Here is a 57,671-nt window from a genome sequence, read left to right on the forward strand (position 1 = left end):
CATTCCCCGCGGCGGACCTCAAGGAGCGGATTGTAAGCTGAGGATTTTGGGTTGGTCGGGTCGAACAAGAGGACGCGTCCATGCCGCGAGCGGAAGCCGGCGGTCAGCTGCCAGTTCTCGCCCTTGATGTCGTGAACGATGGCCGAGCCGGGCCAAGCCAGCAGGGACGGGACGACAAGTCCGACACCCTTGCCGGATCGGGTAGGTGCAAAACAGAGTACGTGTTCCGGTCCGTCATGGCGGAGGTAGTCGCGATCGAGTTTTCCGAGCACCACACCATCCGGGCCGAGAAGTCCAGCCGCCCGCACCTCCTCCAGACCAGCCCAGCGCGCCGAACCATAGGTCGCGACATTCCTGGCTTCGCGCGCCCGCCACACCGACATGCCGATCGCCACCGCGATCGAAACGAAGGTCCCCGACGCTGCAATTAAGGCTCCCTCGACGAAAACCTGAGGTGCATAGGCGTCAAAGACAAACCACCACCAGAAAAAGATCGGCGGGTAATAGATCTTGAAGCCCAATAGTTCGAACCAGGGCCGCCCAAGCTCCGGTTGCCAGGAGAGCTGCCAGGCCGTCCACTCGGTTGCTCCCCAAATGGCCAGCAAGACGATCAGGCCGACGACGATCACCTGGCCCCAGAGGATTTTGGTTCCGGACATCCCGAACGTCCTTCCGCAACTGATTTGGACTGATTGCTAGAGGCCGAGGTCGCGCTTCCGACCAAAGCCCCATTCGATGCCACCGCCGTCCTTCACGACGCCGGTGACGTGTTGGCCGAGCTTCTTTTCGAGTTCGCGCGACCAGGGCACGAGCTGGAAGCCGAGCCCATTGTCGATCATGGCGAAGCGTCCCGAGGCGAGCGTCAGCCGCTGGCGGTACGTGCCCGCCACGTGCTCCCCGGAGGCGGCGTTCATCTGAGGCAGTCCGGTATTGGCCGAGACTTTTGTTGCCACCTCGTCCAGTTCACGCTGGCGCAACGTGTTCAGGAGGTCGCGCTGCAAAATGATGCGTTGGCCCTGCCGTCGCGCCAGGCCCTCCTGGATCAGATTCTCGGTACGGGCTTCTATGGCGTCGCGAGTCTCGCGACCGAATCCGCCCATGGCGAGCGGCATGGGGTCGCGTTCGACCAGCCTGTGGTCGAGCCAGGTCGCGCCCTTCGCGGTGATTTGCTCGGCGATATCGAGATCGGAGCGGATCGCCAGCATCACGGTCGGCCGCGGATCGCCGGCTTGACCCAAGCGTCGCACCTCGACGATGCCGTCGACCGGTGGTGCGTGTTCGAAGGACTCGATCCCTCGGAAGCGGACGTGGTGCGCGCGTCCGTCTGTTCCGTCGATCAAGGCATAGGCCTCGCCAGTCAGTTCGTCATGCAATCCGCGATCGACCAGCCGACCGATGATCTGTGATGTCGGCTGTCCACCCTCGATGACGTAATCGGCAACGCCGCGCGCTTCCCCACGCTCGGTAAAGGCGCGATGCATGGTCTTGATGATGTCGCCGCGCATGCCGAGGTCGCGTAAGTTACGCTCGGCCTCGAGCCCGACCATCCATTCCCCTGGTGTGGCGGAGGCAGCAAGGCCCATCTTCTCCAAATGTTGAAGACGACCGACCATCAGGCGCCGGATCTCGGGATCGGACTTGCCGGGATCCTCCGGGCGAAGATCGATCGTGCCGGTCTCATCGGCTGCGAGCCGGATCTCCCGATCGAGCCGCGTCCATCGTTCCGCCGTGACCTCCCTCTCCAGCGAATTGCGGATCTCGTGCTCCGGGTTTGGACCCAGTTCGATCGCGACCAGTTCCTCGGCGCGTGAGCGCAGGCCCTGGCCGATGTAGTCGCGAGAGATCACAAGATCCGCCCCTTCCTTATCTACGCCGCGAACGAGAAGATGGACGTGAGGGTTGTCGGTATTCCAGTGATCGACAGCCACCCAATCGAGCCGCGTGCCGAGATCGGTCTCCATCTGCCTGGCGAGGTCGCGGGTAAAGGCCTTCAGGTCGGTCATCTCGCCGGCGTCCTCCGGCGAGACGATGAACCTGAAATGATGCCGGTCGTCCTTGCACCGTTCTGCAAAAGCTGCGCTATCGGCGCGGTCGCTGCCCTCATCGAACATCTCGGCCCGCTCACCACTCCGGGTCACGCCGTCGCGCTTCAGATATGAAAGGTGGGCGGTCAATGATGCTGAGCGGAAGGCTCGCCCTTTGTGCCGAACCGCGCGCGCTTTCACCACAACGCGCCGGGTCGGCTTGAACAACCTGGCGCGGCTAAAAGCGAGGCGCCCCCGGCCAAACGTCGAGCGCCCATAGGCCGCAGAACGCCTGCCAGTTGCGGCCTGACCCGAGGTGTGTCCGGCCTTCTTCGCCGCCCGCAGCACCTGGTTGATGAAGCTCTTTTGCTTTGGCGCGCGGGTACTGCGGATGCGCCCGGGCCGAATACGCAGATCGCTGTCGCCCGCGCTCACGGCAGGGCCTCCCAACGATCAAAAGCGCATATGGTGCCGAAATCGCCTTTCATTGCATTCGCGAAAATGAAGGGCGCGGCACGCGCCCCGACCGACCGGCACGGTAGAACCCAAGCCATGCCAATGGCTTGCGGTTCGACCGGTGAGCCCCTTTTATCTCGCCGTCCCGCCGTCGTGGTCTCCTGGTCGCTGGTTCCCGAAAGAGTTGCCGCGACTTGGCAGCCAACTCGCGAAGCCCCCATTGCTTCCGAGCGCTTGCGATAGCGATCGTTACCCGAAGGGCCGAGACACCCGAAGGGTGGCTTGGTGAGGAGCGAAGCGACGAGTAGAGCGCGGGCCGAAGGCATCGCCCATACGCCATCAGCTTGCGAGCACGCACACTTGGTCATCGCGATACTTCCGCATCCGATCGAGGGACGAACACGCCAATAGTCCGGGGGACCATGGGCGAAACATCCGGCGCCGGGATTGCGGTCGTGACACCGCTCGAGGGCATGAACGCCAGCAACCGATCACGCGTTTTCATGAGATCGGATCGCGTGACGAATAGCGTTGCAGCTGCTGATGACTGTCCGCTGGACGTCCACATCGGCGGCAGTTTGATGGCAAGCAGGTTTGCAAGCTTTGCGACGTATGCTCGTGTCTCGTCTGGCAGAGTGCCGCCTGCGAGATGCTCTTCATAGCGAGATGGTCCCGCATTGTACGCGGCAAACACGCCAGGCGAGCCATACCGATCGAGCAGTTCGCGCAAGTAGGCCGTACCGGCCAGAATGTTGTCGTGCGGGTCGTAGGGATCGTTCCCGAGATTGTAGTGCTCGCGAAGTTCCGCCCAAGTCGCCGGCATGATTTGCATTAGGCCAATGGCACCTTTCGGTGACGTTGCACGCGCGTCTTGGGCGCTTTCGATGTCTAGGACTGCGCGTATCCAGCGCGCGGGCACGCCGAAACGGCGCGAGGCCTGCTCGATAAACTTCGTAAGCGGATCGCCAGCTTGATGACGTTCTGAAGGCTCCGCGGGTCGCGTCTCGGCGACAGCAGCGGCGTTACTCACGGCCAGCACGATGAACAACGGTACGACAGCGCACAGGCTCCCTTCGAACAAGCGCAAGCATGCCGTCGTGCTCGCGCCGGTCCAGGGTAAAGCCGCTTCGCGCCGGCCGTTCGGCCGCCCTGGACCGCCGCTGCGCGCAACGGCTGTGCAATCGTCGGTCGGGACGGAGGAATGGTGCAGCACTTGGCCGAACAGAGGAATAGCCGTTCGGATACTCAACACGGGCACCATCAATCCTCCCAGGTCCACACCGGCCGCGCGCGGCCAATGACAGCCGATGCTGGCAAGAGCCCGAAATAGCGGCCATCCAGCGAGCTGATGGACTGCCAGTTCATGACAAAGAGCTCGCCGTCACCGACGACGCGGCAGCCCTGCCATTTCGGGAGGGGACGGCCACGGCCGTCGCGATCTCGGGCATCGGCTATTTCAATGGCGTCAACCGAAATGGTGAGTCCATTTCGGCAAACGGTCTGCCCGGGAAGCGCCAGCACGCGTTTGAGCATCGGCAATCCAGCCGGAAGGTAGCCGCTCAGATCGAGGAAGGTCGCGAGCGGCTCAGGTGGCTGTAGGGCGAGGAGTTCCGTAACGAATAGTTTGTCTGCTGGCTGCACACGGTAGAGCCCGATCGGTACGCTCTCGGACGCATTCCAGATGTAGGACGGCGTAATGTCCAGAACGATTGGGACGATAAGTGCGACGGCACCGCCGAACATCGTGATCAACGTCTTGATCCGCGGCGTCATCGCATCACCCTCTTTCGATGAAGCCATGCCTGGTGGCGGGCTCTCGTATAGGGGCGCGGGTTTTCGTTGACGGACAGATGGTTGTGAACGTGATGCCAGTGATCGGGCGCAACATCAGCCAGATCGATGCCGAGCGCCTCGATGGCGTCGGTCATCTGCAACACTCGTTCGACCTTCGGCCAGCCAGAGAGACGTAGCAGAATCTCTCCGCCCGGCCTGACATATGGTACCGTCGAACAGCGCTCACCTGGTGCGACCGCGCGCAAGATGTCGATCCGTGAAATGATCGTCCCAAAGTCGTTCGATGTCCAACGGACGAAGGAAAAGATGCTGCCTGGCGCGAATGACAAGACGCGCCGGTGACAATCGAGCTTTCTTTCCCGTACGACGCGACCGAACCGAATGCGGTTTTCAATCCGCTTCTCGAGCCACAACACTTCCACTTCCGTGAGACCGCTCATGCTGCCGCTCCCTGAAGCTCGAACTGCGACCCGTGAGCTTTGGGCTCGGCGAAGTGCTTGTGCGATCTGTGAAGGCAAGCAGGACCGACGGCCCGCCATTGGCGGTCGCCTTCAACGCGGCTTGTGGCCTGTTCCGTTAGAAGAAATCCGAAGGATTTCTGGTTAGTAAAGTTAGAGCGACTGGAAAGCGCGGAAAAACAAGCTCTTAAGCCCGATTCCGGTCCCCGATAGCACGAGGATCGGGTCCCCGATAGCACGAGGGTTGCGGTCCCCGATAGCACGAGCTGATTCACAGGTTGTCCTCCGAATTTGGAAACAGACCGCGCCGGCGCAAGCGTGCCGTTAGGGGATCAACAGGCGTGGGCGCGAAGTTCAGTCGCTCGGTGCCGTTCGGATCGCGTGTGAGCACGAGCTGATAGCCGGGCAACGTCTGGCGCTGGACGATCTGACGTACGTCATAAGCGAAGTGCTTGAGTGGTGAGATGATGCCGGACTTGGCGTGGAGGTGCACAAGGTCAAAACTCCAGCCACCGTGCTGCCGACCGCCGTGCTTGCGCACAAGACGATAAAGCCACCGCTCAAGTCCGCCCGTTAGCTCGAAATAGGCACGGTCGATCGTCAGCACGAGCGCGTCATCGATGACGCCGGCATAGAACCAATCAGGCAGGATCAATTCGAGTCCAAATGGGCGACCATTTACATCGGAAGTCTCCTTCCACTCGTTGATCCAGGAGAAGCGACGGCGTCGCCGTTCTGTCGCTTGTCGGATCGACGTCATCACGGTCGTTGACTGAAGTCTGTCGAGACCCGCCTTCAGCCGGTCATAGTCGCGCGCGCTGGTACCGCGGCCGACAAACGTCAGAATCTCGTAAGGGGTTGCAGCCATCAGACGCGACGTCTTCAGACCTGCGTCACGCGCTTCGACGATCTGGGAGGCAGCCCAGATCAGAACGTCGGCATCCCAAATGGTCGCCATGCCGTGCTCCGGCACGGCTTCGACACGAATTGCGATTGCACCGGCACGGAAGTCGATCGGCACAATGCGCTTGGTCTTTGCGAGCGAAAAGAACGGATAAGCCATCAAATCCTGCGCGTCGCGCGGCGCGAGATCACCGGGCAAAGCCCGAAAGAGGTCAAGCTGGTCGCGCTCGGACTGGTGTTTGCGTCGCATTGTCACTGCTCTCACGCGTGATCAGCGACGTTCCTGGCCTGCATAGGGACGCAGGACCGGATGCCTCTTGGCCGGCAGCACAGTGCCTTTACCGGGATCTGACGTTGACGTCTTGGCGCCGAGATCGGCCCACGCTTTTAGGTCATCCAGGGCGTAGACGACACGCCCGCCGATCTTCCGATAGGTGGGTCCGGTGCCGTACGTGCGGTGCTTCTCGAGCGTACGACCGGAAAGACCAAGATACCGCGCGGCCTCCGGTGTACGCAGGAAACGCGGTGGCAGGCCGGCTATCGGATCGGACATTGGAGAACTCCAGGATGACAGCGCGCTACGAATGGCGGAGCGGCGTGTATGCGGTCATCATGGAGAAGCAAGCTCTCGGAGGGGGATGCCGAATATTGGGGGATCGATTTTCGGCACCCTTGGGGGGCGGGCGCTACTTGTCCCTGAGCACGGGCCGCAAAAGTTTGCGGTAGCCTCCGCGCACGAACGCGAGGCCGCTTTGCACGAGACGGATGGTTCGGCTGCGCAAATCGTGCGTTTTCCAGGCACGATCGGGTATGCGCCTTCCGCCAAACAGAGTCTCAGCGATGCTGCGATAGGTCGCGCCAGCAAGGTACGCAGCGACTGCGCGAAGAGCCGCGCATAGTCGTTCGCGCCGCTGTTTAGACAGGCGATGAAAGCCAGGCCCTGGTGCACGTCCATTCATCGCCCGCCACAGCCGCGTAGCAGCGTGCGCGCGCGCTTCGAAATCACGGTCGAGCGGCAACTCGGCGGCGTAGTGAGCGGCTGCGGTCAGCGGCTGTTTCGACCAGATGCGATGCTCCGTCGAGCCAATGTGCAGCACCGCGTGCCAACCGTCGGCGGCGCGGCACACCTGTCCGGCTGCAAGATCGAGCAACTGTTGAGACGTTGACTTGCGATCAACAGCCTGCGCTGTTGTCACGGGGACAACGGACGCCAGAACCTCAGGTGTCCAAAAGATTACCTGTTCTTTGGAGGACTTTTGCGGGTCATGGGCGAAAGCAAATGCCCCACCTCCTCCTGAATTCTTCGGTCACTTCGCCATCGGGGCTGTTCGCAATCATCGTTTCGTAATCGCGTTGGTAGTCCACATTCATACGAAGCCCTTCCCAGGCGATGTGAGTCATCTCATCGTTCTCTAGGCTCTTAAACGAATCCGGCGATCGCCAGTCGAATTCAGGCATTGCTTCCGCCCATTGCACGCAACCAACAAGGATTGCGGCGCAATAGTTATGAACGAGACGGTTGTAGGAAGCCCCTAGTTTGGCACCACGTGGTGCATGAGAATGACCACCGGCCAGCCAGAGAAAATCGTTCTGGCTGCAAGCCTCTAGTCGGCAACTCTCTTCTATTTTGAGCCGGCGCCGCGCAAGAGACGCCCCTGCTCGGTCACCCATTTGGCGCGCGCAAGATGACTCTGATATGCCGTCCGCGCACGTTCCGGCTCGCGCCCCGGATCGATGTGTAGGACTATTCGAGCAACCTCGCGCCAGTCCGCGCCCTGACCCTCCGCCTGCAGAAGGCGAATGTACGTAACGACATGCTGTTCGTCATAGACCGTCAGCGTCGGCTCGTTCGGCGCGACATCCGCGACGTCAGGATCTAGCTGCGGTTTAGTCATGACCGTCCCAACAAACAGCGAATGATTCTAATCTCCCAGGGAGGCCGAGATTGTCCCGACGTCTCATTTTAGCCTCATTGCGACTTAGCCGACCAGCGAACAACCTGAAATACACACTATAGGAGATAAACCTCATAGTATGTAAAGACGCAACTTGCGCGAATGGACATGCGCAAGTTGGTCGGTCGGAATTTCGCAAGACTGCGGAAGCAGAAGCGCTTCACGCAGGAGAAATTCGCCGAAGTGTCCGGTTTCACGCAGCAGTATATCAGTGACCTGGAGCGCGGTCGCCGTAATCCAACTGTCGTAACCTTGTTTGAACTCGCCAGCACGTTGGGCGTCAGCCACGTCGATCTAGTTCTCCCAGACGAAGAGGCGCGAGCCGAACGACCAAAGCCCGCTAAGCGGAAGTGATCGGCTCGTCGGGAATCCATTTTCAACAATCGTAGAGCCTGACTTTGGCGAGCCGGGCCGGAGGCCCGGCGAGCGCCGGACGCGGATACGCGTCGCCGCCGCCGATCCAGCAAGCCGGATCGGCGGCGACACATGAGGTCATTGGGCGAGCCGCGCAACCGTTGCTAGATTGCGCGCTCCATCAAGCGCCTCGCCTTCCCTTCTAGCTCAAGGCGGGTGTCCTGATGCGTCTTGACGCGGGCCAATGCGGTGATGCCCTGCACGAAATCAAAGATGCTTTCCGGCTTACGATTTTCCTCGCCCAAAACGGTCTCGATGATCTTCGCGGCCTCGGATTTGGAAAACCCGCCTTTACGAAGGAACGTCTCCCGGTCCTCGTCCGTGCGGGCAACGATCCGTTCACGAGCCGCCTTGATGCCAGCGACGAATGGCGCCGGTGAGGAATTGGCAAAGCTGGTCAAAGCCGGGGCAGCTTCGTGCGCGAAACGTTGCGCGGCAAATTTCGAATGCCGGATGGTGATCTCTTCGAAATTCTCCACGCCCCACAGATTGCGGTTCATGCAGACAGCGCGGAGGTAGAAGCTGGCAATCCCTAGCGTCTTGCTACCTACTTCGCTGTTCCAGCAATAAAATCCCCGGAAATACAAGTCCGGTGATCCATCCGGCAGGCGTCCCGCCTCGATCGGGTTGGTATCGTCGACCAGAAACAGAAACACGTCGCGATCACTGGCGTAGAGCGTCGTCGTGTCCTTGGTCACGTCCACAAAGGGATTGTGGGTCATGGTCGCCCAATCCATCACACCCGGGACCTTCCAACGCGTGTCACCCGTGCCGTTGCCCGCGATCCTCATGACGGCCGCGACCAATTCATGATCCCAGATACGGCCATAGTCCGGCCCGGTGACGGCACGAAGCTCAACACGTCCGCCATTGGTCTCCAAGGTTTTCACGAGCTCGGTGCGATGCGACAGCAAGCCGTGTTGCAGGTTGATGGCGGACAAGGCCGCGGGAAGCTGCCTCAGATAGGAGGTCGGCGCACCGACCAGCGTACACAGCTGGCCAAAGCTCCAATGTGTCGGCGCCACCGGCTCGTCGCGTCCGGGCACTGTCAGGGCCAGCCGCTCGGGATTGTCCCGGCTCGCCTCGACCCGGATCGCCCGGCTTTCCACCGTGCGCGCTTGCGCGCGCTCGGCTCGGCCTCGCACCGATTCATAAAGGTCCGGCAAATTCAGAAACCGCTCGTCATCCGGTCGCGCAAACCACTCGGACGACACGCGGCCGATCCGCTGGCCGCGTGATATATCCACGCGGAAGCCGCCGGGAGCAGGCTGTTCGCTTTGGGACCAGGTCATCATGTTCATGGTCGTTCTCCTATGGGCTGAGGTTGAAGCGCAGCGCTGCGCTGCAACCCTGCCCGTCGGCGAGACCTGGGGTAGCAAGGGCAAGGGCGGCCGGAGCGGAGGGGGATCACCCGCCTGGCCAGGGCGCGCCAGCGGCGCGCGTCTGCACGCGCCTGACGACGTCGTCGTCATGATGATCTTTGCGCGGAAGACCGGGGATACCGCTCCGGCCGGCACGGTGTGCCGTGCTTCACCCTTGCCCGCGCGAGGGCGGAGCCCTTAGCAATCTCTTCAAAGAAAATATGCTCTTCCTGCCTTCGAGCAATGCGGTGACGGAAATGCAATAAGCCCCGCCTCCGAGGAGGCGGAGCCGATGATCCCGAAGGATCAGTCGCCGTTGCGGCGGGACCAGATCAGGGTGAAGCCCTCATCGCCTTCGACCTTCACCAGCGAGGCGTAAATCGGGGCCGGGAAGCTCGGATCGTCGAGCTTGACCGAGAGGTATTCGCGGTCGCTGTCGCGGGCGGTCTTCTTCCAGGCAGCGCCGAACTCGGTCACACCGGCGAAAATGCGGTAGTCGGGCGCCTTCTCGTTGTCCTTATCGGATGCGGCGAACCGTGCCTTGATGTTCAGCGTCAGCGTCTTGATCGAGCCGATGTAGCCGTTGTCCGAAGCGGTGAAGGTGCCGATGGTAGCCATGGTGGTCTCCGTTTGTTGCTCGGGCCGCGCCTATCGCAGCCTCGATGGCGATCCTTGGCCCGAGGAGCGATCGGCCCGCAGCCTTCAGGCCCGCAGCGCCAGCGGAGGACGGCGATAGCCTGCTTTTTTGTCTTCCCGCGAGGATGCCGCCCCTTCGCGGCAGGGGAAAAAAGTAGGCGCAGCCGTTGCGGGAAGGCGATCGAGGCTCTTGCCGGCCCTCGGGCCTGATCAGCCCATTCGAGGTTGCGTTGGACGCGCCATGAACGAACTGACGGAGACCACCATGGCGGCCGACACAGGCGCAACACAAGGACGCTGCTGAATCGATCGGACACATGCTGACGTCGGCGCATCAACGGCGAGGAAAACGCACTCCTGCCAACGCTAGCGCCCTCCATCGCGTTCGCGCGTGCCACGACGAAGGTGCCGCTGGTGTGATCCGCTCGGCATCGAGTACGATGCTTCAGTCATCAGACGATCAATCTCGTCCGCGCTCTTCGCTCGCTGTTGATCGGCCAGCACGAGAGGACGATCCCTTAACCCACCGCAGACGGCGTCGATCAGACTGATCGAGGCCTCAAACATGGCGGGGCTTCCGTGCAATGGTCGCCGCTGTGCGCAAAAAAAATCGGCCGCGCGCCGATCAGGCGTGCGGCCGAAATTTTGGAACTTGCCGGGACCGCTCGCGCGGCCCCGGCTCAATCCTCATTCTGCGGCCTGCGAATACGCATCACTGCTCTACGTCTCGTCTTGCGTATCTGACTGATCCTTGGGCTTGGCCGTCCTCAGCAAAGACGGCAGCCAGTCGGTTGCCGCCAGCAACTGTTCGGCGGCTTCCGCCATATCGATCTTCTTCATATCCGCCATGCGCTCGGCCGCCTCGCCGCTTACGCCTTCGCAAACCGCCTCCAGAATACGCGCCTTGGTGACGCGACCCAGATAGCTGCGCACCGTCGGCCGCCAGTATCCGGTCATGTCGAGAGACACGGCTTCCGCCAACCGGTCGGCTGTCGCCATGGCGCGCGGCCGCCGCTCCCACGGCAACTTCACCGCATTGACGGTCAATGCGATGCAATGCGCAAACAAGGCCATGCGGCTATCGTGGTCGAGTTCGGCCACGAAGGTCCAAAGGCCAGTGACGTCCCGGGGCATTTGCCTTGCCCAATTGGCGTGGCGATCCGCCCAAGCCTTGCCGGTCGGTGTATCCTCGATGCCGTCCGCATGCCCAGCCAAATCCGTCTTGACCGGTTGGATGCCGACGACATGCGCATCTGCACCGAGATAGAAGATTTGCGCCGCGAGCGCATGCGTCACCGCCACGATCGCGATTTCGGGCTGTTCGCTCAAATTGAGGCGCAGTCCCAAGGTGCGATGGGCGGCGAGGTCCCGAACGAGAACGTCAGATAGCGGTCGGTCGTCGTCCTCTTCCTCGGCAACGACTTCTTCCCCATCATCACCCTGCGACGCTGGGCCGTCTGTCTCGCCGCCCTCGTTGGGTGCCTGCGCGTCGCTCCCCTCCTCGGTTTCGGCTTGGGGCTTCTCGTCTGCCGGGCGGATGAACCCGCGCTCGATCCGAATGGTGCCGTCGTGATTGAGGATCACGAAAGCGCCACCGCGCGCGATGTCGTCAGGCTCATAGGCTTGCCGCTTCGCTTCCAGCCGCTCGATTTCGGCCTCAAGCTCACCGAACCGCGCATCCACGTCGTCAGCAAGTTCCTCGGCCCCCTGATGCTCTTCCGTCAACCGGTCGAATGTCGTCTGCACCGTTGTAAGAGCGGCCTGATCTTCCGCCGAAAGCTCGACCTGATGCGGGTAGGTTCGCCGCATGCCGTGCGCATGCGGGAAATCAAGCTGGGCTTCCGTCCATTTCCAGCCCTCGGCTGTCCGCACCGCATCGGCTTCACGGCCAAGCTTTGCAGTCACCAATAGATCAAGCAGGGCCACGTCCTCGAGATACCCGCCGCGATCTTCGGTGAAGAGGTCCCGAAGGATCGAGCCGCCCGCTTCCGTGTAGGCCTCGATCCCAACAAAGCGCACGCGGCGGTCGGTTGCGGCGACATGGGTTTCGGTGAGCATGCGGCGGATGGTGCTGGCGTCACGGTTATAAGATAGCCGCTCATAGACACCTTCCTGCCGGACGTGATCGTCGCTGATAGCGAAGGCCATTAATTGTTCAAGGGTGAGATCGCCGTCGCGATAGACCTGCATCAGCTTCGGGGAGACCGCGCCGAGCCGCAGGCGTTGACGCACAACATGTGGCGTCACACCGAAGCGGGCGGCGATTTCCTCCGCGCCGAAGCCCCGTTCTTCCGCCACCTTCTTGAAGGCCTCAAATTGATCTGCGGGATGCATGTTTTCCCGGGTGACGTTCTCGTCCAGGCTGATTTCGTGCGGATCGTTCGCAGTGTCGATGATGCAGCGGATCGGCTCGGTCTTCTTGATCTCCTTCCGCTTCACCCGCAAAAGCTGGGCAAGCCGCCTGCCCTCGCCGATGGTCACGAAATAGAACCCCGTAGCGGTCCCCTCGCCGTCCAACTCTGGTTCCACGACCAGATTTTGCAAGATGCCCTTGGCGGCAATGCTCGCCGCATACGCCTCGATCGCCGCCTCACTGTGGGGCGTCCTGCGCGCGTTCTTCGGCGACTTCTTGAGTTTGTTGAGCGGAATGAACATCTCCGTCCCGCTCTCGGGGATGGTTTCAACGTGCTTGGCCGACATAATCAATCTCCCTTGCTTTCATGGGTGCAGGGCGCACTCCGCGCCTGCGCCCCTGCCCGTCGGCGAGACCGGGGGTAGCAAGTGCCAGGGCGATCCAAGCGGAGGGGGATCACCCGCCCGAAAGGGCCGCTCAAAGAGCGGGTCTGCACGGGCGCATCTCAGTTGTTCTAGAGGGTGAAAGACCAGCGAAAGCGCGGAAGACCGGGGAGACCGATCGGAGCGGCGCCGGCGACAGCCGGCGCTTCACCCTGGTGCGCGCGAGGGGCGGAGCCCATTAGATCTCAAGCGTCAGAATGTTGGGTAAGTCAGCAGGTTAAGACAAATAACAGTGAGAAAATCAAAAGAGGCACCCGCAGGAGGGTCAGCATAGCGCCGACGCGCAGCGGCGGGACCCGGGATCGAGTGCAGTCGCGAGACCGGTTAAGAAGGCACCCGATCCGAAGGGCAGTGATCGCGACGCCGGCATGCAATGACGGCGGGCCCGAGGGCGAGTGCCTCCGGCGAGCGACTCATTATGTCGCGCGAGGGATCGAAGCCGCACGGCCGAGACGCTACGCGGCTCGCTTCACGAGAGCCCGGTGCGGCTCTGGCCGCACGCGCCTCACCGAAGGCCAGCTTAGTCAGGGCACGAATCGGGGGGCTCCTCGCATGCTTCGATCAGCGCGTCAAAGAGAAATGATTTGCAGTCATGGAATGGCGCAGCGCGATCGCGCATGAAATCGCCAGACGGCGGTGGTCAATTTTCAGCGGAGGAAGCGCGGCCGCGCCGAACCGCTTCTGCGGCCAGTCGGCGCTCGATGTAGCTATTGATCGATTCGACTGTGATACGTCGCGATTTGCCTTCGGTATAGCTCTCCAACTCGCCGGTGTTGATAAGCTCGTAAAGCTTTTTACGAGAGACTTGGATCGCCCTCATCGTCTGATTCGGCGATGCTACGAGCGGGGCCTCCAACGCGATAGGCATGACGCGAGACATACGAAGCATCCTGTTATTCCCGAACGTTCCTGAGCTTGCCAGAACGGATTTGCTGCGCAATGCCCTCAGGGGACAAGCGCATTTTCGGATGCTAAGTCGCACGACTTCGCGCTCGATGGGGCCGACGGCTTCGATTTGTTGTTGTGATCGGCAGCTTCCCAAATCGTCCCGAACCGCTGACAAGGCGATTGAGCAAAACCAACTTCTTGCGAATTGGTTGGTTGAGCTGTCCAATATGGTTTAGCTCACTTCGCCAAGGCGGAAAACGTTGGATCCTTGAAGAAATTGCGCCCAGTCTTTCATGAGGGCGCGTCGCTTCTCGAGCTTTTGCCCGCGCTGGTAGGCTGCCGTGGTCTCCGTTTTGTATTTGTGCGCGAGCGCTGCCTCGCGAACTCCATCAGGATAGTCCGTGCACTCTTCGGCCCATGTTGCGAACGTTGAACGAAAACCGTGCACCGTGACGTGGCCGTAGCCCATGCGGTCCAGCACGGCGAGCATCGAATTCTCCGAAAATATTCCACCCTCGGGATTCGGGAAGATTAATTCGTCCTCGGCGCCGTCGCGCAGCTCGTCCAGGATGGCAACAGCGGGAGCTGACAACGGGACGACGTGGTCTTGGTTCATTTTCATGCGCTCGCCAGGGATCTTCCAAGCGGAGGATGGCCGATCGATCTCGGACCGGCGGGCTTCTACTACTTCGTTGGTACGGCAGGCCGTGAGGATGACAAAGCGCAGCATCTTTGCGGCTGTGCCAGCTGCGGCTGCGAGTCCCGTCACGAATTGCGGTGCTTCGGCATAGGGCAGTGCAGGATGATGTCGGACGACGCGTTTCGGTCGCCTTGGAAGCTTCTCGCGTAGCTGTTTGGTGAGCTCGGCGGGATTTCGAAAATCGGCGTCGTCAACATCGACATTCTTCGCGATGATGGTTTCGATCCGTCCGCGGACACGATTGGCCGTCTCTCGCTTCTCCACCCAGATTGGCCGCAACAATTCATAAACGTGGCTGGGCTTGATCTCCGGGATCGTGAGTTTTCCGATTGTCGGGTAAGCGTACCGTTTGAGCGACGACGGCCATTGACTGCGGTGCTTCTTGCTCCAGGTCGACCAGTGCTCGCGTATGTAGATTTCGGCGCATTGCTCGAAGGTAGGCAGGCTGACCTTGGTCTCTACCGCTTTCGCTTCCTCACGCGCCGCTCGCTTCTGTTGCACGATGTCAACGCCAGGCGTGCTTCGATCCCCTTTCACTCGGAGCCGCGCCGCATCTCGAGCTAGGCGAGCGTCCTTTAGCGACACGTCCTTGACCGACCCTAGGCCGAGCCAGCGCTGCTTCCCGTCTTTCCAGTACCGGTAGCTCCAGTTCTTCGATGAGGCACTCGCGATAACGAGGTAGAGTCCGTCGCCGTCGGGATATTTGCCAGGCCGAGTTTCGCGTTCGACGTCGAGGGGCTTGAGTTTGCCGGGCATGTGTGCTCCATCGCGGAATCCGTCCTCCGAACCCACGGTCAAAAGCTACGGTTTGTGCGGTGACTAGGGGTAACATCGCGGCACTAGCCGCGACAGCCTTTGTCGCGCTACTCGTTGTTTTTGCTCTCGATTCGAACAATCGGCTACAGAGGAGAACAGTGTAGTGGCGGAGAGAGTGGGATTCGAACCCACGGTACGGTTTCCCGCACACACGCTTTCCAAGCGTGCGCCTTAAGCCACTCGGCCATCTCTCCGGAGCGCCCTCTCTTGAAGGGGCGCCGACGATTTTGCAAGGGATCGCGGGTAAATCAGGTGAAATTTCCGCAACCGATTGTATTTATTTAAGAATATTGGCCAACCGCCAGCACTTCGGAACCGCCGGCCGGCTGAACCCTTGACGGGTTTGGCGCGACGATTCACTTGAGAGCGCCAAACCCGGTCGGGGACGCCATGACCACCTGCAAGACGATCGCTGCGCTGAGCCTGATTTGGGTCCTGGGGTCCGCAGCCGCCGGGCCGGCCGCCGCCCAGGTCTGCACCCGACAGGGCGTCGATGTGAGCTGCGATGACGGGCGGCGCGGAGTGCTTTCGGGTGACGCCATCCTCTGGCCGGACGGCACACGCTCAAGCGCAGCGCCGCATCCAAGCGTCATCATCGGCAACAAGAGTTCCGTGCATGTCGGTCCCGGCGTATTCGTCGGCCAGGGCAAGGGCATGGTGCCGCTGGATGACCCCAACGCGCCGAACACGCGGCAATGCGCGATCCTGGACGGCGTGTCGTACTGCTATTGAAGTAGCGCGTTCGCAGAGTCACGTCCGGGCTTCTCCCGAACAGCTACGTCCTGTGTGTGCGGATGACGCGGCGACGACTGAGAAGCGCGGCCTCGGCGCCAAGCCTCAGATCAGCCTCACGCCTGAAATCGCCGATTTGAGCCAGCGCAGCGCCTGCGGCGGTTGAGCGGCGAGCGGGGCAACGGCGGCCTTTGCAAGCCGACACTTCTCGAGTTCGGCGACGAAATCGGCGGACCATTGCTGGATGGTGTGACCGCGCAACGTCTTCATCATCGCTTCCCAGCGCATCTTGCGCTCGGCGAGCGGCATCGCGGCAGCAGTCGCGATCGCACGCGCCATTCCATCAATGTCGTGCGGATTGACCAGCAGCGCGGTCTCGAGCTCGTTGGCGGCACCGGCGAATTTCGACAGCACCAACACGCCGGGGTCGGCCGGGCTCTGGGCCGCGACATATTCCTTTGCGACAAGGTTCATGCCGTCATGCAGCGGGGTTACCACGCCGATCTGCGCGGTGCGATACAGGCCCGCAAGCACGGCCTGGCTGAAGCCCTTGTTGAGATAGCGGATCGGCGTCCAGTCGACCTCGCCATGGCGACCGTTGACGTCGCTGACCAGGCGCGCGACGTCGTTTTGGAGATTGCCGTACGCCTCGATGCCGCCGCGCGACGGGTTCGCGATCTGCAGCAGCGAAATGCTGCGCTGGAACTGCGGGTGTTCGGTCCACAGACGGTCGAACGCGCTGATGCGGTTGACCAGCCCCTTGGAATAATCGAGCCGGTCGACGCCGATCGCGAGCCGCTCGCCGTTGAGACTGCGACGCAGGCGCGACACGTCCGGATGAGAAGCCGACTTCGCGGCATATTGCGCGAACTTCTCCGCATCGATACCGATCGGAAACACTTCGCAACGCGTGCGGCCGTGCTGCGAGACGGCAACGCCGTCTTCGACGGCGAGGCCAAGCTCGCTGGCGACATAACCCAGGAAATTCTGACAATCCTCCTCGGTCTGGAAGCCGAGAAGATCGTAGGCCAGCATCGCCGTGATCAGCTCGCGATGATTGGGTACGCCCTGCATCACGGCGGCAACCGGCCACGGCGTGTGCAGGAAGAAGCCGATCGGATCGTCGACGCCGAGATCCCGCAGCTCCGCACCGAGCGCGAGGAAATGATAATCCTGCACCCAGAAGGCGGTCTGGCTCTTGCGGAAACGCATCAAGGCACGCGCCATGAAGGCGTTGACCTCGCGATAGCTGACATAGTCGTCGCGGGAAACGCGGATCAGGTCGCTGCGTGAATGCAGCGCCGGCCACAGCGCCGAATTGGCGAAGCCTTCGTAATAACCACCGTAGTGCGCCGCCGGCAGATCCAGCGTCGCAATCGCACCCGATCCGAGCGCTTCCACCTCGGCGAACGGTTCCTTCTGATGGCCATCGCGCACGCGGCCGGAGGAACCGACCCAGATGGCACCGGAATTTTCCACCACGGGAAGCAACGCCGCAGCCAAGCCGCCCGTCATGGGCTCATTGGGTTTGCCGCGCGCAACTCGATTCGAAACGACAACTAAGTTCACAGGTCGTCCCCTCCTGTTCATTCCACCCCGTTTAACTGCCGTTCATCAATATGGTTCCTGTTCACCGTTTCAACGAATTGAAACCAAAATCAGGCGCGCGCGTTGGAACCAGTTTTTCCATCGGAACCCAAAAATCTCCTGCAAAGACAGCTTTCGTAGCGACGTCGCGCAACGCGAATGGCTCCCGCGATGGAACCGCGTGAGCGACATCGAGCGACATTATGTCTCTGAGGTGGCGGCGCCTTGGTTTTACCGCGTGTCGTCGAGCAGACGCGCAAGGAACTCGCGCACATCACTCGGCGCATCGAAGTGACCGTTCACACCCATGGCGCGACGGCCTACCGAGAAAGCGAGCCCGTTCATGTCTGGCATGATCGCAAACACGGTCTCGTCAGTGACGTCGTCGCCGATGAAGATCGGACGCCGTCCCCTGAACGGCTCATGCTTCATCAATTCGCGCACGCCGCTCGCCTTGTTGAATCCGGAATGCTTGATCTCGCAGACGAACTTGCCGGGCAGTACCTCGATCGGCGCGTTGGGCAGGTCGGCGCGAATGAGCGACACGGCCTCGAAGATCGCCTTCTCCGCATGCGGCGCGAGGCGATAATGCAGCGCGAGCGAATAGCCCTTGTCCTCGAGCAGAATGCCCGGGCTGAGCTTCGCGATCGCGGCCAGCCGACGCTTCAACTCCTTGTCCATCGGCGGCGCGTGCACGTCGTCGGCTTCATGCCCCACCGACAGGCGCATTTCCGCGCCATGGCCACCCACGGCGCGAAAGACGTCGGGCGCGAAAATCAGGTCGATGTCGTTCAGCGAGCGTCCGCTGACCAGCGCCAGCGCGCCCGACGTACGCTCCACGAGCCGGTTGAGCGTGTCCGACAGGCCCGGCGGCACCCACACCTCGCGCGGCGTCGGCATGAGATCGAGCAGCGTGCCGTCGATGTCGAGCAGGATCGCCGTCTCGTTCAAATGCGGCACAAGCGCATGCGGCACCGGCACCGTTTCCGGAGCATCATTGCCGTCGCGCATGATTCGTTCGTCGTTCAATGGCCGTTCCGCCAGTTCCGATGTCATAGTCTACTCCATTAAGGCGAGCGGTCGCGCGATTTGTTCGAGCGATTTGCGTTCCGCGGCGATGGCGTAGCGCCACGCCACGATCGCGGCCGCGATCATCAGGAATGCCCCCAGCAAATACCCGGCGAACACGCTGGTGCGTGAACCCGTGTCGATCAGCGCGCCAAACAAGGCCGGCCCGGCCACGCCGCCGATGCCGGTGCCGACCGCGTAGAACACCGCGATCGCCAGCGCGCGGACCTCCAGCGGGAACGTCTCGCTGACGGTCAGATAGGCCGCGCTCGCGGCCGGCGATGCGAAGAAGAAGATCACCATCCAGGCGATCGTCTGCCCCTGCGCGCTGAGCGCGCCGATCGAGAACAGGTAGCCCGACAGCGCGAGCAACAGGCCGGAGACACCGTAGGTGAACATGATCATGACGCGGCGCCCGAGCGTATCGAACAATCGTCCCAGCAACAGCGGACCGAGGAAATTACCCGCGGCGAAGGGCAGGAGGTACCAGCCGACGTGATCGGCGCTGATGCCGTAGAAATCGGTCAGCACCAGCGCGAAGGTGAAGAAGATCGCATTGTAGAAGAACGCCTGCGCACTCATCAGGACGAGGCCGACCAGCGCGCGCTGACGATAGGCGGAGAACAGCGTGTGCACGACTTCGCGGATCGGCGTGTGATCGCGCATCTTCAGGCGGATCGTCGCGAAACCGCCGTCTCTGGCATCCTGGTCATGCCCGATCACCGAACGCTCGATGTCGTCGACGATGGCGTGAGCCTGCTCGGGATGGCCGTGGATCATCAGCCAGCGCGGGCTTTCCGGAATCCACATCCGCATCAGCAGCACCACGAGGCCGATGGCCGCGCCGATGAGATAAGCGAGACGCCAGCCGAGATCGGGCCCGACCACCGCTGGATCGAGCAGCACGATGGCGGCCACCGCGCCCATCGCGGCGCCGATCCAGAAACTGCCGTTGATGACGAGGTCGGTCCAGCCGCGATAGCGTGCCGGCACCAGTTCCTGGATGGTCGAATTGATCGCAGTGTATTCGCCGCCGATGCCTGCGCCCGTCAGGAAGCGAAACAGCGCATAGCTCGCGACATTCCAGGACAAGGCGGTCGCCGCGGTTGCCGTGAGATAAAGCGCGAGCGTGATGAAGAACAGCTTCTTGCGGCCGATGCGATCGGTGAGCCAGCCGAAACCGAGCGCGCCGAGCACCGCGCCGGCGAGATAGGCGGAGTTGGCGATGCCGAGATCGAAGTTGGAGAAGTGCAGCGACGTGCTCTGCTTCAGCGCGCCCGAGAGTGCGCCCGCCAGCGTCACCTCGAGCCCGTCGAGTATCCAGGTGATGCCCAGCGCCAGCACCACGCGGGTGTGAAACCCGCTCCAGGGCAGCGCGTCGAGCCGCGCAGGAATGCTGGTTTCGACGATCCGGTCGGCCGTCGTCGCCGCCGTGACCGCAGAACCAAGACTCAGCGCCGGGCTTTGCTGCAATTCCATCGCGTTGTTGCGCCTGACCAATGCCACCGGCCCCGGTTCACATGATGTGGACGGGGCCCAATCCGATCATGGGGATGCGGCATTTTGCCTGCCGCTTGCGACAACGTCCGCAGCGAGACCAGGTTCCCATGGGAACGCGGCCCGGGCCCGCCCGTTTCCGATGGAGCTGCAAGGAGTTGACGCATGGGTCACGTCAGAAAGACGACACATTCGCGCAAGAGCAGCAGCCGCAGAACCGCGCGCAAGACAAGAACTACGAAGACATCTCGACACGCCGCGACGAAGCGCTGGTCGCAGCGTGTCACCACAGAGAGCGATGCGCTCGACCTGAAGCGCGGGGTGTTCAAGCTGACCAGCGCAAGGAAGATCGCCGCTTCGCTCAAACTCTCGGCCGAGCACAGCACGCGGCGAAAGAGCGGCGCCTATCGCTCGGCGCGGTCGATGCTCACCTTCTACATCAATCGCGCCGGCAAGACGCTGCCGAAGACCGAACGCATGCGGCTGGAGCGCGCGAAGGTGGAACTGAAGCGGGTATTCGGGCGGACGTGAGATTCATCGTCACGTCGTCCTGGGCAAGCGGCGCATGGATCCAGTCCCTGGCCGACACCCGGTTGACGGCGACTCGTGGTTGGCTGCTCGGACCACGATGTGCCCTGGAGTAGTTGGTCCTGGCGTTCGCCAGGACGACGGCGGCGAGTGAGGCCGACGGCGAAGAGCGAGGCGTTGGAAGCGCTTCAACCCCGCAGCCAACCCTATGCAGCGCGGATGTTCGCCATGAAGCGATCGAGTTCGGCGCGCAGGCGGGTGCTTTCGCTGGAGAGGGTCTGCGCCGAGTTCAACACTTCTTCCGAAGCCGTACCGGTCTCGGCGGCACCGCGATTGACCTGACCGATGTCGGTCGCCGCGGCCTGGGTGCCCTGTGCGACGTTCTGGACGCTGCGGGCGATTTCCTGCGTCGCCGCACCCTGCTCCTCCACTGCGCTCGCGATCGACGTCGCGATCGTCGAGATCGTGCCGATGGTCGTGCCGATCTCCTTGATCGCGGCGACCGATTCGGCCGTGGCGCCCTGCATGCCGGCGATGTGCGAGGAGATCTCGTCGGTCGCCCTCGCCGTCTGGCTCGCCAGCGATTTCACTTCGCTCGCAACCACCGCGAAGCCGCGGCCGGCTTCGCCCGCGCGCGCCGCTTCGATGGTGGCGTTGAGCGCCAGAAGATTGGTCTGCTCGGCGATCGCCGTGATCAGCTTGACCACTTCGCCGATCTGCTGGGCCGCGTGCGACAACTTGCCGATGCGGCCATCGGTCTCTCTGGCCTGCACCACGGCGGCCTCGGCGATGCGGCTGGAGTCGCGGACCTGGCGGCCGATCTCCTCGACCGACGCCGAGAGCTCCTCGGTGGCCGTTGCGACCGACTGCATGTTGCTCGAGGCCTGCTCGGAGACGCCGGCGACCTGGCTCGACAGCGCCTGCGTGGTCTCGGCGGTGCGCGTCAGCGTGGAAGCGGCCGATTCGAGCTGCACGGCCGAGGCCGAGACGTTGGATACGATGGCGCCGACGGCGGTCTCGAAATCGTCGGCGAAGCGGATCAGCTCGGAGCGGCGGCCTGCAGCCTGTTCCCTGTTCTGGGTTTCGCTCGCGGCAGCATCGCGCTCGGCCTTCGCCACCGCCTGGAGCTTGAACTCCTCGACCGCGCCGGCCATCTCGCCGATCTCGTCCCTGCGTCCGAGGCCGGGCAGCACGACGTCGAAATTGCCCGAGGCGAGCTCATGCATCGCCTTGCACATCGCGATCATCGGACGCGAGATGCCGGTGCCGAGCAGGAAGGCGAGCACGACGCCGAGCAGCGTCCCGCCGACGGCCAGCATCAGAATGAATCGCTCGGTCTGCCCGATGGCCGCTTCGGACTCCGACCCGAGCCGCTGCTGCTCGGCGACGAGGTCCGCCTTCATGGCCGTGGCACCCCGAAGGATGGCTCCGGCGGAGCCGCTCATCTCGGTGACGAGCTCATCGACCATCCTGGCGTTGGCGATCAGCTTCTCCAGCGCTTCGCGATAGGCCACGAGCAGCGCCTTGGCATCCTTCAGGCCGGCGACGACCTTCTCGTCCATGGAATAGACCGCACCCAGCGAATTCTCGACGAATTTGAGTCGCGCCAGTGCGCTGGTAGCGATCGCCTGATCGGACGTCAGGACGAAATTGGTCGCGGCCGCACTCGCGGTCTGGAACTGGGCGTTGACCTGCTTGGTGCCGAACTCGATCGACTGCGCCTCGGAATCGGAAGCGTTGTTGCCGATGTCGTCGAGCTTGTATTTCAGCAGGTTGGCGTTCCGGGCGAGCTGATTCTGGACCAGCAGCGCGCTGTCGCGCTTGGCCTGGAGAACTCTGGCAAAGGTCGCTGAGAAGTTCGAGAATTCCTTGGCGAGCTTGTCGAGGCTCGCCTGCCGCGCCGGAGTCTTGGCGCCCTTGACGGCCTGTTCGATGGCAGTCTTCAGGCTGGCTTCGGCATCCAGCGCCGCCTTGGCATCGTCCTCCTTGCCGGTGACGACGAAATATCTGACGGCGGATCGGTAGCCGAGCAGGTCACGATCGATGGTGCGGGCAAGATCGGCCTCGGATACGCTGGCGCGGTAGGACCCGACGCCCGACGAAACCCGCTCGAAACCGAAGAAAGAGAAGGCCATGCTGCCGGCCGAGATCACCAGCACCGCGGCAAAGCCCAGGATGATCTTGGCGCGGAACCGGAGGGTCGGCAAAATTGCACGCTTCGACGGCGACGCGATACGCCCGGACATTCCCACCCCCATTTTCTATTTCGACCGCGATCGGGAGGCGCCCCCGCCCCCCAAACCGGATGCGCAAAACTAGGGCAGAATGGATAAAGGGCGGTAAATTCAGCACGACCGCGCGATCTTCAGGCCGAACCTTCCGGTTCTATCCGTCCGTCAAGTCGGCCTGCGGCCGACCGAGTGCCGCAAGGGTTGGCATCCCAGGATCGTCTTTCCGCCCGCGCAAGCCTTTGCGCCGTCGTCGGGATCGATGACTTTTCAAGGGCCGGGGCGACCAAAATCCTAGTTGCAAAGTTCCGGGTCGCTGTCTCTAATTAGAAACAATCAAAATCGATCCTGGGAGGTATTTTCCGTGTCTACAGTCAAACTGACAGTGAACGGCAAGGCTGTTGCTGTCGATGTCGAGGACCGCACGCTGCTGGTCCATCTTCTGCGCGATCATCTCAACCTAACCGGAACGCATGTCGGCTGCGACACCAGCCAGTGCGGCGCCTGCGTCGTGCACATGGACGGCAAGGCGGTGAAGTCCTGCACCATGCTCGCGGGTCAGGCCGACGGTGCCAACGTCACCACGATCGAAGGCATCGCCAAGGGCGACGAGCTGCACCCGATGCAGGCCGCCTTCCGCGACAATCACGGCCTCCAGTGCGGCTACTGCACACCGGGCATGATCATGTCGGCGATCGACATCGTGCACCGTCATGGCGGCCAGCTCGACGAGACCACCGTCCGCCACGAGCTCGAAGGCAACATCTGCCGTTGCACCGGCTACCACAACATCGTCAAGGCCGTGCTGGATGCGGCAGGGCGCATGAAGGTCTCGCAGGCGGCCGAGTAAGCGGCTCGCCTTCGAACGAATCACCACCGCGGCTTTCGATGGAAAGCGCGGGTCAAACAATCTCCGGTCGGGAGGACCAGACATGGGTGTTGAAGGCATCGGCGCACGCGTCGTGCGCAAGGAAGACAAGCGTTTCATTACCGGCAAGGGCCGCTACGTCGACGACATCAAGTTGCAGGGCATGACCCATGCCCATTTCATCCGCAGCCCGCACGCACACGCCAAGGTGAAGAAGATCGATTCGTCCGCCGCGCTGAAGATGCCGGGCGTGGTCGCAGTGCTCACGGGCCAGGAGATCGTCGACGACAAGGTCGGCAACCTCATCTGCGGTTGGGCCATCACCTCCAAGGACGGCAGCCCGATGAAGATGGGCGCATGGCCCGCGATGGCGCCGGAGACGGTGCGCTTCGTCGGTCAAGCCGTTGCGGTCGTGATCGCCGAAAGCAAGAATCTGGCGCGCGACGCGTCCGAGGCCGTGGTCGTCGAGTACGAGGAACTGCCCGCGGTCGCGGACATCCCCGCCGCGATCAAGGCCGGCGCACCGCAGCTTCACCCCGAGGCTCCCGGCAACCAGGTCTATGACTGGGTGATCGGCGACGAAGGCGCGACGGATGCCGCCTTCGCCAAGGCCGCCAACGTCGTGAAGCTCGACGTCACCAACAACCGCCTCGCCCCGAACGCGATGGAGCCGCGCGCGGCGATCGCCGAATACGACACCGCGGAAGAGCATTTCACGCTCTATACGACCTCGCAGAATCCGCACGTCGCCCGCCTCGTGCTGTCGGCGTTCTACAACATCGCGCCCGAGCACAAGCTGCGCGTGATCGCGCCCGACGTCGGCGGCGGCTTCGGCTCCAAGATCTTCATCTATCCCGAGGAGATGGTGGCGCTGTGGGCCTCGAAGAAGGTCGGCCGTCCCGTGAAATGGACCGGCGACCGCACCGAGGCGTTTCTCACCGACGCGCACGGACGCGACCACGTCACCCATGCCGAACTGGCGCTGGACGCCAACAACAAGATCCTCGGCCTGAAGGTGAAGACCTACGCCAATTTCGGCGCCTACATGTCGCTGTTCTCGTCGTCGGTGCCGACCTATCTCTACGCCACGCTGCTGTCGGGCCAGTACGACATCCCGGCGATCCACGCCGAGGTGGTCGGTGTCTACACCAACACGACGCCGGTCGACGCTTATCGCGGCGCGGGCCGTCCCGAGGCGAGCTATCTGATCGAACGGCTGATGGAGACGGCGGCGCGGCAGTTGAAGGTCGATCCCGCCGCATTGCGCAGGACGAATTTCATCACGCAGTTCCCGCACCAGACGCCCGTGATCATGGCGTACGACACCGGCGACTTCAACGCCTCGCTCGATGCCGCGATGAAGGCAATCGACTATGCCGGCTTCCCCGCGCGCCAGGCCAAGGCGAAGGCCGACGGCAAGCTGCGCGGCATCGGCGTGTCCTGCTACATCGAGGCCTGCGGCATCGCGCCGTCAAAGGCCGTCGGCAGCCTCGGCGCCGGCGTCGGCCTGTGGGAATCGGCGGAGGTGCGCGTCAATCCGGTGGGAACCATCGAGATCCTCACGGGCTCGCACAGCCACGGCCAGGGTCACGAGACCACGTTCTGCCAGCTCGTCGCGGAACGTCTTGGCGTTCCCATCAGCCAGGTCTCGATCGTCCACGGCGACACCGACAAGGTGCAGTTCGGCATGGGCACCTACGGCTCGCGTTCCGCCGCCGTCGGTCTCACCGCGATCCTGAAGGCGATGGAGAAAGTCGAGTCCAAGGCCAAGAAGATCGCCGCGCACGCGCTGGAGGCGTCGGAAGCCGACATCGTCATCGAGAACGGCGAGTTCAAGGTGACCGGCACCGACAAGGCGATCGCCTTCCCAATGGTCGCGCTCGCCGCCTATACCGCGCACAACCTGCCTGACGGGATGGAGCCGGGCCTGAAGGAAACCGCCTTCTACGACCCGACCAACTTCACCTTCCCGGCCGGCGCGTATATCTGCGAGCTCGAGGTCGATCCGGGCACCGGCAAGACCTCCTTCGTCAACTTCGTCGCGGCCGACGATTTCGGCCGGCTGATCAACCCGATGATCGTCGAGGGTCAGGTCCATGGCGGCCTCGCGCAGGGCATCGGGCAAGCGCTGCTCGAGCACGCCATCTACGACGCCAACGGCCAGCCTGTGACGGCCTCGTTCATGGACTATTCCATGCCGCGCGCCGACGACCTGCCGTCGTTCCAGCTCTCCCACACCACGACGCTGTGTCCGGGCAATCCGCTCGGCATCAAGGGGTGTGGCGAGGCCGGCGCGATCGGCGCATCCGCGGCCGTGATCAACGCCATCACGGATGCGATCGGCAAGAACAACCTGGAAATGCCCGCAACCCCAGACCGGGTGTGGCGCACGATCCACGCGGCTTGACGACATCGCCGTTCCGGGGCGACGCGCAGCGTCAGCCCCGGAATCCAGAGCTTAAGAATTCAACCTCGCAATTCCGAGTCTGCGCCCGCGGCGCATCCCGGAATGACAGAGACAAGATTTCAGGAGCATCAAGGATGTACCAGACCACCTATCACCGCGCCTCCTCCGTCGACGATGCTGCAAACCTGTTCGGCAAGAGCAGCGAGGCGAAGTTCCTCGCCGGTGGCCAGACATTGCTGCCGGTCATGAAGCAGCGGCTTGCCAGCCCCTCCGACGTGATCGACCTCGGCAAGATCAAGGAGCTGCAGGGCGTCGACCTCTCGGGCGACGTGCTGACCATCAAGGCCGCCACCACCTACTACGACATCATGCAGAATGCCGATGTGAAGAAGGCGATCCCGGCGATCGCCTATCTCACCTCGGTGCTCGGCGATCCCGCCGTACGTTATCGCGGCACGATCGGCGGCTCGATCGCCAACAACGATCCTGCCGCGGACTATCCGGCCGCGCTGCTCGCGCTCGGCGCCACTGTGAAGACGAACAAGCGGTCGATTTCCGCCGAGGACTTCTTCCAGGGCCTGTTCACGACGGCGCTCGAAGACGGCGAGATCATCACCGCCGTGTCGTTCCCGGTCCCGTCAAAAGCCGGCTATGCCAAGATGCGGCATCCGGCCTCGCGCTTCGCACTCACAGCCGTGTTCGTCGCGCAGACGAAATCGGGCGAGATCCGCGTCGCCGCGACCGGCGCCTCGCAGAGCGGCGTGATGCGGGTCCCCGCGATCGAGGCCGCGCTGAAGGCGAACTGGTCGCCGTCGGCGCTCGACAGCGTCAGCATTCCCGCGAGCGGATTGCTGGCCGACATCCACGGCACGGCGGAGTATCGCGCCAACCTCGTGAAGGTGATGGCGCAGCGCGCGGTGGCGGCTTCATGATCCCGCGAAGGATCGTGAAGGGATAATCAGGCCTTAGCGCCTCAACGCAAATCTTCCGCGGCGCGCAGACATGCGCGCCGCTTTTATTATGCGCCCATGCATGAAAAGCGCTTGCCTCGCTGGCATGAAGGCGAGAAAAGTTAATCAGCCAATTAACTCGCCCCAGAGAGGACTGTCCGGGGCGCTTGCCGGACCAACGGCATCCGCCCGCGACCCGAGGAAACAACAACGTGCTCGACAAACCCGCCCAGAATTCTTCCGTTCGCACCTCCGGCCCGCTGTCGGGATTCCGCATCGTCGAATTCGCGGGCATCGGACCCGGCCCGTTCGCCTGCATGATGCTGGCCGACATGGGCGCCGATGTCGTGACGCTCGACCGAGTCGGTGCCAAGAAGAGCATGAAGTCGGTGGCGGGCCGCGGCCGCAAGGTGATCGAGCTCGACCTCAAGGACAAGGCCGCGGTCTCGCAGGTGCTCGACTTGCTCGCCGGCGCCGATGCGCTGGTCGAAGGCTTCCGCCCCGGCGTGATGGAGCGGCTCGGCCTCGGTCCCGACGTCGTGCTCGCGCGCAACCCGAAGCTCGTCTACGGCCGCATGACCGGCTGGGGTCAGGAAGGTCCGCTCGCCAATGCCGCCGGCCACGACATCAACTACATCTCCATCACCGGCGCGCTCGCCGCGATCGGTACCAAGGAGGCGCCGGTCCCGCCGCTCAATCTGGTTGGCGACTTCGGCGGCGGCGCGCTTTATCTCGTCGTCGGCGTGCTGGCCGCGCTCCTGGAAGCGCAGAAATCCGGCAAGGGCCAGGTGGTCGATACCGCGATGTGCGATGGCGCGGCATCGCTGATGTCGTTCTTCTTCGACATGACCACGCTCGGCCGCTGGAGCGAAGGCCGCGACCAGAACTTCCTGGACGGCGGCGCGCATTTCTACGGCGTCTATGAATGCGCCTGCGGCCACTTCGTTTCGATCGGATCGATCGAGCCGCAGTTCTACGCGCTGCTGCGCGAGCATGCGGGCCTGACCGACGCCGATTTCGACGCGCAGATGGACCGCAAGGCCTGGCCGGCGCTGAAGGAAAAGCTCAAGGCCGTCTTCAAGAGCAAGACTCGCGAGGACTGGTGCAAGATCATGGAAGGCACCGACATCTGCTTCGCGCCGGTACTGACCATGTCGGAAGCGACCCGGCATCCGCACATGGTCGCCCGCGAGGTGTTCGTCGAGCGCCACGGCGTGAAGCAGCCTGCGCCCGCGCCGCGTTTTTCGCGTACCCCCTCAGCGGTCCGAGAGCCGGAAGGCGCGGAGATCGGCGCCCTGACGGCTGCATGGAAAGCAGGTCGCTAGGGCAGGCTTAAGGGTTGCAAGCAGGCACCTTTTGCGTCACTTCGCGTTCATGGAAGTGACACAAGGTGCTAGCCGTGAACCAAACTGACCGCCCGCGTCCGTCTCAAACCATGCGCGTCGGCGCAGCCATTTTGGGCAACGCGCTCGAATTCTACGATTTTACCGTCTACGCGGCCTTCGCGACCTGGCTCGCCAAGGCGTTCTTCCCGGCCGACAATCCGAACACCAGCCTGCTGCTGGCCGTCGCGACCTTCGGCGTCGGCTTCGTGGCGCGGCCGCTCGGCGGCATCGTCATCGGCGCCTATGCCGATCGCCACGGCCGCAAGCCCGCGATGACCCTGACCATCTGGCTGATGGCGCTGGGAACCGGCATCATCGGCGTGTTGCCGACCTACGATCAGATCGGCTTGCTGGCTCCGGTCCTGCTGGTGCTCGCGCGATTGCTGCAGGGCTTCTCGACCGGCGGCGAGATGGGTCCGGCGACGACCTATCTTCTCGAGAGTGCGCCGGCGCACCGCAAGGGCTTCTTCGGCAGCTGGCAACTCGCCAGCCAGAACATGGGCAGTCTGCTCTCGGCCCTGGTCGGCCTCCTGCTCGCGCTGCTGATCACGCCCGGCGCGAACGACAGCTGGGGCTGGCGCATACCGTTCCTCCTGGGCATCCTGATCGCGCCGGTCGGCTACTTCATCCGGCGCAATCTCGACGAGACCCTCAACACCGAGGAAGCCCATGACAGCGTCGGCGGCGTACTCTCCGACATCCTGTCCAATCACTGGGCCAAGATCCTGCTCTGCATCCTCTTGATCTCGGGCGCGACCATCAGCCAGTACTTCTTCCTCTACACGACCACCTACGCCATCAACACGCTGCACTACAGCCAGAGCTGGGCGATGACGACCAACTTCGTCACGTTCATCAGCGGCACCATCTTCGCGCTGCTCGGCGGCGCACTCGCGGACAAATACGGCCTGAAGGCTGTCACCATCATTCCGCGAATCATCGTGACGCTGCTGCTCTACCCCGCGCTGCAGCTCGTCGTCTCGTCGGGTTCGCCGCTGGTGTTCGTGATCACGTCCGCGACGCTGATCGCATTCCACGCGATGTCGTCGGGCGCGGGCATCATCCTGATCCCGCTGGTCTTCCCGGCCATCGTTCGCACCGCCGGACTGTCGATCGCCTATGCGCTCGGCGTCACCATCTTCGGCGGCACGGCGCAGTTCGTGTTCACCTGGATCATCGGCGCCACCGGCGACAAGCTGTCATGGGTCTGGTACGTCATCGCCATGAGCGTGATCAGCCTGGTCGCGACGATGGCGCTGCGACTGCCCGAGGGCGTCGAGCGCAAGCGGCAGGACGCAACGCCGGGCGCGGCCGTGGCAGGCTCGTCGCGCTGACCCTCACGAAGCGAAGCCCGGATGGCGCGCAGCGCGATCCGGGTCTCGCGTTGTCAGATGTAGCAGAAGCTGGCTGTCGTCGCGGACGAGCGCAGGGTTCGTAGGGTGGACAAAAGGCGCCTAGCGCGGTGTCCACCATAGCTGCGCTGCCTCGACGGAAGTGGTGGGCGCGCTTCGCCCACCCTGCGGCACCGTGTTCGAACGCGACGGCCTACGCCGCGTCATCCACCTTCAACACGCCGCGCCGGATCTGATCTTCCTCGATCGATTCGAACAGGGCCTTGAAATTGCCCTCGCCAAAGCCGTCGTCACCCTTGCGCTGGATGAATTCGAAGAAGATCGGCCCGATGGCGTTGGCCGAGAAGATCTGCAGCAACACCTTGGTCTGACCGCCATCGACGACGCCTTCACCGTCGATCAGGATCCCGTTCGTCTGGAGCCGGGCGAGATCCTCGCCGTGCCCGGGCAGCCGGCCGTCGATCCGCTCGAAATAGGTGTCCGGCGGCGACGGCATGAACGGCAGGCCGGCATCGCGCAGGCCTTCGATGGTGCGGTAGATGTCGCGGCAGCCGCAGGCGATGTGCTGGATGCCTTCGCCGCGATAGGTCTTCAGATATTCCTCGATCTGGCCGGCATCGCCGGCATCCTCGTTGATCGGAATCCGGATCTTGCCGTCCGGGCTGGTCAGCGCACGCGAGAACAGGCCCGAGGCGCGGCCCTCGATGTCGAAGAAGCGGATCTGGCGGAAATTGAACAGCTTCTCGTAGAAGCCGGCCCAGACATCCATCCGGCCACGATGAACGTTGTGGGTGAGGTGATCGAGGTAGAACAGGCCGGCACCGCTGGGGCGGGGATCGCGCGCGCCCAGCCACTCGAACTCGGCATCATAGGCCGAGCCCTTGGCGCCATAGCGATCGACCAGATAAAGCAGGCTGCCGCCGATGCCCTTGATCGCGGGCACGTCGAGCGTCTTCCGCGCGGACGGTACGTCGGCAGGCTCGGCGCCGAGCGCGAGCGCGCGCTGATAGGCCGCCTCCGCGTCCACGACGCGGAACGCCATCGACGGCGCGCACGGACCATGTTCGGCGACGAAATCGAACCCGTGCGTGCCGGGCTCCTCGTTGACGAGATAGTTGATGTCGCCCTGGCGATAGACCGTGATCTTCTTGGTTCTGTGGCGTGCGACCGGCGCGTAGCCCATCAGCTTGAACAGCGTATGCAGCTCGTCCGGATTGGGATGCGCATATTCGACGAACTCGAACCCGTCGGTGCCCATCGGATTGTCGGCGCTGATCGTGGCCGGCGGCGCATCGTGTGGAAACGGACCCATGGTGCTCTCCCAAATTGCTGCTGCCATGAACTATCCTTCACGGGGCGCGCAATGGGCATGCAAACGGCGTGCATTTACGCTATCATATGCACGATTTGTGCACAAAATGGACGAAACGCGCATGATTTTAGTGGATGGGTTTGACCTCAGGATTCTCGGCGCGCTTCAGGATGACGGCCGCCTGACCAATCAGGAGCTCGCAGAGCTTGCGGGATTATCGGCCTCCCAATGCTCGCGACGGCGGATGCGGCTGGAGGAGGAAAAGGTGATTGCCGGATACCACGCCGATCTCTCGAGCGAGGCGCTCGGGTTTGGCGTCATCGCCTTCATCCAGGTGGGACTCGCCACCCACTCACCGGACAATTCCAAGCGCTTCCGCGCGCTCGTCAATCGCATCGACGAGATCCAGGAGGCGTATTCGCTCACCGGCGATGCGGATTACGTGCTGAAAGCCGTGCTGCGCGATCTCAAGGGTCTGTCGAATCTCGTCAACGATGTCCTGATGCCGCACCAGAGCGTAGCGCATGTGCGCTCCTCGATCGTGCTCGACAGGTTGAAGGAAAGCTCGCGATTGCCGCTCACGAGCCTGGCGCCTGACTGAAATCGAGGGAAATGCGCCCTTCGCCCCGCGCGCGTGATCTGCGATGATTCGGCTTGATCCGGAGATTCAACGATGGCCCTCCAGCTTCGACCCAACTGCGAATATTGCGATCGCGATCTGCCGCCGAACGCCACGGATGCGCGGATCTGCTCCTACGAATGCACGTTCTGTGCGGATTGCGCGGACACCAGGCTCTCCAATGTCTGCCCGAACTGCGGCGGCGGCTTCGTACCGCGCCCGATCCGCCCCGCGCAGGAATGGCGGCCGGGCGTGTGCACGAGCAAGCAGGCCCCGTCCGATAAGCGGGTGCATCTGAAATATGGTCTCGACGATATCGCCGCGCATTGCGCCAGGGTCAAAGGCGTGCCGCCGGAGCAGCGGTAGATCCCCTCACGCCGTCATTGCGAACGCAGCGAATCTCGTAGGGTGGGCAAAGCGAGCGCGGCCCTCGCAATAATGGAGATTGTGGCGGCTCCGACGGCTACTCCGACGCCAAGATCGTCCCTTCGACCTCGCCGAAGCCGACGCGATAGCCGTTGCCCTGGCACCAGCCGCGCATCACGAGGCTGTCGCCGTCCTCCAGGAACGAGCGCTTGACGCCTCCGGGCAGTTCGACCGGCTCGGTGCCGTTCCAGCTGATCTCCAGAAGACTGCCGCGCTGGTTCTTCTCGGGCCCGGAGATGGTGCCGCTCCCCAGGAGATCGCCGACATTCATGGCGCAGCCGCTGGAAGCGTGGTGCATCAATTGCTGCACCGACGACCAGTACATGTATCTGAAATTGGTGCGGCTGATTCCGACTGGCGCGTTGGCGCCGGCAGCGCGCAAGGCCACGTCGAGCTCGAGATCGTAGTTCTGCGGCCGGCTCTGCTTGAGATAATCGAGTGGCGCCGGCTGCTGCTCCGGCCCCTTCGACCGGAACGGCTCCAGAGCCTCGCGCGTGACGACCCACGGGCTGATCGAGGTCGCGAACGCCTTGGCGAGGAACGGCCCGAGCGGCACGTATTCCCATTGCTGGATGTCGCGCGCGCTCCAGTCGTTGAGCAGGACGAAGCCGAAGATCATGTCCTCGGCCTGCTGTTCGGTGAGCATGCCGCCCATCGGCGACGGCTGGCCGACCACGACGCCCATCTCCAGCTCGAAATCGAGCCGCTTGCACGGCCCGAAGCTCGGCGCGTCCACATTCGGCGGCTTCAATTGCCCGCGCGGGCGCTTCACCCGGGTACCGGAGACCACGACGGTCGAAGCGCGGCCATTGTAGGCGATCGGCATGTGCAGCCAGTTCGGCTGCAGCGCATTGTCCTTGCCGCGGAACATCACGCCGACATTGGTGGCGTGCTCCCTGGACGAATAGAAATCGGTGTAGCCGGAAACCGCAAACGGCAGATGCAGCCTGGCCTCGCGCATCGGCACCAGCACCTGCTTGCGCAGCTCCTCGTTGTCGCGCAGTTCGGGATGATCGTGGCGCAGAAGCTCGCTGATCCGCGCCCGCGTCCTGGCCCAGATCTTGGGTCCCAATGCCATGAACGGATTGAGCGACGGCGCGGAGAACACGCCGAGCGGGCCGACCTCGAGCCGGGAATCCTGCTCGAGCTCCCAGAGATCGAGCACGTATTGACCGATGGCGACGCCGACCCGTGGTGTCGGATTGGCCGCGGTCGAGAACACACCGTAAGGCAGGTTCTGGATCGGGAAGTCTGAAGCGGCATCGACCTCGATGAAGGAGCGGAGGCTGGGATCGTTGGGATGTGGCACGTGACTCTCCGAGCTTGCGATCGTCATGGCCCGACTTGTCCCGGCCATCCACGATCCGTCTTTGCTTCAATACGTGGATGCCCGGGACGAGCCCGGCATGATGGCAGTCTGTGGCGAATGAACTACGGCCGGTTCGGATCGAAGCGCTTCTCGAGCCCCTTCCAGCAATCCGCATAGTCCTCCTGGAGCGTCGAGGCGCTTGCGGCGTGCGCGGTGACGCGCTGCGGATAGCGGGTCTCGAACATGAAGGCCATCGTGCCGGTCAGCTTCACCGGCTTCAGCTCGCCGTTGCTGGCATGCTCGAAGGCGTCGCGGTCCGGGCCATGCGGCAGCATGCAATTGTGCAGGCTGATGCCGCCCGGGACGAAACCCTGCGGCTTGGCGTCGTAGACACCGTAGATCAGGCCCATGAACTCGCTCATGATGTTCATGTGATACCAGGGTGGACGGAAGGTGTTGTCGGCGACCATCCAGCGCTCGGGGAAGATCACGAAATCGATGTTCGCCGTGCCAGTCGTCTCCGACGGTGAGGTCAGCACCGTGAAGATCGACGGATCGGGATGATCGAAGCCGATCGCGCCGACCGGCGAGAAGGTGCGCAGATCGTACTTGTAGGGTGCGTAATTGCCGTGCCAGGCGACCACGTCGATCGGCGAATGCGGCAAAGTCGTCTTGTACAGCGAGCCGCCCCATTTCACGAACAGCTCGGTCGGCGTGTCCTTGTCCTCGTAATGCGCGACTGGCGTGAGGAAGTCGCGCGCGTTCGCGAGACAGTTGGCGCCGATCGGCCCCCGCTCCGGCAGCGTGAAGGCTCCTCCGTAGTTCTCACAGAGATAGCCGCGCGCCGGACCGTTCGGAATCTCGACCCGGAACTTGACGCCGCGCGGAATCACCACGATCTCGCCGGGCGCGGCGTCGATGCGGCCGAACTCGGTGACGAGGCGCAGATTGCCCTGCTGAAGCACGAACATCAGCTCGCCGTCGGCATTGTAGAAATGCTGGTCCACCATCGATCTGGTGATGAGGTAGAGATGCGCGGCCATGCCGGCCTGCGTATTGACGTCGCCGGCGGTGGTCATGCTCTGCACGCCCTGGACGAAGGTGACATCCTCCTTCGGCATCGGCGCCGGGTCCCAGCGCATCTGCGCGATGGGCAGGTCGTATTCGTGGCACGGCGCCGAGCGCCACAGGCCCGCATCGACTTTCTCGAACCGTCCCGAATGCTTCACCGAGGGACGGATGCGATAGAGCCAGGAGCGCTCGTTGGTGCCGCGTGGCGCGGTGAAGGGCGAGCCGGAGAGCTGTTCGGCATAGAGACCGTAGGCGCAGCGCTGCGGCGAGTTGCGCCCGATCGGCAGAGCGCCTGGCAGCGCTTCGGTCTCGAAGCTGTTGCCAAAGCCGGACATGTAGCCCGGCGTGACCTGGGCCGAACTCCGGACGATCTGATCAGGCGAGGTGTTGATGTTCATGACTATCCTCCTCCTTGCAGGGCGGCCCACATTTCCTGGTCGCGCTTGTCGGTCCAGATCACGGGATCGTCGATGCCGGAGGCCTCGTCGAAGGCGCGCGACACGTTGAACGGCAGGCAATGCTCGTAGATGGCGAAGCTGTGGAACTTCGGATCCATCACTTCGCGCGTCGCCGCCATGGATTCCTTCAGCGTGCGCCCCTTGGCGACCGAGATCTCGGCAGCGCCGTAGAGCGAGGTGACGAAGTCGCGCGTCATCGCGATGGCTTCGCGCACGGTGGCGACACCGTTCAGCGCATCGCCGCGTCCCGGCGCGATCGCCTTGGGATTGAAGTTGCGGATCTCGTTGAGCGTGAGTGGCCATTCGCGCAAATGCGCATCGCCGCAATAGCAGGCCGAGTGATACTCGATGAGATCGCCGGAGAACATCACCTCGGCATCCGGCACCCAGGCGACGATGTCGCCGGAGGTATGGCCGGCGCCGAGCTGCATGAGGCGCACCTCGCGCTTGCCGAGATAGATCGACATCTCGCCTTCGAAGGTCAGCGTCGGCCAGGTCAGGCCGGGGATGCTCTGTGCGTCCTGGAACAGGCGCGGGAAGCGGCCGTATTCGGAGTCCCAATCCTGCTTGCCGCGTTCCTCGATGAGACGATAAGTCTCCTGCGAGGCCACGATGCCCTGCGCCTTGTAGGCGGAGGCCCCCAGCACGCGAACGGCGTGGTAGTGCGACAGCACGACATATTTGATCGGCTTGTCGGTGACGGCGCGGACACGCTCGATCACCTTGTTGGCCATTGCCGGTGTCGCCTGCGCGTCGAACACGAGACAGCCGTCGTCGCCGACGATGACGGCGGTGTTCGGATCGCCCTCGGCCGTGAAGGCATAGAGATCGGGGCCGATCTCGGAGAAGGTGATCTTCTTCTCGGAAAGGTCGCCGGTGGATGCGAAATTCTTCGCCATCAGTTTGTCCTCAGGTCACAGGGTTATTGTTGTTGCTGCTGTTGCTGCTGGCCGTCGATCATGCGACGCCGGGCGAGAGCGATCGCCTCACGCAGCACGTCGATGTTGCCGATGTGGTTGGCGAGGATCAGCACCAGCGCCGCGTCGAAATCGGCGCTCTGGTCATCCGAAAGTCCGCGATGCGCCTCGACGATGGCGCGAAAGGCGTCATCGGGCCGCGTGAAATTGGAAGCGGTTGAGAGCGCCATAGGGATCACCTTCAATTCAAGCCCTCGGCGCGCGACAGCGCCGCCGCGATCGTCGCTCGCGTCGGATGGCGGAAGCGCGCAGCAACGTACCCGTCGGGCCGGAGCAGGTAGGCCGCGCCCGGTTCGGCGTCATAACGACTGGCGACGAGACCCGAGGGATCGACGGGGCCGTCCGCGGCGCCGATGCGGATGTCCCTCAATCCTTCGGGCGCATCGATCGCCGCGCCGTTGCCGAACGACAGCAACGCGAAGTCCGATCCACCCGTGCGGAATGCATCCGTCAAATGGGCCTGTTCGCCCGCGCGCGTGGCGATGGGCGCGTCGAGCATGGAGCTGCCGGGAGATGGTCCGCCGCGCCACGCATCCGTATCGGGGGACGAGAGCGGCGAGTCGTAACTGCACGGCACCGACAGCCGGCCGCCATTGACCATGCGCTTGCCGAATTCGGTCTCCTTGGCCAGCGCCAGCACCGCCTTGCGCAGCCGCGCTTCCTGAGATGTGTTCGGCGCCATGAAATCGGTCGAGCGGGTGGATTCGCGGATGTTCTCGTCAGCCGCCAGGCTCCGCTCGATGTGGTAGCTCTCCAGCAGGCTTCCCGGCGAGGTGCCGCGCAGCACGCGGTCGAGCTTCCAGGAGAGGTTCTCGGCGTCCTCGAGCCCGGAATTGGCACCGCGTGCACCGAAGGGCGACACCTGATGCGCGGAATCTCCCGCGAAGATCACGCGCCCATGGATGAAGCGGTCCATCCGCCGGCACTGGAATTTGTAGAGCGAGATCCATTCGAACTCGAACTGGTCGTGACCGAGCATGCGCGCGATCCTTGGCCGCACGTGCTCCGGCTGCTTTTCCACGACGGGATCGGCGTCGCGGCTGAGCTGGAGATCGATGCGCCAGACGTTGTCGGGCTGCCGGTGCAGCAGCGCCGAGCGTCCCGCATGAAACGGCGGATCGAACCAGAACCAGCGCTCGGTCGGGAATTCCGCGGTCATCCTGACGTCGGCGATCAGGAATTGATCCTCGAACACCTGCCCTGCGAACTCGGCGCCGACCATCTGCCGCAGCGAGGACCGCGCACCGTCGCAGGCGATGACGTATTGCGCCTGCAGGCGGTAGGCGCCCTCCGGCGTTTCGATCGTCAACAGGGCTGAATCGTTGCGCTGCTCCAGCCCCGTCACCTTGTTGCGCCAGCGCAGGTCGATCGCAGGCAGATCGCCGATGCGATCGACCAGATAGGCCTCGGCGTAATATTGCTGCAGATTGATGAAGGCCGGCCGCTTGTGACCGTCCTCGGGCAGCAGATTGAACTGGTAGAGCTGCGACTCCCCGTGGAAGATGCGGCCGACGCTCCACACCACACCCTTGTCGACCATGCGGTCGCCGACGCCGAGCCGGTCCCAATATTCCAGCGATCGCTTGGAGAAGCAGATCGCGCGGGAGCCTTCGCCGATGCGATCGGCATCGTCCAGAACAACGACGCGCTGGCCACGCTGGGCGAGGTCGATCGCCAGCGACAGGCCGACCGGGCCCGCCCCGACCACGACGACCGCATGGCCGGCCGGATGGTCGCCCGGACGATCCTGATCGGGATGGCGGCGATAGCCGAACTGGGTTTTGGCCTGATGGGTCTTAGCCTGCGCCATGCGCTAATCTCGGCTCTGGTCAGGAGAGGACTGATCTGCTAGATAGTCTCACGTGCAACTATTTTGGACCGGAGCCGTCCGGTCGTCAACTGGAATTCGGAGCGTATTCTTGGCGAGGACATCCAGCGATATCGCGCTGAAGGCCCGAAGTGTGGACGAGACGGAGCCGCAGCAGAAGTCGCGCCTCGATCTCTTCAAGTTCGTGCCGTTCCGCCTGAACAGGCTCGCGGCGGAGGTCAGTTCCGCGCTCGCAGTCGAGTACCAGGAACGTCATGGCCTGGACATTCCGGCCTGGCGCGTGCTGGCGACGCTGGGTTTTCGCAACGACGCCTGCAGCGCGCAATACATCTCGCAGTGCACACGTACGCATAAATCCACCATCAGCCGCGCGGTGACCATGCTCCTGCACGAGGGGCTGATCGAGCGGGTGGAGAACGAAGCCGACCGCCGCGAATTTCGTCTGCAACTGACGACGAAGGGCCGCGGGCTCTACGAGGAGCTGTTCCCGCAACTGCTGCGGCGCGAAGACGAGATCCTCGCCTGCCTCTCTGCGCAGGAGCGCAGGCAGCTGTCGGCGCTGCTCGGCAAGATCGAGCAAAGCCTCGACCTGATCCAGACCAGCGAAGAGGCCGACGCCAAGCAGGCCTATTGATCGATCGGCGCGCCGCGCCCGCCCCTCATGCTGGGGAGGCGCGGAGTTCCGTCCCGAACCATGAAGGCCTGCACCTATACCGCCTCGGCCTTCATCCTTCGAGACCGCCGCCATGCGGCCTCCTCAGGTTGAGATCCGGCATCGCGCTAGGTCGCAAATGATCTCGACGGCGGCAGATGCAGTGACCAGACATCGTGCTGGTCGCCGGCGCGCGGATAGATCTGCGTCACGATGGGATCGTGGCCGGGAATGAAGCGGTCGGGATGACCGGCGAGACGTTCGATCGTCTCCCAACCCTGCGCCATGTCGCCGACATTGTAGACGATCGGGAACGGGCTCCGGCGCTGCAGATTGGCGTAGTAATGCGCGGCATCGGAGGCGAGCACCACCGGTCCACGCGCGGTGTCGACCTTGACGACCTGCAGGCCATCGGAATGGCCACCGACGCGGTGCACGGTGACACCGGGCGCGACCTCGCCGTCGCCGGAATAGAACGTGACGCGCTCGCCATAGACATGGCGCACCATCTGGGTGACGTGCTCGACCGAGAACGGATGTCGCAACAAGCCGTTGCACATGCAGCGCCCCGTCGCATAGCTCATCTCGCGCTCCTGGAGATGAAACCGCGCGTTCGGAAAGCGGTCGAGATTGCCGGCATGATCGTAATGCAGATGTGTCACGATAATGTCGCGAAGGCTCGACGCCGCGACGCCGAAGCGCTCGAGCGCATCGACCGGATTGAGCGTCAGCTTGCGCGCCCGCGCGGTCGCCTCCTCGGCATTGAACCCGGTATCGACCAGGATGTCGCGGCCACCGCCGCGGATCAGCCAGACGAAATAATCGAGATCCTGCGCCGCGCTGTCATGCGGGTCGGGCAACAGGAAGTTCATGCTGGGGGTGCGCGGCGTCATGGTCGCATAGCGCAGGGCGTAGATTTCGTAGGCGTTTCCCATGGTCTTGCTTTTCTTCTGAGTTTTCGGAGCCGATCGGGCGCAGCAAGCCATTGTCCGCGAGAAACGTCAAACATCGGCGCGAGCGACAGCGGCGACGGCGCAGTGTGAGACCAATCACATTCCGGGCGCCGTGGAGGCCCTAGCATCACAACCGCAATGCCGAACCAGATCGTGTCGAGCGCAACCGTGACAGACCGTTTTGATCCTCTCGCAGTGTACCCGTGCCTCGCGGTCAATTGTCGCGATAGCGCCGAATCTCCAAGCGGTTGACGCACCTCATCCCCGGTTTGATAATGCAATTTGCGTAAGTTAAGGTCGCCGCGGCGCAAGCTGGGAACGGCGCCTTTGTGGCTGGACCGCGCTGATTATGAAAATTCGCTTCCTTTTCCTTCTGCCATTGCTCGTTTCTCTCGTCCCGGCCGCTCCGTCGCTCGCGGCCAGCGACCGTTACGCGCTGGTGATCGGCAATGCCAAATATCCGGACGCCGACAGCCCGCTGAAGGAACCGCTCAATGACGCGCGCGATGTCGCGGACGAGCTCAAGCGCGACGGGTTTGCCGTCGACATCGGCGAGAACCTGACCGGCGACGGCATGCGCCGCGCCTTCGACAAGCTCTACGGCAAGATCAAGCCGGGCTCGGTGGCGCTGGTGTTCTTCAGCGGCTTCGGCATCCAGTCGGCGCGCCAGAGCTATATGCTCCCGGTCGACGCGCAGATCTGGACCGAATCCGACGTGCGCCGTGACGGCTTCAGCCTCGAGACCGTGCTCGGTGAGCTCAATACCCGCGGCGCCGGCGTCAAGATCGCGCTGGTCGACGCCAGCAGGCGCAACCCGTTCGAGCGCCGGTTCCGCAGTTTCTCGGCCGGCCTGACGCCGGTGATCGCGCCGAACGGCACGCTGGTGATGTATTCGGCGGCGTTGGCCTCGGTGGTCTCGGATGCCGGCGGCGATCACAGCCTGTTCGTTCAGGAACTGCTGAAGGAAATTCGTGTCCCCGACCTGATGGCCGAGGAGACGCTGAACCGCACCAAGATGGGCGTCACCCGCGCCTCGCGCGGCGAGCAGGTGCCGTGGATCTCGTCCTCGCTGGCCGAGGATTTCTCGTTCATCCCCGGCGCCGGCGGCTCCCGGCCGAGCTCACTACCGCCGCCTGCGCCTCCCGCGCCGCCGCCCGTGGCCGCGAACAACCCGCCGGCTCCGCCATCGCCGCCCCCGCCGCCGAAACCGCCGGCCGAGACAGCCGTGACGCCGGCGCCCAGGCCGCAGGTCGAGGCCGCCTTGCCTCCGCCCCCACCACCCCCGCCGAAGCCGGTCGATCCCGGCACGGACAGCGGCCCCAGCCAGGCCGTGCTGGCTGACGATCCCACCATCAAGGGCCTCACTGCCAAGATCGCCGCCAATCCGGACGACGTGAATGCGCTGTACCGGCGCGGCCAGGTCTATGCCAGCAAGGGCGCCTACAACCTCGCCATCAAGGATTTCGACGACACGCTCCGCATCAACGGCAAGGATGTCGAGGCCCTGAACAACCGCTGCTGGACCCGCACCGTGGTCGGCGACCTCCAGGGCGCGTTGAAGGATTGCAACGAGGCCTTGCGGCTGCGGCCGAACTTCGTCGATGCGCTGGACAGCCGGGGGCTCGTCAACCTCAAATCCGGAGCGGTCAAGAATGCCATCTCCGATTTCGACGCGGCCTTGAGGATCAATCCGCGCCTGACCTCGTCGCTCTACGGGCGGGGCCTGGCCAAGCAGCGTAACGGCTCGGCCCAGGAAGGCGCCCTGGATATCGCCAATGCCAAGGCGATGGACCCGAACATCGTTCAGGAGTTCGCAAGTTACGGAGTACGTTGATATTTTTGTGAGTTTCGACCGAGAAATCTCGAACCCGGGACGGTTCGGCGCAGACTAATCCGAAGGATGCGCAAGCGGCCTTTCCGGGGGGCTTATTGCAGAAAGTTTTTGAAACCGCGCGAGCTGGCTGCGGCCGCGCAGGAGGGACTGGCAATGAAATTGGCTGCAAAGGGACTTACCGCGATCCTTTCCACCCTGGTCATCGGCGCGGCGCTGTCGCTGCCCGTCATGCCCGCGTTCGCGGGTGACGAGACCAACAGCAAGAACGTCACCGAGGACGAGATCGTCCGCGCGCTGGCGCCGCCGCCGAAGAAGCCGCTAACCCGCGGCCTCTCGATCGGCCCGCAGTCCGAGCCGGCGCCGAGCGCGGCGGAAACCAAGCTGCTTCAGACCGTCCGCGGCCGCACCACGCGCTCGCTGTCGTCGACCGAGCGCGAGGAAATCGCCTCGGTCGCCAAGGACAAGCCGAACATCGATCTCGAAATCACCTTCGACTACAACTCGGCCAATATCAGCAGCAAGTCGCTGGCCTCGGTGCAGGCGCTCGGCCGCGCCCTCACCAGCTCGGACCTCAAGGGGTCGACCTTCGTCGTCGCCGGCCACACCGACGCCGCCGGCGGTGAATCCTACAATCAGGACCTGTCGGAGCGCCGCGCGGACTCGATCAAGCGCTACCTCGTCGAAAAGTACAATATCTCCGCGACCGACCTCGTCACCGTCGGCTACGGCAAGAGCAAGCTGAAGGACCCGAGCCAGCCGATGGCCGAGGCAAATCGCCGCGTGCAGGTCGTCAACATGGAAAACAAGACGACCGCCGCGAAGTGACCACGACGCAATGCCTTGAAGTGACCAGTCGTAATGTGGTGTGAATTCCTGCTTCCAGAGCGCGTCCCGCAGCCTTGCGGGACGCCGCTTCATTTCGGGCGAACTCTCTCAGCGACAAGCCAGGCCAGGATGATCCGGCGATGAACGTCACCGAATATCTCAAGCCTGCCGGAACCGTGCTGTTCGTCATCGTGCTCGGCGTCGGCTATTATTGGTTCGAGCATCGGCATCGTCCGGAAAAGAAGGAAACGCCGGGCGAAGCGCTCGTCATCGTGACGAAATCGACCAACGCCTGCTTCTCCGACCTGGTTCGGGTAACCGGCTTCTTCGTGCCGCGCCGCGAGGCCGTGGTCATCGCCGAGCAGGAAGGTTCCAAGGTCACCGACGTGTTCGTCACGGAGGGAATGACCGTGACGGAAAATCAGGAGCTGGCCCGCCTGACGGCGCCGCCGCAGATTCCGGGTCAGCCGCAGCGCCCAGGCGCGCAGGGCCCGATCTCGCTGAAGGCTCCGGCCGCCGGCCTCGTCACCGAGGTCCGCACCATCGTCGGCGCCCCGGCCTCGCCGCAGGCCGGCCCGATGTTCCGCATCGCCGTCAACAACGAGATCGAGCTGGATGCGCAGGTCCCCGCCGTCCACATGCCGAAGCTCAGCCCCGGCGCGACGGTCCGGATCAGCCGCGACGACGCGTCCGACCTGATCGGACGGGTCCGGCTGGTCGCACCGGAGATCGACCGCGCCACCCAGCTCGGCCGCGTCCGCATCAGCGTCACCAACAATCCGTCGCTGAAGGTCGGCGTGTTCGCCCGCGCGTCCATCGACGCCAAGCGGAGCTGCGGCGTCGCCGTGCCGAAGACCGCCATCGACCATCTCACCGTCCAGGTGGTCAAGGGCAACACCATCGAAACACGCAAGGTGCGTGTCGGGCTGACGTCCGACAGCGCGACAGAAATTCTGGAAGGGCTCGACGTCGGCGAAATCGTCGTGGCCGACGCCGGTTCCTCGCTGCACGACGGCGACCAGATCAAAACCATGTTCGCCGATGAACTCGATCGATCGCGGGTACGCTGATGGCTCTCAATATCTCGGCTTGGTCGATCCGCAATCCGCTGCCGTCGGTTGTCTTTTCGATCATCCTCCTGATCCTCGGCTGGGTCTCCTTCACCAAGCTCGCGGTGACGCGGCTGCCGTCGGCCGACATTCCCGTGATCTCGGTGGCGGTGTCGCAGTTCGGCGCGGCGCCCACCGAACTCGAATCCCAGGTCACCAAGACGGTTGAAGACGCCGTTTCCGGCGTCGAGGGCGTGCGGCACATCACCTCCTCGATCACCGATGGTCTGTCGGTCACAACCATCCAGTTCGCGCTGGAAACCAACACCGACCGCGCGCTCAACGACGTCAAGGACGCGGTGACGCGCGTGCGCTCCAACCTGCCGCAGAACGTCACCGAGCCGCTGATCCAGCGCGTCGACGTGATCGGCCTGCCGATCGTCACCTACGCCGCGATCTCGCCCGGCAAGACGCCGGAGCAGCTCTCCTATTTCGTCGACGACGTGGTCAAGCGCGCGCTGCAGGGCGTGCGCGGCGTCGCACAGGTCGAGCGCATCGGCGGTGTCGAACGCGAGATCCTGGTCTCGCTCGATCCCGACCGTCTGCAGGCGATGGGACTCACCGCCGTCAACGTCAGCCAGAGCCTGCGCGGCACCAATGTCGACGTCGCCGGTGGACGGGCCGAGATCGGCAAGAACGACCAGGCGATCCGCACGCTCGCGGGCGCCAAGACGCTGAGCGATCTCGCCGGCACCATGATCCCGCTGTTCGGCGGCGGCGAGGTCCGGCTCGACGATCTCGGCACCGTCACCGACACCATCGCCGATCGCCGCACCTTCGCCCGCTTCAACGGCGAGCCGGTCGTCGCGCTCGGCATCAAGCGTTCCAAGGGCGCCAGCGACGTCGTGGTCGCCGCCGCCGTGCAGAAGCGCATCGACGCGCTGAAGGCCGCCTATCCCGACGTCGACCTCAAGCTGATCGATACCTCGGTCGAGTACACCAAGGGCAATTACGAGGCGGCGATTTCGACCCTGTTCGAGGGCGCCATCCTCGCGGTCGTGATCGTGCTGTTGTTCCTGCGCGACTTGCGCGCCACGATCATCGCCGCGATCTCGCTGCCGCTGTCGATCTTCCCGGCGTTCTGGGCGATGGACATCCTCGGCTTCTCGCTGAACCTCGTCAGCTTCCTCGCGATCACGCTGTCGACAGGCATTCTCGTCGACGACGCCATCGTCGAGATCGAGAACATCGTCCGGCACATGAACATGGGCAAATCGCCCTATCGTGCCGCACTGGAGGCCGCCGACGAGATCGGCCTCGCGGTGATCGCGATCTCACTCACGATCATCGCGATCTTCGCGCCGGCGAGCTTCATGTCGGGCATCGCCGGGCAGTTCTTCAAGCAGTTCGGCATCACCGTGTCGGTGCAGGTGTTCTTCTCGCTGCTCGCCGCGCGCTTCGTGACGCCGATGCTGGCCGCGTACTTCCTCAAGCATCACAATCACGAGGAGCCGCCGCCGGGCCGGATTCTGCGCACCTACCACAAGATCGTCGCCTGGTCGGTGAAGCATTATTTCATCACCGTGCTGATCGGCTTCGGCATCTTCGCCGCCTCGATCTGGAGCATCACGCTGCTGCCGCAAGGCTTCCTGCCCGCGCAGGATAGCGCGCGCTCGCTGCTCGCGATCGAGCTGCCGCCCGGAACCCAGCTCTCCTACACCGAGAAGGTCACCGAGGACATCGTCGCGCGCCTGCGCAAGCGGCCGGAGGTCAAGAGCATCTTCGTCGACGGCGGACGTGTCCCGCCGGGGACACAGGAAGTGCGCCGGGCCGCCTTGATCATCAACTACACGCCCAAGACCGACCGCGACATCACCCAGCGCGAACTCGAATTCTCGATCAGCCAGGAACTCGAGAACATCCCCGACATCCGCTTCTGGTTCCTCGACGAGAACGGCCTGCGCGCGATCTCGCTGGTGGTGACCGGCGTCGACGCCAACATCGTCAACAACGTCGCGAGCGAGCTCGCGACGCAGATGAAGCGAATTCCGACGATCTCCAACGTGATCTCGGAAACCGCGCTCGAACGCCCCGAGCTGCGCATCGAGCCGCGCGCCGATCTCGCCGCGCGTCTCGGCGTCTCGACCGAGAGCCTGTCGCAGACCATCCGCGTCGCGACCATCGGCGACGTCGGTCCGGCTCTCGCCAAGTTCGACGTCGGCGACCGCCTGGTGCCGATCCGGGTCCAGCTCGAGGATGCCGCGCGCGGCAATCTCAAGACCCTGGAGCAATTGCGCGTGCCGCTCGGCGAGCGCGGCGAGAAGGGCGGCGTACCGCTCTCCGTCATCGCCGACGTCAAGCTCGATCAGGGCCCGACCAGCATCAACCGCTACGATCGTGAGCGGCAGGCGACCGTCGCCGCCGACCTCGTCGGCTCCGCCGCGCTCGGCGACGCCACCAAGAAGATCGCCGAGCTTCCGGTGATGAAGAGCCTGCCGAAAGGCGTGAGGGTCAGTCCCTCGGGCGATGCCGAAAGCCTGAACGAACTGTCCGACGGCTTCGCCACCGCGATCACCGCCGGCCTGATGATGGTCTATGCGGTGCTGGTGCTGCTGTTCGGCACTTTCCTGCAACCGATCACCATCCTGTTCTCGCTGCCGCTGTCGATCGGCGGCGCCATCGCGGCCCTGCTCGTCACCGGAAAGCAGCTCACCACGCCGGTCTGGATCGGCATCCTGATGCTGATGGGCATCGTCACCAAGAACGCCATCATGCTGGTGGAATTCGCGATCGAAGCCATCAACGCCGGCAAGCCGCGCGACGAGGCGATGATCGATGCCGGCATGAAGCGCGCCCGCCCGATCGTGATGACCACGATCGCCATGGCCGCTGGCATGATGCCGAGCGCCCTCGCGGTCGGCGCCGGTGGCGAGTTCCGCTCACCGATGGCGCTCGCGGTGATCGGCGGCCTGATCTTCTCGACGATCCTGTCGCTGGTGTTCGTGCCCGCGATGTTCATGGTGATGGACGATCTCGGCGCGCTGATCTGGCGCTTCGGCAAGCGGCTGATCGTGCACAGCGAGGACGCCGAGATCACCGATCATCACGGAGCCGCGCCCGCCGGCGCCGCACCGCCGGTCCCGAAGAGCATCGTGCATCCTGCAGCCGAGTAGACGAGGCAGGGACGGACTATGCCGGCACGATCCGGCAGGCAGTCCTCCGCGGGCCAGATGTCGTGAAGAATCGTCGCTGCTACGAAGAGCTTGCCGGCAAGCGCCGGCCATAGCGTTCGCGCATGTCGAAGCCGAAAAGCAGGGTGTGTCGCCCCGATGAGATCGAGGCGCGCCTCTGCGCTTTATTCGTTTCGCGCGATCGATGTCAGCTTGGTCATGTTGCGCAGCAGGATGCGGCCGCGCTGGAGATCGAGGATCGCCTCCTTGCGCCAGGCCTGAAGCTGGCGGTTGACGCTCTCGCGGGCGGCACCGACGAACACGCCGAGCTGCTCCTGCGAGATATGAACCTCGGAGCCGAAATCGGCCGCGAGCGCGCAGAGCCGCCGGGCGAGGCGCACCGGCAGCGGCTGCAACATGGACTCTTCCATGCGCTCGCTCTGCCACCGAATGCGCTGGCAAAGCAGCGCGATGATCTTGATCGCGACCTTCGGTTCACGTTCGAGGAAGGTGAGGAAGTCTTCGCGCCGCAGCACGAACAATTCGCTGGCTTCGCCTGCGGTCGCATCCGCCGTGCGGCTCTGGCCGTCGAGCACGGCGACCTCGCCGAACAGATCGCCGGGCCCCATGAAGTTCAGCGTCAACCGGCTGCCGTCGGAGGCGCCGGTCTCGATGCGGACCTGGCCGCGGCGAACACCGAACAGCGCATCGCCGGCATCACCCTTCTGAAACAGGACCTCGCCGTTCGCCAGATGCTGGGTGTGACAGAGATTGGACAACCGCTGAAGTTCGTCAGTGCCCAGATCGGCGAACATCGGGTTCATCTTCAGGATGACCGCAAATTCGGCCTGCTTGCTCATTTCAATTTCCCTGTAAATTTCCTTGGCAAATCGCTTGGAACCATCAACATCACAATCGCGTAAAACCGCGCCGGAGAAGTGTGTCATAAGTCACATAACTTTGCAGCACCCCCGGACTATTTTTGGCCGCTTGGAGCAGCTTCCCGTCCCGGGATAAACTCCGGCGCAAAGGACGGGTGACATGCCGGATGCGGCACCGCTCGTCCCTCGTTGGAAAGTCGACATGAGAGCAGTCAAATTCGCCGGCGTCGCGATGGTCGCCGTCATCATCGTCATCGCGCTTCTCCTGGTGATCGGGATCCCCTCGGGCTTCCTGTCCTCGACGATTGCCTCGCGGGTCGAGAGCGCGACCGGCTATCGCCTGTCGATCGACGGCACCACGAAAATCAGCCTGTGGCCGACGCTGAACGTCACGCTGAACGATCTCACGCTGCAGGATCCGAAGGACCGTAGCGGCATCACACGCCTCACCGTCGACAGCGTGCAGGCCGACATGTCGCTCTCCAGCGTGTGGTCGGGCCGTCCGAAGATCAGCGAGCTCATCATCACCCATCCGGTGCTCTTCCAGCCGCTGCTGCGCGAGCGCCTGCCGAATGCGGACGCGTCGACCAAACCGCTCGCGATCGATATGGACGGTGCGACCATAGACCGCATCAGGATTGCCGATGGCGAAGTCGCGTTCTCGCGCGTGCGCGACCGTATCGAAGGCCGCGTCAGTGCCATCAATGCCGAAGCCGTCGCCGGCCGCGACCGCAAGGTCACGTTCAACGGAACCGCACGCGCCGGGGAACATCCCCTGAAGTTCGACATCAAGGCGATCACACCGGCGCCGCCGATCGATCGGCAGACGATACCGGTCGATTTTTCCATCGACATGCCCGACGTGCTGTCGTCCCAGCTCACCGGCCACGCCGAGATCCGGCTCAACGGCGCGATCGTGATGATCAACGGGGTGAACGGCGCGTTCGGCAATGGCGCGTTCAACGGCTGGGCCTCGGTCGACATCGCGAGCAAGCCCCTGGTCAAGGTCGATCTCGACTTCCAGCGGCTTGCCGTTCCGCTGTCGAAGACACCAGAGAACGCATCCGGCCAGCCCTGGAGCGATGCGCCGATCGACGTCTCCGGCCTCAATTATGTCGATGCTCAAATCAGGATTTCGGCCAATGAGGCCGTGATCGGCGAGGCCCGCCTCGCCCCACTCGCGTTCGATGCGAAGCTCGCCGGCGGCGTGCTGAAAGCAGGGACCTCCAATCTCGGCGCCTATGGCGGCCAGGTCTCGGGCGAGGTGATCCTGGATGCGACCAGCGGCTCGCCCAGCTTTGCGATGCATTCCGATCTCGTCGGCGTCCGCGCGTTGCCGTTGCTCCAGGGTCTCGCCGATTTCGACCGGATCGACGGCAGGCTGCAGGCCAAGCTCGCGCTGCGCAGCGCCGGCACCAGCCAGCGCGCGCTGATGGCGAACATGCAGGGGACCGCATTCGCCAATTTCCAGGACGGCGCCATTCGCGGCATCAACGTCGCGCAGATGATCCGTTCGCTGACGTCCGGAACGCTCTCCGGCTGGCAGCAGGGCGAGCAGCAATCCACCGACCTGTCCCAGCTCTCCGCCTCGTTCCGCATCGACAAGGGCCAGGCGGTAACGACCGATCTCAACCTGATCGGCCCATTGGTGCGCGTGACCGGCGCCGGCACGATCGCCCTCGACACCAAGATGATGGGGTTCCGCGTCGAGCCGAAACTGGTGCTGACCACGGAGGGCCAGGGCCGCACCACCGAACCGGTCGGCTTCGGCATCCCCGTGATGATCGAAGGCTCCTGGTCGCAGCCGCGGATCTACCCCGACATGGCAGGCGTGCTGGACAATCCGGACGCCGCCTATGCCAGGCTGCGCGAGATGGGCAAGGGTCTGTTCGGCCCCGACGGCGCGGGGCTCGGCAATATCCTGGGCAGCTTCGGACTTGGCGGCGCAGCGCCGAACGGCGGCAACGCCGCCGGCAACACCAATCCGCAGGGGCAGCAGCCGGCGCAGAACAATCCGCTCGGCGGCGCGCTGGGGGAGACGATCGGCAATCTGATCCAGCAAGGGCTCTCCAGCGGCGCCGGCCGGAGCCGCAGCCTGCCCGCAACACCGTCGACGCCCGCACCGCAGGCTTCGCCGGCGCCTCCCGTCACGCAGGAGGACCCGCCGGTCGCGCAGCAGGACAGCCAGCCGATGAACGACGTGCTGCGGCAACTCTTCAATCGGTAATCGGCGGACCAACGCTGGGGACTCCGCGGCAACGTCTACCTCAGGCGCTGCATCGCTTCTTCGTCCGAACGGATGAGGCGCGGACCGTGGCGGCTGCGACAATTCACCACCCGTCCCGCCCGGCATGGCGCCTGCATCGGGTAACCACGTCGGCCGCGGCGCCGGTCCCCTGGCCCAAATTGTGGTAGAAGTGTCGCAGGGCCGGTACGGCCCGTAGCGCCGGCGTTTGTGGCGGCGCAAGAGGATCCGGATGGCGGGAGCGAAAGACAAGACCTGGTTTCTGCGCGAGGGCCTGTTCGCAAAATATGTCGTCTCCCTCGTCGGCCTCGTCGTGTTCGTGCTCGCCGTCAACGGCGCGATGGAGACCTGGATCTCCTACCGCGCCACCAAGACGACGCTGACGGACGGGCTGGGGGACAAGGCTCAGGCCGCCGCCCGGCGGATCGAACAGTCGGTGTCCGAGCTCGAACGCCAGATCAGCTGGGTGACTCGGGCCAGCCAGGACACCATCGAGAAGCGCCGCGCCGACTACGCCCAGCTCCTGCACCAGGTCTCGGTCGTCAGCCAGCTGTTCCAGCTCAACGGCGATGGCCGCGAGGTGCTCCGGGTCTCGCGTCAATCGACCTCGACCGGCGGCAATGCCGATCTTTCCCGTGACATGCGCTTTACCGACACGGTCGCACGCGGCGTCAGCTATTCGCCGGCCTATTTCTCCGACAAGACGCCTTTCATGTCGATCTCGGTGGCGCATTCCGGCTTCAATGCCGGCGTCACGGTCGCCGACATCGATCTCAGCTTCCTCTCCGACTTCCTCTCCGATGCCCAGGTCGGCAAGGCCACCTTCGCCTATGTAGTCGATCCGCGCGGGCGGGTGCTGGCGACGTCGTCGAAGGGGCCCGATGTCGGCAAGGACCTGTCGAAACTGCCGCAAGTCGCCGCCGCGATCGCCCCCGGCCGCGAGCCAGGTTCGTCAGGCACCGACTTCAACGGCTATTCGGTGCTGACGGCCGCCAGCGCCGTGCCGAAGCTCGGCTGGAGCGTGATGTTCGAGCAGCCGACCACGCAGGCGCTGATGCCGATCCGCGACCAGCTCGTCCGCATCGCGCTCCTGATCGGCGTGGGCCTGATGGTCGCGATCCTCGCCGGAACGCTGCTGGCGCGCCGCATGATCATCCCGATCACGGCGCTGCGCGACGGCGCGCATCGGCTCGGCGAAGGCGATTTCAGCCACCGCATCGACGTACACACCTCCGACGAGCTCGAAGAGCTCGCCGGACAGTTCAACCGCATGGCCGGCCAGCTCCAGGAGACCTATTCGGACCTCGAAACCAAGGTCGAGGAACGCACGCGCGACCTCGCGCAGTCGATCAACGAGCTCAAGGTGCTGGAAGAGGTCGGCCGCGCGGTCGCCGCTTCGCTCGATCTCAACGCCGTGCTGCCGACGATCGCCGCGCGCGCGCTCGAGATCACCCATGCCGATGCGGTGCTGATCTACGGCCACGATGCCGAGACGCGGCGCTTCAACCTGGTCGAGGCCGACGGCATCGACAAGTCGCAGGAGGGTGCGCATGTCACGATCGACGAGGGCGCGAACATCCTGAGCGATGCCGCCGGCAGCGGCGAGCCGATCGCGATTGCCGATCTCGACCATGCCGCCGAGCAGCCGCTGCGCGACGTCGCGGTCAATGCCGGCTTCCATTCCGTGCTGGTGGTGCCGCTGGTCGACCAGCAGGGCACGCTGGGCTCGCTGGTGGTGCTGCGCCGTGCCAGCGGCGAGTTCGAAGGCAGCGTGATCGGGCTGATGCGCACGTTCGCGCACCAGGCCGTGCTGGCGATGCGCAATGCGCGCCTGTTCACCGAAGTCGACCACAAGGGCCGCGAGCTCGCCGCCGCGCACGAGACCGTGCAGCAACAGGCGACGCAGCTGCAGGAGCAGACCGAGCAGCTCCGCAACTGGAACCGATCTTTGGAGGAACGAGTCGAGAAGCAGCTCGGCGAGATCGGCCGCATCAAGCGGCTCGAGCGCTTCCTCGCACCGCAGGTCGCGCAACTGATCGCCTCCTCCGACGGCCACGACGCGCTGCTCGACAGCCATCGCCGCGAGGTCACCGTCGTGTTCTGCGACCTGCGCGGCTTTACATCGTTCACGGAAGCCACCGAGCCGGAAGAGGCGATGAACGTGCTGCGCGAATATCACGCCGCGCTCGGCGAGCTGATCCACCGCTACGAAGGCACGCTCGACCGCTTCGCCGGCGACGGCGTGATGATCCTGTTCAACGCACCGATCCAGTTCGCCGACCATACCAAGCGCGCGGTGAAGATGGCGGTCGAGATGCGCGACGCGATCGGCATCCTCACCGAGAAATGGAAGAACCGCGGCCACTCTCTCGGCTTCGGCCTCGGCGTCGCCATGGGCTACGCCACGCTCGGCCAGATCGGCTTCGAGCAGCGGCTGGAATACGCCGCGATCGGTAGCGTCACCAACCTCGCCTCACGCCTCTGCGACGAAGCCAGGGCCGGACAGGTCGTGGTCAGCCGGCGCGTCTACGGCATGGTCGAGCCCTGGGTCGAGGCGCGTGCGCTCGACGATCTCCAGCTCAAGGGCTTCAATCATCCCGTGCTGGCGATGGAGATCCTGTCGTGGCACGAGGAAGTGGACAACGTGGTGGATGCCTCCGCGGCGCGGCGGCGGATGTAAGGGCGGCAGCGCGGAGCACGACAAGCACCCGGGGTTCGCCGGAGCGCGCGAGCGATCACGCCCCGCGTTTCGGTCCGATCGCCTCGAAGCCGGCTTTCTGTTCGTCGCTCAAATCGGCCTCGAAATCGTCGAGCGCGTCGCCGACGCCTTTCACGGCCGTCAGCATCTTTTCAAGCCGCGCCTTGGCCGCGGCAAGTCGTGCCTGCGGCGTCACGGCGGGTTTCGCCGGACAGGCGCTCAGCGTCTCCATGGTGCGGAGCGTCGTGTCCTGAAGCACGTCGAGCCTGGCGCGGCCGGTGTCGTCGAGACGGAGCGTCGAGGCGATCGTGTCTGCGGGCCATTGCTGCTGCACCAGTTGCTGGTACTGGCGTTGCGCCTGCACATCGTAGCGGGGATCATAGTCCGGCTGGCAGGCCGCCGCCTGGGCGTCCTTGTGCTGGCCTGCTGCCGGCGCTGCGCGGCGGTCCGTGGCCAATGCTCCGAGCTTGGCCTTCTGGTCGTCGTCGAGCAGATCGACGAACTTCGCGAGCGGCGCCGCGACGATATCCGTCGCCTTAATCATCGCCTCCAGCCGCGTCTGCATCACGCCGAGCCGTTCCGACGCGGTCGCTGGCGCCTGTGTCGGGCAGGAGGCACGGATGGTGTCGCGCGCCGTGCTCCAGGCTGCGCCGAGATCATCGAGCGCTGCGCGCTGCAATTCGTTCGGCTGCACCGCGGCCGTGATCCGCTCGGCGGGCAGCCCGCCGGTGTCGCTGGCGTCACAGACAGTCTCTACGGTTGGAATTCGTCGCGCGCGCCTGCCTTGCGGCGCCGTGTAGGCGGCGAGTTCGGCGGCGGCATAGGGCGCGAAGACCGCGGCATAGATGTCGCCATAGCCATAGAGCGAGATGCTGGCCGTATCGCCGAAGATCACGGCCGCGGTGAGATCGTCATGGGCGAGCGGCCAGAACACCGGCCCGACCCAGCCGTAGCTGCCGTCGGGGTGACGCCACCAGCCCTGCGGGCGACGGCCACCGTGCCAGCCGGATAGAGCGGCGCCCGCGGTGAGCGCCGCACGCAGCGCGTATCGATTGGCGAGTTGGCCAGCTTCGGCCCCACGGGGGTCTTGCGGACGAAGCGCGGCGGTGCGGTAGCGGCTGCCGCGCACCGACATGCGGGCTTGGCGAAGCCGCGACAGGCCGATTACGTGACCGATGGCGAAGCGCGCCACACCGAGCGGGCCGCCGCGAAGTCCGAACCTGGCCTCCGCCGTGTTCGGCAGCAGCACTGCCAGACCTACGAAGGCCGCGCCGGCCATCGCCAATCCCATCCGCGATCTCGACATGACCACCTCTTGGCCCTCCTCCCGCGCCAAGCACGCATCGCGTCGCATCGGGAAGACTCGGAGCGGAACCAAAGGTTCCGGCCACCGCGACTGTCAAAGCGTCGCAGAACGGCGCGGCGATCGGCGAGACAAGCTGTGGTCGCGGCGGCGATGCGCGTGGCCCGCGATACGGCCGGCAAGGCCAGCCGTCACTCCCTCGGCAGCACGAAGGTCTGGCCGGGATAGATCAGGTTGGGATTCTGGATCTTGTCGCGGTTGGCCTTGAAGATCAGCGCGTAGCGGGAGCCGTCGCCATAGGCGAGGCGGCTGAGTGCCCACAGGCTGTCGCCGCGGGAGATCACCCGGCTTCCACCCTGCGCGGCAGGCGCGCCGTTGAAGATGTCGGCGGGCGACGCCGATGCGACCGTCGCTTCGGCCGGCGCACGTGCCATGAGCCGCGGCTTTGGCGCGGTCATCATTCTGGGCCGCGCCGCCGATTTGTCCGGGACCGCGGCAAGACGCGGCGCCGCGGCCGGCAGGGACGCGACGACGTCGTGCTTCTCATCAGGCTTCTCGGCCTGCTTCGTCTCGGACCTGCCGGGCGGCGGCGCAAGGCGCGGCGGGGGCGATGCTTCCGCGATCGTCACCGGCATGCTGCGGCTGGATTGCGTGACGGTGCCATCCGGCGCTTTGGCGCGCAGCGTCAGTTCATAAGTGCCGGCGGGAAGCTGCGGCGGGGTCATCACGAACTGACCGGCGGCATCCGCCACCACCGTGTCGAGGGGCTGGCCGTCGCGCAACAATTCGACTTTCGAACCGGGTGCAGCGCGGCCTGCGATCACCGCCGCTTCGCCGTTGGCGTCGATGCGTCCGACGTCGAAACGGGGGCCGGTGTCAGCGACGGCCGGCGGCGGCTTGACCGGGGCGAGATCGGCGAGCGCGGCCGTGACCTGCTTCTGCGTCTCCGCGACCGTGCCCGCCTGCGGCGCGGCGGACGGCGCCGGCGATGACGACGGCGCGGGCGGCACGGCGACAGCCGCCGATTTCTGGTCCTCGGGCTTCGGCTCCGTCTTGGCCGGGACCTCGGCCTGGGCCTGCGGCTTGGCATCCTGCTTCGCCGCTCCGGTCTCGGGCTTGGCCGCGACCGCGACCTCGGTGGCCGCACCGCCCGTCAGCAGGCGGCGTAGCTCGGTGGGACCAACCACGACCACGGTGCCCACCGCCGCAAGCAGGCAGAATGCAATGAAGGCCTTCAATGCGGTCATCATCGGACAGCGAACCCTTGATCAGCGAACCCGTGGCGTGAGCGATGACGTCAACCTGCGCCGATTTGCCCACGGCAGCAAGACGGTCGATGGAATGATGACAGGGGACTTGGCCTTCCGGCGCCGCCGCGTGAACCGGCGCGGCCCGGCGGGCGTCAAATGACCAGGGCTACCCCTCCACATGTCTGAGGAATTCCCGGTGAATGCATTTGACCGTCCGGCGCAGTGGCTGGTGCTCGCCCTGACACTCGCCGTCTTCCCGGCTTGCGCCGCGTCCGGTCCCCCGCCGGGTTTCGTCCTGACCGACGACGCCGATCTCGCCCTCACCTCGCCCGACGGTGCCACGAAGCTCGAGCAGTACACGAAGGAGACGCAGGATTTCGACGTGAAGTGGCAGGTCTGGGCCCGGCGCGGCGACGAGATGACCGAATTGAAGCCGGAACAGGACTATCCGGCCAGCTTCCGCTTCACCAGGGATTCGCAATGGCTGGTACGGATGCAGAAGACCGGCTCGGGTGAACAGGACCTGTACCTCTACCGTGCCGAGAAGGGCCGCTTCGCAAGTGCGACGAAGACGTCGCTCGGCGATCTCGCCTGGGCCTATTTCTACAGCCGGCCGGACACCCGGAAGATGCCCAGGCTCGACTTCCACATCTCGGCCAATCTCCTGAAGGGCACGGAGGAGGCCTATCGCTGGCTCGGCGTGGACTGGCCCGACGACCGTTATCTCGTGATCTCGTTGTCGGGCGAACTGGACAGGCACCCGAAGAACGTCATGACGAAGGGACTGGGCGACTGGCGCTGCCGCTATGATCTGACGACCGGGACCTTCGACGTGCCGGCGGTGTTCGCCAAGGCGAATGCGCAAGCGCTGAACTGGGAGATCCGCAGGTCGAGGTGACTGCCGCCGCCTCCGGACGAGGCGGCCGAACCAGTGTCCCCTCCCGGCTTCCAGAAAATCGCGAAAACAACCCCATGCACAGTAGGCCGCCGCACGCGGTGGCGGCGCCTAACCCACGCCACGTGCTTCCTTTCCGGCGCCCGCGCGGCCCAACCCCCTGATTCCGCACCGATTAATAGTTCCCTAACCTACGATGGTAACGGGGTCTTGGCGATTTTGCTGCATTTTGCATCCCACGGGAGGGCTGAATGGGCGCATCAATTCGATGGACCGCGCGCATGCGCGCGCTGCTTCGGCGGTGGCGTGGGGCGCCGCTGACCTGGCTGATCGTGGGAGGGTTCGTGCTGATGGCCGCGACCGCCATCGGTACCGCGCTCACCGTCGACCGTTTCCGGCAGAACGCAATCGAAAGCGGCCGCGACAATCTCGAAAGCGCCGTGCGGCTGCTGGCCCGGCATTTCGACCGCGAATTCGAGGATTTCGCGGTGCTGCAGAAGAGCATCATCGCCGAGCTCGAAGGCCACGGCATCGAATCCCCCGACATATTCCGCAGCGAGATGGCCACGCTCGCCATGCACGAGGTGCTGCGCAACAAGGCCAGCGGCTGGTCCGACGTCGCCGGCGCCAACGTGTTCGATTCCAACGGCGTGCTGATCAATTCATCCAAGCGCTGGCCGGTCGCCGACATCTCGGTGGCCGACCGCGGCTATTTCAAGCGCCTCAAGAGCGATGCGGCGTCACAGGAAGAGGTCGAGGTCGTTCCCGGCCGGTTCGGCGGCGGACCGGCGATCGTGTTCGCGCGGCGCGTGTCCGGACCGCACGGCGAGTTCCTCGGCATGGTGTCGCGCGCCGTCGCGCCGGAGCAGCTCGAATCCTTCTTCGCGTCGACCGGCCTCGGTGACGAATCCTCGATCGCGATGCATCACCAGAACGGCCAGTTGCTCGCGCGGATTCCGCATGTCGACGAGATGATCGGGCAGAACTACCGCAAGGGTTCGCCCGACCAGAAGGCGGTGTTCGAGCGCACCTTCGTCACGACACAGCTCGCCAGCCCGATGGACGGCAAGGACCGCATTATTGCCTCGCGCATGCTGACCGGCGAACCGCTGGTGGTGATCGCGACCAAATCGCTGGATGCGACGCTCGCCACCTGGCGCACGCAGACGAAATTCTTCGTCGCCGTCGCCGTGCTGTCGATCGGCCTGCTCGTGCTCACGCTGTTCCTGATCTTCCGCCAGGTGACGCGCCAGCTCAGCGCGGAGAAGCAGCGTCTCGACACCGCGATGAACACGATGACGCAAGGTCTTCTGATGTTCGACCAGGACGAGCGGCTGATCGTCTGCAACCGGCGCTATATCGAGATGTACCGGCTGTCGACCGACGTGGTGAAGCCGGGCGCCTATTTCCGCGACGTGATCCAGCACCGTCAGGACACCGGCTCGTTCGAGGGCGATGTCGATTCCTACTGCGACGACATCCTGGGCGGCGTCGGGGAGATGCAGAGCTCGATCGTGGAGACGAGGGACGGACGCCTGATCGAGATCAAGAACCAGCCGGGCACCTCCGGCGGCTGGCTCGCGACCCATGACGACGTCACCGAGCGCATCCGCGCCGACGAGCGCATCGCGCATATGGCGCATTACGACACGCTCACCGATCTTCCCAACCGCGTGCTGATGCGCGGGCATCTGGAACGTCGCGTGGCGGAGCTGGCCGACGGCAACCCGTTCGCGATCCTTTACATCGACGTCGACGAGTTCAAGGGCGTCAACGACTCGCTCGGGCACGAAGTCGGCGACGAACTGCTGCGCCAGGTCGCCAACCGCCTGCGCGCCTGCGTCAGCGGCAACGACCTCGTCGCGCGGCTCGGTGGCGACGAGTTCGCCATCGTCAAGGCCGGCACGAAGGACCAGGCCGAGCTCACGGAGCTGGCCGAGCGGATCCTGAAGGCGTTGCGCACGCCCGTGAACTGCAAGGGCCAGGAGATTCCGACCGATGCCAGCATCGGCATCGCGGTCGCGCCCGACCACGGCGACAATCTCGACGACCTGCTCAAGCGCGCCGACCTCGCGATGTATGCGGCAAAGTCCGAAGGACGCGGCACGTTCCG

General features: G+C 64.2%; 49 protein-coding genes and 1 tRNA gene (1 of these 50 running past the window's edge). 20 read left to right on the top strand and 30 right to left on the bottom strand.

All coding sequences use genetic code 11. The annotated features are described in order from the left end of the window. The 10 genes from QM712_RS08220 to QM712_RS08265 form a co-directional block, all read right to left on the bottom strand. On the bottom strand, positions 1–659 hold a 659-nt coding region (locus QM712_RS08220), incomplete at its 3' end, for a type IV secretory system conjugative DNA transfer family protein (RefSeq protein WP_415022576.1). Between the two features lie 36 nt (positions 660–695). Beyond that, entirely contained in the window at positions 696–2,459 is a 1,764-nt protein-coding gene (locus QM712_RS08225) for a relaxase/mobilization nuclease domain-containing protein (RefSeq protein WP_415022577.1), read from the bottom strand. Between the two features lie 385 nt (positions 2,460–2,844). Continuing rightward, on the bottom strand, positions 2,845–3,567 hold the full coding sequence (locus QM712_RS08230; protein WP_415022578.1) for a lytic transglycosylase domain-containing protein: 723 nt from the start codon (positions 3,565–3,567) through the stop codon (positions 2,845–2,847). 173 nt (positions 3,568–3,740) lie between these two features. Beyond that, a complete protein-coding gene (locus QM712_RS08235; RefSeq protein WP_415022579.1) occupies positions 3,741–4,253 on the bottom strand; it encodes a S26 family signal peptidase in 513 nt (170 codons plus the stop codon). Next, positions 4,250–4,714, bottom strand: a complete 465-nt coding sequence (locus QM712_RS08240) for a DUF2840 domain-containing protein (protein WP_415022580.1) — start codon at positions 4,712–4,714, stop codon at positions 4,250–4,252. The genes QM712_RS08235 and QM712_RS08240 overlap by 4 nt, the downstream gene beginning before the upstream one ends. A gap of 289 nt (positions 4,715–5,003) precedes the next feature. Beyond that, on the bottom strand, positions 5,004–5,885 hold the full coding sequence (locus QM712_RS08245; RefSeq protein WP_415022581.1) for a replication initiator protein A: 882 nt from the start codon (positions 5,883–5,885) through the stop codon (positions 5,004–5,006). A gap of 21 nt (positions 5,886–5,906) precedes the next feature. Continuing rightward, positions 5,907–6,188, bottom strand: coding sequence for a helix-turn-helix transcriptional regulator (locus QM712_RS08250; protein ID WP_415022582.1), 282 nt, complete (start codon positions 6,186–6,188; stop codon positions 5,907–5,909). A gap of 133 nt (positions 6,189–6,321) precedes the next feature. After that, positions 6,322–6,831, bottom strand: a complete 510-nt coding sequence (locus QM712_RS08255; protein ID WP_415022583.1) for a DUF2285 domain-containing protein — start codon at positions 6,829–6,831, stop codon at positions 6,322–6,324. 67 nt (positions 6,832–6,898) lie between these two features. Next, positions 6,899–7,093 (bottom strand): transcriptional regulator domain-containing protein, encoded by a 195-nt coding sequence (locus tag QM712_RS08260; RefSeq protein WP_415022584.1) that lies wholly within the window; start codon positions 7,091–7,093, stop codon positions 6,899–6,901. A gap of 164 nt (positions 7,094–7,257) precedes the next feature. After that, a complete protein-coding gene (locus QM712_RS08265) occupies positions 7,258–7,530 on the bottom strand; it encodes a DUF2285 domain-containing protein (protein ID WP_415022585.1) in 273 nt (90 codons plus the stop codon). 168 nt (positions 7,531–7,698) lie between these two features. Here QM712_RS08265 and QM712_RS08270 point away from each other — a divergent pair, with 168 nt between their 5' ends. Then, the gene (locus tag QM712_RS08270) at positions 7,699–7,944 is read left to right on the top strand and encodes a helix-turn-helix domain-containing protein (RefSeq protein ID WP_415022586.1); all 246 of its coding nucleotides are present in this window, start codon (positions 7,699–7,701) and stop codon (positions 7,942–7,944) included. A gap of 164 nt (positions 7,945–8,108) precedes the next feature. On the opposite strand, the gene QM712_RS08275 is transcribed toward QM712_RS08270, so the two are convergent. The 6 genes from QM712_RS08275 to QM712_RS08300 all read right to left on the bottom strand — a co-directional run bounded on the left by QM712_RS08275 (position 8,109) and on the right by QM712_RS08300 (position 15,395). After that, complete coding sequence (locus QM712_RS08275; protein ID WP_415022587.1) at positions 8,109–9,305, bottom strand: DUF932 domain-containing protein; 1,197 nt, start codon at positions 9,303–9,305, stop codon at positions 8,109–8,111. Between the two features lie 366 nt (positions 9,306–9,671). Next, positions 9,672–9,983 (bottom strand): DUF736 domain-containing protein, encoded by a 312-nt coding sequence (locus tag QM712_RS08280; RefSeq protein WP_415022588.1) that lies wholly within the window; start codon positions 9,981–9,983, stop codon positions 9,672–9,674. 738 nt (positions 9,984–10,721) lie between these two features. Further along, a complete protein-coding gene (locus QM712_RS08285; protein ID WP_415022589.1) occupies positions 10,722–12,701 on the bottom strand; it encodes a ParB/RepB/Spo0J family partition protein in 1,980 nt (659 codons plus the stop codon). Positions 12,702–13,437: 736 nt separating this feature from the next. Then, complete coding sequence (locus tag QM712_RS08290) at positions 13,438–13,677, bottom strand: helix-turn-helix domain-containing protein (protein ID WP_415022590.1); 240 nt, start codon at positions 13,675–13,677, stop codon at positions 13,438–13,440. A 240-nt stretch (positions 13,678–13,917) separates the two neighbouring features. Then, the gene (locus QM712_RS08295) at positions 13,918–15,141 is read right to left on the bottom strand and encodes a tyrosine-type recombinase/integrase (RefSeq protein WP_415022591.1); all 1,224 of its coding nucleotides are present in this window, start codon (positions 15,139–15,141) and stop codon (positions 13,918–13,920) included. Between the two features lie 164 nt (positions 15,142–15,305). Then, a tRNA-Ser gene (locus QM712_RS08300) sits at positions 15,306–15,395 on the bottom strand. Between the two features lie 196 nt (positions 15,396–15,591). On the opposite strand from QM712_RS08300, the gene QM712_RS08305 reads away from it, so the two are divergent. Beyond that, positions 15,592–15,933 (top strand): hypothetical protein, encoded by a 342-nt coding sequence (locus QM712_RS08305; protein WP_415022592.1) that lies wholly within the window; start codon positions 15,592–15,594, stop codon positions 15,931–15,933. Positions 15,934–16,038: 105 nt separating this feature from the next. On the opposite strand, the gene QM712_RS08310 is transcribed toward QM712_RS08305, so the two are convergent. The 3 genes from QM712_RS08310 to QM712_RS08320 all read right to left on the bottom strand — a co-directional run bounded on the left by QM712_RS08310 (position 16,039) and on the right by QM712_RS08320 (position 20,067). Then, positions 16,039–17,502, bottom strand: coding sequence for a trehalose-6-phosphate synthase (locus QM712_RS08310; protein ID WP_415022593.1), 1,464 nt, complete (start codon positions 17,500–17,502; stop codon positions 16,039–16,041). A gap of 249 nt (positions 17,503–17,751) precedes the next feature. Further along, complete coding sequence (gene otsB / locus QM712_RS08315) at positions 17,752–18,576, bottom strand: trehalose-phosphatase (RefSeq protein WP_415022594.1); 825 nt, start codon at positions 18,574–18,576, stop codon at positions 17,752–17,754. A 3-nt stretch (positions 18,577–18,579) separates the two neighbouring features. Next, positions 18,580–20,067 (bottom strand): MFS transporter, encoded by a 1,488-nt coding sequence (locus QM712_RS08320; RefSeq protein ID WP_415022739.1) that lies wholly within the window; start codon positions 20,065–20,067, stop codon positions 18,580–18,582. Positions 20,068–20,250: 183 nt separating this feature from the next. Between QM712_RS08320 and QM712_RS08325 the strand changes: the two genes are divergently transcribed. Continuing rightward, positions 20,251–20,616 carry a DUF3175 domain-containing protein gene (locus tag QM712_RS08325; RefSeq protein ID WP_415022595.1) on the top strand — a complete coding sequence of 122 codons (366 nt, stop codon included), beginning with the start codon at positions 20,251–20,253 and terminating at the stop codon, positions 20,614–20,616. A 203-nt stretch (positions 20,617–20,819) separates the two neighbouring features. Here QM712_RS08325 and QM712_RS08330 read toward each other — a convergent pair whose 3' ends face one another. Continuing rightward, positions 20,820–22,859, bottom strand: coding sequence for a methyl-accepting chemotaxis protein (locus tag QM712_RS08330; RefSeq protein ID WP_415022596.1), 2,040 nt, complete (start codon positions 22,857–22,859; stop codon positions 20,820–20,822). 346 nt (positions 22,860–23,205) lie between these two features. Between QM712_RS08330 and QM712_RS08335 the strand changes: the two genes are divergently transcribed. The 5 genes from QM712_RS08335 (at position 23,206) to QM712_RS08355 (ending at position 29,785) form a co-directional block, all read left to right on the top strand. Then, positions 23,206–23,691, top strand: a complete 486-nt coding sequence (locus QM712_RS08335) for a (2Fe-2S)-binding protein (RefSeq protein WP_415022597.1) — start codon at positions 23,206–23,208, stop codon at positions 23,689–23,691. An 82-nt stretch (positions 23,692–23,773) separates the two neighbouring features. Continuing rightward, positions 23,774–26,116 carry a xanthine dehydrogenase family protein molybdopterin-binding subunit gene (locus tag QM712_RS08340; protein WP_415022598.1) on the top strand — a complete coding sequence of 781 codons (2,343 nt, stop codon included), beginning with the start codon at positions 23,774–23,776 and terminating at the stop codon, positions 26,114–26,116. Between the two features lie 134 nt (positions 26,117–26,250). After that, complete coding sequence (locus QM712_RS08345) at positions 26,251–27,048, top strand: FAD binding domain-containing protein (protein WP_415022599.1); 798 nt, start codon at positions 26,251–26,253, stop codon at positions 27,046–27,048. A gap of 230 nt (positions 27,049–27,278) precedes the next feature. Next, positions 27,279–28,391, top strand: a complete 1,113-nt coding sequence (locus tag QM712_RS08350) for a CaiB/BaiF CoA transferase family protein (protein ID WP_415022600.1) — start codon at positions 27,279–27,281, stop codon at positions 28,389–28,391. 74 nt (positions 28,392–28,465) lie between these two features. Beyond that, complete coding sequence (locus QM712_RS08355) at positions 28,466–29,785, top strand: MFS transporter (protein WP_415022601.1); 1,320 nt, start codon at positions 28,466–28,468, stop codon at positions 29,783–29,785. Positions 29,786–29,996: 211 nt separating this feature from the next. On the opposite strand, the gene hppD is transcribed toward QM712_RS08355, so the two are convergent. Then, complete coding sequence (hppD, locus tag QM712_RS08360) at positions 29,997–31,115, bottom strand: 4-hydroxyphenylpyruvate dioxygenase (RefSeq protein WP_415022602.1); 1,119 nt, start codon at positions 31,113–31,115, stop codon at positions 29,997–29,999. 121 nt (positions 31,116–31,236) lie between these two features. On the opposite strand from hppD, the gene QM712_RS08365 reads away from it, so the two are divergent. Together QM712_RS08365 and QM712_RS08370 are read left to right on the top strand one after the other, a co-directional pair. Continuing rightward, the gene (locus tag QM712_RS08365; RefSeq protein ID WP_415022740.1) at positions 31,237–31,716 is read left to right on the top strand and encodes an Lrp/AsnC family transcriptional regulator; all 480 of its coding nucleotides are present in this window, start codon (positions 31,237–31,239) and stop codon (positions 31,714–31,716) included. A gap of 72 nt (positions 31,717–31,788) precedes the next feature. Beyond that, positions 31,789–32,100, top strand: coding sequence for a DUF1272 domain-containing protein (locus QM712_RS08370; RefSeq protein WP_415022603.1), 312 nt, complete (start codon positions 31,789–31,791; stop codon positions 32,098–32,100). Positions 32,101–32,197: 97 nt separating this feature from the next. Here QM712_RS08370 and fahA read toward each other — a convergent pair whose 3' ends face one another. The 5 genes from fahA to QM712_RS08395 all read right to left on the bottom strand — a co-directional run bounded on the left by fahA (position 32,198) and on the right by QM712_RS08395 (position 37,785). After that, positions 32,198–33,469, bottom strand: coding sequence for a fumarylacetoacetase (fahA, locus tag QM712_RS08375; RefSeq protein ID WP_415022604.1), 1,272 nt, complete (start codon positions 33,467–33,469; stop codon positions 32,198–32,200). 122 nt (positions 33,470–33,591) lie between these two features. Then, the gene (hmgA, locus tag QM712_RS08380; RefSeq protein WP_415022605.1) at positions 33,592–34,938 is read right to left on the bottom strand and encodes a homogentisate 1,2-dioxygenase; all 1,347 of its coding nucleotides are present in this window, start codon (positions 34,936–34,938) and stop codon (positions 33,592–33,594) included. Between the two features lie 2 nt (positions 34,939–34,940). Further along, positions 34,941–35,897 carry an MBL fold metallo-hydrolase gene (locus tag QM712_RS08385; protein WP_415022606.1) on the bottom strand — a complete coding sequence of 319 codons (957 nt, stop codon included), beginning with the start codon at positions 35,895–35,897 and terminating at the stop codon, positions 34,941–34,943. Between the two features lie 23 nt (positions 35,898–35,920). Continuing rightward, positions 35,921–36,145 carry a DUF2783 domain-containing protein gene (locus tag QM712_RS08390; RefSeq protein ID WP_415022607.1) on the bottom strand — a complete coding sequence of 75 codons (225 nt, stop codon included), beginning with the start codon at positions 36,143–36,145 and terminating at the stop codon, positions 35,921–35,923. A gap of 11 nt (positions 36,146–36,156) precedes the next feature. Beyond that, the gene (locus QM712_RS08395; RefSeq protein WP_415022608.1) at positions 36,157–37,785 is read right to left on the bottom strand and encodes an FAD-dependent oxidoreductase; all 1,629 of its coding nucleotides are present in this window, start codon (positions 37,783–37,785) and stop codon (positions 36,157–36,159) included. A 109-nt stretch (positions 37,786–37,894) separates the two neighbouring features. Between QM712_RS08395 and QM712_RS08400 the strand changes: the two genes are divergently transcribed. Then, positions 37,895–38,437 (top strand): MarR family winged helix-turn-helix transcriptional regulator, encoded by a 543-nt coding sequence (locus QM712_RS08400; protein ID WP_415022609.1) that lies wholly within the window; start codon positions 37,895–37,897, stop codon positions 38,435–38,437. A 146-nt stretch (positions 38,438–38,583) separates the two neighbouring features. Here the strand turns inward: QM712_RS08400 and QM712_RS08405 are convergent, their stop codons facing one another. Then, positions 38,584–39,390 (bottom strand): N-acyl homoserine lactonase family protein, encoded by an 807-nt coding sequence (locus QM712_RS08405; protein WP_415022610.1) that lies wholly within the window; start codon positions 39,388–39,390, stop codon positions 38,584–38,586. Between the two features lie 367 nt (positions 39,391–39,757). Between QM712_RS08405 and QM712_RS08410 the strand changes: the two genes are divergently transcribed. From QM712_RS08410 to QM712_RS08425, 4 genes are all read left to right on the top strand, one after another. Beyond that, a complete protein-coding gene (locus tag QM712_RS08410; protein WP_415022611.1) occupies positions 39,758–41,242 on the top strand; it encodes a caspase family protein in 1,485 nt (494 codons plus the stop codon). Positions 41,243–41,395: 153 nt separating this feature from the next. Then, a complete protein-coding gene (locus QM712_RS08415; protein WP_415022612.1) occupies positions 41,396–42,067 on the top strand; it encodes an OmpA family protein in 672 nt (223 codons plus the stop codon). A gap of 140 nt (positions 42,068–42,207) precedes the next feature. Beyond that, the gene (locus QM712_RS08420; protein ID WP_415022613.1) at positions 42,208–43,137 is read left to right on the top strand and encodes an efflux RND transporter periplasmic adaptor subunit; all 930 of its coding nucleotides are present in this window, start codon (positions 42,208–42,210) and stop codon (positions 43,135–43,137) included. Next, positions 43,137–46,289, top strand: coding sequence for an efflux RND transporter permease subunit (locus tag QM712_RS08425; protein ID WP_415022614.1), 3,153 nt, complete (start codon positions 43,137–43,139; stop codon positions 46,287–46,289). The genes QM712_RS08420 and QM712_RS08425 overlap by 1 nt, the downstream gene beginning before the upstream one ends. Positions 46,290–46,471: 182 nt before the next feature. Here the strand turns inward: QM712_RS08425 and QM712_RS08430 are convergent, their stop codons facing one another. After that, a complete protein-coding gene (locus QM712_RS08430; RefSeq protein ID WP_415022615.1) occupies positions 46,472–47,146 on the bottom strand; it encodes a Crp/Fnr family transcriptional regulator in 675 nt (224 codons plus the stop codon). A 223-nt stretch (positions 47,147–47,369) separates the two neighbouring features. On the opposite strand from QM712_RS08430, the gene QM712_RS08435 reads away from it, so the two are divergent. Both QM712_RS08435 and QM712_RS08440 read left to right on the top strand, forming a co-directional pair. Next, positions 47,370–49,394 carry an AsmA family protein gene (locus QM712_RS08435; protein WP_415022616.1) on the top strand — a complete coding sequence of 675 codons (2,025 nt, stop codon included), beginning with the start codon at positions 47,370–47,372 and terminating at the stop codon, positions 49,392–49,394. Positions 49,395–49,644: 250 nt separating this feature from the next. Beyond that, the gene (locus QM712_RS08440; RefSeq protein ID WP_415022617.1) at positions 49,645–52,092 is read left to right on the top strand and encodes an adenylate/guanylate cyclase domain-containing protein; all 2,448 of its coding nucleotides are present in this window, start codon (positions 49,645–49,647) and stop codon (positions 52,090–52,092) included. A gap of 55 nt (positions 52,093–52,147) precedes the next feature. Here QM712_RS08440 and QM712_RS08445 read toward each other — a convergent pair whose 3' ends face one another. Together QM712_RS08445 and QM712_RS08450 are read right to left on the bottom strand one after the other, a co-directional pair. Then, positions 52,148–53,416 carry a Spy/CpxP family protein refolding chaperone gene (locus QM712_RS08445; protein WP_415022618.1) on the bottom strand — a complete coding sequence of 423 codons (1,269 nt, stop codon included), beginning with the start codon at positions 53,414–53,416 and terminating at the stop codon, positions 52,148–52,150. A gap of 188 nt (positions 53,417–53,604) precedes the next feature. Continuing rightward, positions 53,605–54,663: a LysM peptidoglycan-binding domain-containing protein gene (locus tag QM712_RS08450; protein WP_415022619.1), complete on the bottom strand. Its 1,059-nt coding sequence runs from the start codon at positions 54,661–54,663 to the stop codon at positions 53,605–53,607. On the opposite strand from QM712_RS08450, the gene QM712_RS08455 reads away from it, so the two are divergent. The 3 genes from QM712_RS08455 to QM712_RS08465 form a co-directional block, all read left to right on the top strand. After that, positions 54,638–54,823 (top strand): hypothetical protein, encoded by a 186-nt coding sequence (locus QM712_RS08455; protein ID WP_415022620.1) that lies wholly within the window; start codon positions 54,638–54,640, stop codon positions 54,821–54,823. The two genes, QM712_RS08450 and QM712_RS08455, sit on opposite strands and share 26 nt — an antisense overlap. Before the next feature lie 36 nt (positions 54,824–54,859). Further along, positions 54,860–55,561: a hypothetical protein gene (locus QM712_RS08460; RefSeq protein WP_415022621.1), complete on the top strand. Its 702-nt coding sequence runs from the start codon at positions 54,860–54,862 to the stop codon at positions 55,559–55,561. 248 nt (positions 55,562–55,809) lie between these two features. Then, positions 55,810–57,671, top strand: partial view of an EAL domain-containing protein gene (locus tag QM712_RS08465; RefSeq protein ID WP_415022622.1) — the 5' portion only. 805 nt of this gene lie beyond the right edge of the window; the window shows 1,862 of its 2,667 coding nt (coding positions 1–1,862); its start codon is at positions 55,810–55,812; its stop codon lies off the right edge, out of view.

Origin of the sequence: Bradyrhizobium sp. (genome assembly GCF_047605465.1) — a bacterium.
GTDB lineage: Bacteria > Pseudomonadota > Alphaproteobacteria > Rhizobiales > Xanthobacteraceae > Bradyrhizobium.

What these genes read in the sequence shown, in the direction of transcription:
- QM712_RS08235 (WP_415022579.1), bottom strand. Translation starts at nt 4,253, where the DNA reads ATGACGCCGCGGATCAAGACGTTGATCACGATGTTCGGCGGTGCCGTC.
- QM712_RS08240 (WP_415022580.1), bottom strand. Translation starts at nt 4,714, where the DNA reads ATGAGCGGTCTCACGGAAGTGGAAGTGTTGTGGCTCGAGAAGCGGATT.
- QM712_RS08245 (WP_415022581.1), bottom strand. Translation starts at nt 5,885, where the DNA reads ATGCGACGCAAACACCAGTCCGAGCGCGACCAGCTTGACCTCTTTCGG.
- QM712_RS08250 (WP_415022582.1), bottom strand. Translation starts at nt 6,188, where the DNA reads ATGTCCGATCCGATAGCCGGCCTGCCACCGCGTTTCCTGCGTACACCG.
- QM712_RS08260 (WP_415022584.1), bottom strand. Translation starts at nt 7,093, where the DNA reads ATGCCTGAATTCGACTGGCGATCGCCGGATTCGTTTAAGAGCCTAGAG.
- QM712_RS08265 (WP_415022585.1), bottom strand. Translation starts at nt 7,530, where the DNA reads ATGACTAAACCGCAGCTAGATCCTGACGTCGCGGATGTCGCGCCGAAC.
- QM712_RS08270 (WP_415022586.1), top strand. Translation starts at nt 7,699, where the DNA reads ATGCGCAAGTTGGTCGGTCGGAATTTCGCAAGACTGCGGAAGCAGAAG.
- QM712_RS08275 (WP_415022587.1), bottom strand. Translation starts at nt 9,305, where the DNA reads ATGAACATGATGACCTGGTCCCAAAGCGAACAGCCTGCTCCCGGCGGC.
- QM712_RS08280 (WP_415022588.1), bottom strand. Translation starts at nt 9,983, where the DNA reads ATGGCTACCATCGGCACCTTCACCGCTTCGGACAACGGCTACATCGGC.
- QM712_RS08285 (WP_415022589.1), bottom strand. Translation starts at nt 12,701, where the DNA reads ATGTCGGCCAAGCACGTTGAAACCATCCCCGAGAGCGGGACGGAGATG.
- QM712_RS08290 (WP_415022590.1), bottom strand. Translation starts at nt 13,677, where the DNA reads ATGTCTCGCGTCATGCCTATCGCGTTGGAGGCCCCGCTCGTAGCATCG.
- QM712_RS08295 (WP_415022591.1), bottom strand. Translation starts at nt 15,141, where the DNA reads ATGCCCGGCAAACTCAAGCCCCTCGACGTCGAACGCGAAACTCGGCCT.
- QM712_RS08305 (WP_415022592.1), top strand. Translation starts at nt 15,592, where the DNA reads ATGACCACCTGCAAGACGATCGCTGCGCTGAGCCTGATTTGGGTCCTG.
- otsB (WP_415022594.1), bottom strand. Translation starts at nt 18,576, where the DNA reads ATGACATCGGAACTGGCGGAACGGCCATTGAACGACGAACGAATCATG.
- QM712_RS08320 (WP_415022739.1), bottom strand. Translation starts at nt 20,067, where the DNA reads ATGGAATTGCAGCAAAGCCCGGCGCTGAGTCTTGGTTCTGCGGTCACG.
- QM712_RS08325 (WP_415022595.1), top strand. Translation starts at nt 20,251, where the DNA reads ATGGGTCACGTCAGAAAGACGACACATTCGCGCAAGAGCAGCAGCCGC.
- QM712_RS08330 (WP_415022596.1), bottom strand. Translation starts at nt 22,859, where the DNA reads ATGTCCGGGCGTATCGCGTCGCCGTCGAAGCGTGCAATTTTGCCGACC.
- QM712_RS08340 (WP_415022598.1), top strand. Translation starts at nt 23,774, where the DNA reads ATGGGTGTTGAAGGCATCGGCGCACGCGTCGTGCGCAAGGAAGACAAG.
- QM712_RS08345 (WP_415022599.1), top strand. Translation starts at nt 26,251, where the DNA reads ATGTACCAGACCACCTATCACCGCGCCTCCTCCGTCGACGATGCTGCA.
- hppD (WP_415022602.1), bottom strand. Translation starts at nt 31,115, where the DNA reads ATGGGTCCGTTTCCACACGATGCGCCGCCGGCCACGATCAGCGCCGAC.
- QM712_RS08365 (WP_415022740.1), top strand. Translation starts at nt 31,237, where the DNA reads ATGATTTTAGTGGATGGGTTTGACCTCAGGATTCTCGGCGCGCTTCAG.
- QM712_RS08370 (WP_415022603.1), top strand. Translation starts at nt 31,789, where the DNA reads ATGGCCCTCCAGCTTCGACCCAACTGCGAATATTGCGATCGCGATCTG.
- hmgA (WP_415022605.1), bottom strand. Translation starts at nt 34,938, where the DNA reads ATGAACATCAACACCTCGCCTGATCAGATCGTCCGGAGTTCGGCCCAG.
- QM712_RS08385 (WP_415022606.1), bottom strand. Translation starts at nt 35,897, where the DNA reads ATGGCGAAGAATTTCGCATCCACCGGCGACCTTTCCGAGAAGAAGATC.
- QM712_RS08390 (WP_415022607.1), bottom strand. Translation starts at nt 36,145, where the DNA reads ATGGCGCTCTCAACCGCTTCCAATTTCACGCGGCCCGATGACGCCTTT.
- QM712_RS08395 (WP_415022608.1), bottom strand. Translation starts at nt 37,785, where the DNA reads ATGGCGCAGGCTAAGACCCATCAGGCCAAAACCCAGTTCGGCTATCGC.
- QM712_RS08405 (WP_415022610.1), bottom strand. Translation starts at nt 39,390, where the DNA reads ATGGGAAACGCCTACGAAATCTACGCCCTGCGCTATGCGACCATGACG.
- QM712_RS08410 (WP_415022611.1), top strand. Translation starts at nt 39,758, where the DNA reads ATGAAAATTCGCTTCCTTTTCCTTCTGCCATTGCTCGTTTCTCTCGTC.
- QM712_RS08415 (WP_415022612.1), top strand. Translation starts at nt 41,396, where the DNA reads ATGAAATTGGCTGCAAAGGGACTTACCGCGATCCTTTCCACCCTGGTC.
- QM712_RS08420 (WP_415022613.1), top strand. Translation starts at nt 42,208, where the DNA reads ATGAACGTCACCGAATATCTCAAGCCTGCCGGAACCGTGCTGTTCGTC.
- QM712_RS08425 (WP_415022614.1), top strand. Translation starts at nt 43,137, where the DNA reads ATGGCTCTCAATATCTCGGCTTGGTCGATCCGCAATCCGCTGCCGTCG.
- QM712_RS08430 (WP_415022615.1), bottom strand. Translation starts at nt 47,146, where the DNA reads ATGAGCAAGCAGGCCGAATTTGCGGTCATCCTGAAGATGAACCCGATG.
- QM712_RS08435 (WP_415022616.1), top strand. Translation starts at nt 47,370, where the DNA reads ATGAGAGCAGTCAAATTCGCCGGCGTCGCGATGGTCGCCGTCATCATC.
- QM712_RS08440 (WP_415022617.1), top strand. Translation starts at nt 49,645, where the DNA reads ATGGCGGGAGCGAAAGACAAGACCTGGTTTCTGCGCGAGGGCCTGTTC.
- QM712_RS08445 (WP_415022618.1), bottom strand. Translation starts at nt 53,416, where the DNA reads ATGTCGAGATCGCGGATGGGATTGGCGATGGCCGGCGCGGCCTTCGTA.
- QM712_RS08455 (WP_415022620.1), top strand. Translation starts at nt 54,638, where the DNA reads ATGAAGGCCTTCAATGCGGTCATCATCGGACAGCGAACCCTTGATCAG.
- QM712_RS08450 (WP_415022619.1), bottom strand. Translation starts at nt 54,663, where the DNA reads ATGATGACCGCATTGAAGGCCTTCATTGCATTCTGCCTGCTTGCGGCG.